This is a genomic window from Acidovorax sp. (genome assembly GCF_021287135.1).
In the GTDB taxonomy this organism is placed as follows: Bacteria; Pseudomonadota; Gammaproteobacteria; order Burkholderiales; family Burkholderiaceae_C; genus Acidovorax.
Window position 1 is genome coordinate 340,245 of record NZ_JAJTBB010000085.1, and the last position, 41,712, is coordinate 381,956.

General features: G+C 69.2%; 37 protein-coding genes (1 of these 37 cut by a window edge). 16 read left to right on the forward strand and 21 right to left on the reverse strand.

Translation table 11 applies throughout. The features are described 5' to 3' along the window. A protein-coding gene (locus LWW96_RS21165) for a methyl-accepting chemotaxis protein (RefSeq protein WP_291489835.1) crosses the window boundary here: on the forward strand, positions 1–451 show its 3' end. It extends 1,337 nt beyond the left edge of the window; 451 of the gene's 1,788 nt are visible here — the last part of the coding sequence; its start codon lies beyond the left edge, outside the window; the stop codon is at positions 449–451. Between the two features lie 55 nt (positions 452–506). Here the strand turns inward: LWW96_RS21165 and LWW96_RS21170 are convergent, their stop codons facing one another. The 4 genes from LWW96_RS21170 to LWW96_RS21185 all read right to left on the reverse strand — a co-directional run bounded on the left by LWW96_RS21170 (position 507) and on the right by LWW96_RS21185 (position 4,050). Then, entirely contained in the window at positions 507–908 is a 402-nt protein-coding gene (locus LWW96_RS21170; RefSeq protein WP_291489836.1) for a type II toxin-antitoxin system VapC family toxin, read from the reverse strand. Continuing rightward, positions 905–1,138, reverse strand: a complete 234-nt coding sequence (gene vapB / locus LWW96_RS21175; RefSeq protein WP_291489837.1) for a type II toxin-antitoxin system VapB family antitoxin — start codon at positions 1,136–1,138, stop codon at positions 905–907. The genes LWW96_RS21170 and vapB overlap by 4 nt, the downstream gene beginning before the upstream one ends. Before the next feature lie 240 nt (positions 1,139–1,378). Beyond that, positions 1,379–3,094, reverse strand: a complete 1,716-nt coding sequence (gene recJ / locus LWW96_RS21180) for a single-stranded-DNA-specific exonuclease RecJ (protein ID WP_291489838.1) — start codon at positions 3,092–3,094, stop codon at positions 1,379–1,381. Then, on the reverse strand, positions 3,091–4,050 hold the full coding sequence (locus LWW96_RS21185) for a phosphoglycerate mutase (protein ID WP_291489839.1): 960 nt from the start codon (positions 4,048–4,050) through the stop codon (positions 3,091–3,093). The genes recJ and LWW96_RS21185 overlap by 4 nt, the downstream gene beginning before the upstream one ends. A gap of 77 nt (positions 4,051–4,127) precedes the next feature. On the opposite strand from LWW96_RS21185, the gene LWW96_RS21190 reads away from it, so the two are divergent. Together LWW96_RS21190 and lolD are read left to right on the forward strand one after the other, a co-directional pair. Next, the gene (locus LWW96_RS21190) at positions 4,128–5,381 is read left to right on the forward strand and encodes a lipoprotein-releasing ABC transporter permease subunit (protein ID WP_291489840.1); all 1,254 of its coding nucleotides are present in this window, start codon (positions 4,128–4,130) and stop codon (positions 5,379–5,381) included. Between the two features lie 155 nt (positions 5,382–5,536). Then, on the forward strand, positions 5,537–6,223 hold the full coding sequence (lolD, locus tag LWW96_RS21195) for a lipoprotein-releasing ABC transporter ATP-binding protein LolD (protein WP_291489841.1): 687 nt from the start codon (positions 5,537–5,539) through the stop codon (positions 6,221–6,223). Between the two features lie 98 nt (positions 6,224–6,321). Here the strand turns inward: lolD and LWW96_RS21200 are convergent, their stop codons facing one another. From LWW96_RS21200 to LWW96_RS21215, 4 genes are all read right to left on the reverse strand, one after another. Then, positions 6,322–7,365 carry a VWA domain-containing protein gene (locus LWW96_RS21200; protein ID WP_291489842.1) on the reverse strand — a complete coding sequence of 348 codons (1,044 nt, stop codon included), beginning with the start codon at positions 7,363–7,365 and terminating at the stop codon, positions 6,322–6,324. A 29-nt stretch (positions 7,366–7,394) separates the two neighbouring features. Then, positions 7,395–8,423 (reverse strand): DUF58 domain-containing protein, encoded by a 1,029-nt coding sequence (locus tag LWW96_RS21205; protein ID WP_291489843.1) that lies wholly within the window; start codon positions 8,421–8,423, stop codon positions 7,395–7,397. Next, positions 8,404–9,408 (reverse strand): AAA family ATPase, encoded by a 1,005-nt coding sequence (locus tag LWW96_RS21210; RefSeq protein ID WP_291489844.1) that lies wholly within the window; start codon positions 9,406–9,408, stop codon positions 8,404–8,406. The genes LWW96_RS21205 and LWW96_RS21210 overlap by 20 nt, the downstream gene beginning before the upstream one ends. Positions 9,409–9,475: 67 nt before the next feature. Continuing rightward, positions 9,476–10,408 (reverse strand): trypsin-like peptidase domain-containing protein, encoded by a 933-nt coding sequence (locus LWW96_RS21215; protein WP_291489845.1) that lies wholly within the window; start codon positions 10,406–10,408, stop codon positions 9,476–9,478. Positions 10,409–10,584: 176 nt separating this feature from the next. Between LWW96_RS21215 and LWW96_RS21220 the strand changes: the two genes are divergently transcribed. The 8 genes from LWW96_RS21220 to LWW96_RS21255 all read left to right on the forward strand — a co-directional run bounded on the left by LWW96_RS21220 (position 10,585) and on the right by LWW96_RS21255 (position 19,447). Beyond that, complete coding sequence (locus LWW96_RS21220; RefSeq protein WP_291489880.1) at positions 10,585–11,433, forward strand: TatD family hydrolase; 849 nt, start codon at positions 10,585–10,587, stop codon at positions 11,431–11,433. Next, positions 11,430–11,996: a DNA-deoxyinosine glycosylase gene (locus tag LWW96_RS21225; RefSeq protein ID WP_291489846.1), complete on the forward strand. Its 567-nt coding sequence runs from the start codon at positions 11,430–11,432 to the stop codon at positions 11,994–11,996. The genes LWW96_RS21220 and LWW96_RS21225 overlap by 4 nt, the downstream gene beginning before the upstream one ends. An 11-nt stretch (positions 11,997–12,007) precedes the next feature. After that, positions 12,008–12,775 (forward strand): spermidine synthase, encoded by a 768-nt coding sequence (locus LWW96_RS21230; protein WP_291489847.1) that lies wholly within the window; start codon positions 12,008–12,010, stop codon positions 12,773–12,775. 39 nt (positions 12,776–12,814) lie between these two features. Continuing rightward, entirely contained in the window at positions 12,815–14,608 is a 1,794-nt protein-coding gene (locus LWW96_RS21235; protein ID WP_291489848.1) for a type II/IV secretion system protein, read from the forward strand. A 193-nt stretch (positions 14,609–14,801) separates the two neighbouring features. Continuing rightward, positions 14,802–15,290, forward strand: coding sequence for a tripartite tricarboxylate transporter TctB family protein (locus tag LWW96_RS21240; protein ID WP_291489849.1), 489 nt, complete (start codon positions 14,802–14,804; stop codon positions 15,288–15,290). An 18-nt stretch (positions 15,291–15,308) separates the two neighbouring features. After that, the gene (locus LWW96_RS21245) at positions 15,309–16,820 is read left to right on the forward strand and encodes a tripartite tricarboxylate transporter permease (RefSeq protein WP_291489850.1); all 1,512 of its coding nucleotides are present in this window, start codon (positions 15,309–15,311) and stop codon (positions 16,818–16,820) included. Positions 16,821–16,945: 125 nt separating this feature from the next. Further along, a complete protein-coding gene (locus LWW96_RS21250; protein ID WP_291489851.1) occupies positions 16,946–18,250 on the forward strand; it encodes a DUF3422 domain-containing protein in 1,305 nt (434 codons plus the stop codon). 267 nt (positions 18,251–18,517) lie between these two features. Next, complete coding sequence (locus LWW96_RS21255) at positions 18,518–19,447, forward strand: DMT family transporter (RefSeq protein WP_291489852.1); 930 nt, start codon at positions 18,518–18,520, stop codon at positions 19,445–19,447. Positions 19,448–19,496: 49 nt separating this feature from the next. Here the strand turns inward: LWW96_RS21255 and LWW96_RS21260 are convergent, their stop codons facing one another. Both LWW96_RS21260 and LWW96_RS21265 read right to left on the reverse strand, forming a co-directional pair. Continuing rightward, positions 19,497–20,489, reverse strand: coding sequence for a M48 family metalloprotease (locus LWW96_RS21260; RefSeq protein WP_291489853.1), 993 nt, complete (start codon positions 20,487–20,489; stop codon positions 19,497–19,499). Positions 20,490–20,506: 17 nt separating this feature from the next. Then, positions 20,507–21,118, reverse strand: a complete 612-nt coding sequence (locus tag LWW96_RS21265) for an SH3 domain-containing protein (RefSeq protein WP_291489854.1) — start codon at positions 21,116–21,118, stop codon at positions 20,507–20,509. Positions 21,119–21,356: 238 nt separating this feature from the next. Between LWW96_RS21265 and LWW96_RS21270 the strand changes: the two genes are divergently transcribed. From LWW96_RS21270 to LWW96_RS21280, 3 genes are all read left to right on the forward strand, one after another. Then, positions 21,357–22,187, forward strand: coding sequence for an SDR family oxidoreductase (locus LWW96_RS21270; RefSeq protein ID WP_291489855.1), 831 nt, complete (start codon positions 21,357–21,359; stop codon positions 22,185–22,187). A 285-nt stretch (positions 22,188–22,472) separates the two neighbouring features. After that, positions 22,473–23,594, forward strand: coding sequence for a TRAP transporter substrate-binding protein (locus tag LWW96_RS21275; RefSeq protein ID WP_291489856.1), 1,122 nt, complete (start codon positions 22,473–22,475; stop codon positions 23,592–23,594). Then, complete coding sequence (locus tag LWW96_RS21280; protein WP_291489857.1) at positions 23,591–26,293, forward strand: EAL domain-containing protein; 2,703 nt, start codon at positions 23,591–23,593, stop codon at positions 26,291–26,293. Before LWW96_RS21275 ends, LWW96_RS21280 begins: the two co-directional genes overlap by 4 nt. Positions 26,294–26,320: 27 nt before the next feature. On the opposite strand, the gene LWW96_RS21285 is transcribed toward LWW96_RS21280, so the two are convergent. Next, positions 26,321–27,220: a DMT family transporter gene (locus LWW96_RS21285; protein WP_291489858.1), complete on the reverse strand. Its 900-nt coding sequence runs from the start codon at positions 27,218–27,220 to the stop codon at positions 26,321–26,323. Positions 27,221–27,314: 94 nt separating this feature from the next. Between LWW96_RS21285 and LWW96_RS21290 the strand changes: the two genes are divergently transcribed. Continuing rightward, positions 27,315–28,301 carry a quinone oxidoreductase gene (locus LWW96_RS21290; RefSeq protein WP_291489859.1) on the forward strand — a complete coding sequence of 329 codons (987 nt, stop codon included), beginning with the start codon at positions 27,315–27,317 and terminating at the stop codon, positions 28,299–28,301. Further along, positions 28,298–29,116: an NUDIX domain-containing protein gene (locus LWW96_RS21295; RefSeq protein WP_291489860.1), complete on the forward strand. Its 819-nt coding sequence runs from the start codon at positions 28,298–28,300 to the stop codon at positions 29,114–29,116. The genes LWW96_RS21290 and LWW96_RS21295 overlap by 4 nt, the downstream gene beginning before the upstream one ends. A gap of 102 nt (positions 29,117–29,218) precedes the next feature. Here LWW96_RS21295 and LWW96_RS21300 read toward each other — a convergent pair whose 3' ends face one another. The 10 genes from LWW96_RS21300 to LWW96_RS21345 all read right to left on the reverse strand — a co-directional run. Beyond that, positions 29,219–31,141: a hypothetical protein gene (locus LWW96_RS21300; protein WP_291489861.1), complete on the reverse strand. Its 1,923-nt coding sequence runs from the start codon at positions 31,139–31,141 to the stop codon at positions 29,219–29,221. Positions 31,142–31,724: 583 nt separating this feature from the next. Further along, positions 31,725–33,377 carry a Na/Pi cotransporter family protein gene (locus tag LWW96_RS21305; RefSeq protein WP_291489862.1) on the reverse strand — a complete coding sequence of 551 codons (1,653 nt, stop codon included), beginning with the start codon at positions 33,375–33,377 and terminating at the stop codon, positions 31,725–31,727. A gap of 319 nt (positions 33,378–33,696) precedes the next feature. After that, entirely contained in the window at positions 33,697–34,533 is an 837-nt protein-coding gene (locus LWW96_RS21310; protein ID WP_291489863.1) for a phosphodiesterase, read from the reverse strand. Beyond that, on the reverse strand, positions 34,530–35,615 hold the full coding sequence (locus tag LWW96_RS21315) for an ABC transporter ATP-binding protein (RefSeq protein WP_291489864.1): 1,086 nt from the start codon (positions 35,613–35,615) through the stop codon (positions 34,530–34,532). The genes LWW96_RS21310 and LWW96_RS21315 overlap by 4 nt, the downstream gene beginning before the upstream one ends. Next, entirely contained in the window at positions 35,605–36,402 is a 798-nt protein-coding gene (locus tag LWW96_RS21320) for an ABC transporter permease subunit (protein ID WP_291489865.1), read from the reverse strand. The genes LWW96_RS21315 and LWW96_RS21320 overlap by 11 nt, the downstream gene beginning before the upstream one ends. Positions 36,403–36,412: 10 nt before the next feature. Next, complete coding sequence (locus tag LWW96_RS21325; RefSeq protein ID WP_291489866.1) at positions 36,413–37,237, reverse strand: ABC transporter permease subunit; 825 nt, start codon at positions 37,235–37,237, stop codon at positions 36,413–36,415. A 19-nt stretch (positions 37,238–37,256) separates the two neighbouring features. Continuing rightward, positions 37,257–38,270, reverse strand: a complete 1,014-nt coding sequence (locus LWW96_RS21330) for an ABC transporter substrate-binding protein (RefSeq protein WP_291489867.1) — start codon at positions 38,268–38,270, stop codon at positions 37,257–37,259. Between the two features lie 19 nt (positions 38,271–38,289). Then, positions 38,290–39,330, reverse strand: a complete 1,041-nt coding sequence (locus LWW96_RS21335; protein ID WP_291489868.1) for a LacI family DNA-binding transcriptional regulator — start codon at positions 39,328–39,330, stop codon at positions 38,290–38,292. A 129-nt stretch (positions 39,331–39,459) separates the two neighbouring features. Then, positions 39,460–39,963: a signal peptidase II gene (gene lspA / locus LWW96_RS21340; RefSeq protein WP_291489869.1), complete on the reverse strand. Its 504-nt coding sequence runs from the start codon at positions 39,961–39,963 to the stop codon at positions 39,460–39,462. Further along, positions 39,963–41,712 (reverse strand): class I tRNA ligase family protein (locus LWW96_RS21345; RefSeq protein WP_291489870.1); only part of this gene is annotated, 1,750 nt, incomplete at its 5' end. The genes LWW96_RS21345 and lspA, both read right to left, overlap by 1 nt.

A 41,712-nucleotide genomic window follows, 5' to 3' on the forward strand; every position in this document is an offset into this window, starting at 1 on the left:
GCGCGTGAGCGACCTGATCGGCGAGATCACCGCGTCGTCCACCGAGCAGCGCGACGGCATCGCCCAGGTGAACCAGGCCGTCACGCACCTGGACCAGATGACCCAGCAGAACGCCGCGCTGGTGGAGGAATCCACCGCCGCCGCCGCATCGATGCGCGACCAGGCCCAGCGCCTGGCCGAGGTGGTGGCCGTGTTCAACGTGGGCGCCGTGGCGACGGCCCGCGCGCCCGCCGCGCCCCGCCGGTCGGCACCGGCCCCCAGCCCGCGTCCGGCCGCCAGGGTGGCCAGCCCGGCGCCCGCAGCGGCTACGGCGCGGCTGGCGGCAGCGTCCCGCCCCGCGGCATCCGCCTCCACACCTTCACCTGCGCCGGCAGCACCCGCGGCCGCCAAGCCTGCTGCCCGCACTGCGGCCCCGGGGGCCGGCCAGGATGAGGATTGGGAAAGCTTCTAAATTGATAGCTGCCGGCGCTTGCTGCGTAAGCGCTGGGGCCCGATGAGGTGGAAAATCAGTCGGCTGCGGCCCAGTTGTCCCACTGCAGGCCGGGCACCCTGGCAAATTCGCGGGTGTTGTTGGTGACCAGCATGGCCTGCTGGCTCAGTGCGTGGGCGGCGATCATGGTGTCCAGCGCGCCAATGGGGGTGCCACGCTGCTCCAGCTGGGCGCGCAGGTCGCCGTACGCCCAGGCTGCGGCGTCGTCAAACGGCAGGATAGTGAGCGGGGCCAGAAACATCTCCAGCGCCTGGCGGTTGCGGATGGACCCGCTTTTGGCCACGCCGTAGGCCAGCTCGGCCGCCACCACGCTGCACACTCCGATGTCCCCCATGCGGTATTGCTGGAAGCGCGCCAGCACGGCGGGGGGCTTGGCGTTGATGATGTAGATGCAGATGTTGGTGTCGAGCAGGATCATGGGTGGATCTCTGCACGCTGTTGCTCATCGGGCTGCTCGCGGGTGAGGGTGAAGCCGGGTTCAAAGGCGTCGAGCCCGGCTTGCAGCGTCTGCCAGGGGTCGTCTGCGGGCAGCAGCAGTACGCCGTTGCCAAAGTGCTTCACGACGACTTCGGTGCCAGCAAAGCGGTATTCCTTGGGCAGCCGCACGGCTTGGCTGCGGCCGGATTGAAAGAGGCGTGCGGTGTCCATGGCGGGGCTCCTGAGTTGGTGGCTATCAATGGTAGCTACCGACTGATGGTTTTGTCCAGCGTGGAGGCAGGGGTTGTTGGGTTGCTATTGTTTGGATAGCTGCTTGCGCTAGACCCCTCAGCGGTAGAGGCGAATTGGTCTTGATACGTAGATGTTGGGGGATTGGCTTGGAGCCTACCGGAGTGGGCGATAAAAGTGCCCTGGCTTCGACAGGCTCAGCCCGAACGGGTGGAAGGCGCGCTAGACCTGCGCCCCCTCCACCAGAAACTGCACCCGCCGCTCGCCCTTCCATTCGTTCACGTCCAGCCGGAAGGCCAGCACCACCCGCGCGGGCAGGGGCTCGGTGCGGCCGAACCAGATCGCGTCCACCGGGTTGCCCTGGTGGATGATCTTGATGGACAGGTGGTTCTTGGCCTCGCCCACCAGGCGCTGGCTGAGCACCTGCACCTCTTCGCTGAAGGTGGGCGGCGCGAAGCCCTGGCCCCAGACCTCGCGGTGCAGCAGGTCCACGATGTCGGCGCGCACGTGCTCGGGGGCCAGTGGGCCGTCGGTCTCGATGCGGCGGGTGAGGGTGGCGGCGTCCAGCCACTCCTGCGCCACTTGCGAGAAGGCCTGCTCGAACACGTGGAACGACTCCTCGGCCACGGTGCAGCCTGCGGCCATGGCGTGGCCGCCAAACTTGAGGATCACGCCCGGGTGGCGCTTGGCCACCAGGTCCAGCGCGTCGCGCAGGTGAAACCCGGGGATGGAGCGGCCCGAGCCCTTGAGCTCGTGCTCCTTGCCCGGCGCGCTGCTGGCCGCGAACACGAACGTGGGGCGGTGCAGCTTGTCCTTGATGCGGCTGGCGACGATGCCCACCACGCCTTCGTGGAAGTCGGGGTCGAACACGCTGATGGCGGGCGGCGGTTCCTCGCTCTCGTCAAACAGGCTCTCGGCCATCAGCATGGCCTGCTCGCGCATGCCGCCCTCGATCTCGCGGCGCTCGCGGTTGATGCCGTCCAGCGTGGCGGCCAGCTCGGCGGCGCGGGCCGCTTCGTCGGTCAGCAGGCATTCGATGCCCAGCGTCATGTCGGCCAGGCGGCCGGCCGCGTTGATGCGCGGGCCCAGGGCAAAGCCGAAGTCGAAGGTGGTGGCAGCCGGCGCCTTGCGGCCTGCGGCGTGAAAGAGCGCGGCCACACCCGCCGGCATCTGGCCTGCGCGAATGCGCTTCAGGCCCTGGGCCACCAGGCGGCGGTTGTTGGTGTCGAGCTTGACCACATCGGCTACGGTGCCCAGGGCCACCAAGGGGAGCAGCGGGTCCAGCTTGGGCTGGGTGGTGGCGTCAAAGATTCCCCGCGCGCGCAGCTCCGCCCGCAACGCCAGCAGCACATAGAACATCACGCCCACCCCGGCCATGGACTTGCTCTCGAAGGTGCAGCCGGGCTGGTTGGGGTTGACGATGGCGTCGGCGGCCGGCAGCGCGGGGCCGGGCAGGTGGTGGTCGGTGACGACGACGGTGAGGCCCAGGGCCTTGGCCTCGGCCACGCCCTCGACGCTGGCGATGCCGTTGTCCACGGTGACGAGCACGTCGGCGCCGCGCTCCTTCACGCGCCGGGCAATCGGGGGCGTGAGGCCGTAGCCGTCGGTCACGCGGTCGGGCACCAGGTAGTCCACCTGCTGCGCACCCAGCAGCCGCAGGCCGCGCACGCCCACGGCGCAGGCGGTGGCGCCAGCGCAGTCGTAGTCGGCCACGATGACCAGGCGCTGGTTCTGGGCCATGGCGTCGGCCAGCAGGCGGGCGGCGGTGTCGATGCCCTTGAGGCCCGAAGGGGGCAGCAGGCGGCCCAGGCCGTCGTCCAGCTCGTCTTTGGCCAGCACGCCGCGCGCGGCGTACAGCCGCGCCAGCAGCGGGTGGATGCCAGCCTGCTCCAGCGCCCAGGCGGCGCGGGGGGGGATGTCTCTTGCTATTATTTTCATAGCTGATTGCGCACGTCCATAAAGCGCTGGGGCCTGAAAAGGCTTTGAAAACGCTGGGCCAGCGAGCGCGGCGCGCTGTGGAAAGCCGCCGCGCCGCGCTCGCCGCACAGCGTCAGCTGCACGGGCGCGCCGGCTTCGGCCTGGCGCAGCAGGTCGGCCACGGGGCCGGCGTCCAGCGCCGCCCAGGCCTGGGCCCAGGCGCGCCAGTCCTCCCGCAGGGCGGCGTCGCGCAGCGTGGCGGGCATGTGGGGGGGCGTGGCGGCGGGGGCGGGGGCCGGCTGCGGCAGCGCGCCCGTGCCGTGCACCCAGAACGAGTTGACCAGCGGCAGGCCGCGCGCCGTGCGCTCGTCGTTGAAGGCATGCGTGTACAGCAGCATCTGCATCTCGCTGTGCAGGCGGTGCAGGGTGCGGGCCTGTTTCGCGTCGGGCATCCAGGCGCGCACGTCGCGCAGCAGCACGCGTTCCAGCGAGGCGGTGGCCAGGTCGGCAAACAGCGGGCCGCTGGCCAGCCAGCGGGTGGGCTCGTCGTAGTGCAGGGCGATGCCGTCCTCGGCAAACCAGGGCGCCACGATGGCCAGCAGCGCGCGCGAGGCCGCCTCGTCCAGCCCCAGCTGCGCCGGGTCGCGCAGGGTCACGTGGTCGGTGCTCACCTGCCACTGGCAGGGCGTGACAAAGGCCCAGGCCTGGCCGTCGGCGGGGTTGCCTTGCAGGTGGCGGTGCCAGGCGGCCCAGGGCGTGCGGCCGTCCTGGGCCGGCAGGCCCAGCGCGCGGGCCAGGGCGCGCTCGTGGGGCGTGGAGAAGCTGGTTTCCTCGGCGCTGTCGCTGGCCGCGGGGTGGGGGCTGAGCCGGGCCAGCAGCCGGTCCAGGTGGGGCAGGGCCAGGCCCTGCAGGGCTTGCTGGCATCCCTCGGCGGCACTGGCCGCATGGGGGATGAGCAAATGGTGGGTGTCTGACATGGGCCTATTGTCCGGGATGCCACAATCTGCCCGCTCCGAGCCAGGCATCCCGCCTGCCGGGCCTTCCTGTCTGATTCATGCAAATCCCCTACGAACTGGCCCTGGGCTGGCGCTACACACGCGCGGGCCGCGCCACGCGGCGCAACGGCTTCATCTCGTTCATCTCGGGCGTGTCCATGCTGGGCATTGCGCTCGGGGTGGCAGCGCTCATCATCGTGCTGAGCGTGATGAACGGCTTTCAAAAGGAAGTGCGCGACCGCATGCTCAGCGTGGTCTCGCACATCGAGATCTTTGCGCCCCAGGGCGCGGCCCTGCCCGACCCGGCCCGCACGCTGGCGGAAGCGAAGCAGAACCCCAACGTGGTGGGTGCCGCCCCCTTTGTGGCGGCGCAGGCGCTGCTGGCGCGCGGCGAGGACATGAAGGGCGCGCTGGTGCGCGGCATCGACCCGGCGCTGGAGGGCGCGGTGACCGACCTGGCCGCGACCAACGGGCAGGTGCTGCAGCAGCTGGTGCCGGGCGAGTTTCGCGTGGTGCTGGGCAGCGAACTGGCGCGCATGCTGGGCGTGCGCGTGGGCGACGTGGTGACGCTGATCGCACCGGCCGGCCAGGTCACGCCGGCCGGCGTGGTGCCGCGCCTCAAGCAGATGACGGTGGCGGGCCTGTTCAACTCGGGCCACTATGAATACGACTCGGCCCTGGTGCTGCTGCACCACGAGGACGCGCAGCGCATCTTCCGCCTGGAAGGCCCCACGGGCGTGCGCCTGAAGCTCAAGGACCTGCACCAGGCCCGCGAGGTGGCGCAGCAGCTGGCCCAGACGCTCAGCGGCAACCTGCTGATCCGCGACTGGACGCAGCAGAACCGCACCTGGTTCGCCGCCGTGCAGGTGGAAAAACGCATGATGTTCATCATCCTCACGCTCATCGTGGCGGTGGCTGCGTTCAACCTGGTGTCCACGCTGGTGATGACGGTGACCGACAAGCGCGCCGACATCGCCATCCTGCGCACGCTGGGTGCCAGCCCCAAGAGCATCATGGGCATCTTCGTGGTGCAGGGCGCCATGGTGGGCGTCATCGGCACGGCCGTGGGCCTGCTGCTGGGCCTGGGGATCGCGTTCAACATCGACGTGATCGTGCCGGCCATCGAGCGGGCGCTCCATGCCGACTTCCTGCCCAAGGACATCTACCTCATCAGCAAGATGCCCAGTGAGCCGCAAAGCAGCGACATCGTGCCCATTGGCGTCATCTCCCTGGTGCTGGCCTTTGTGGCCACCCTGTACCCCAGCTGGCGCGCCAGCCGTGTAAACCCCGCGGAGGCGCTGCGCTATGAATGAGAAACGCAAACACCCCCCTGAGACGCTTCGCGTCATCCCCCCGCTCTCGCATTGCTGCGCAATGCGGGCAGGGGGACGCAGCCAGCGCGGCGGGGCGGCCCTTGCGCGGCTGCCCTGGCATAACGAGCGCCAGTTTCATGCCATGGATTACTGAGATGAACGTTGTAAAAAACGCCGTGGTGCTGGAGGCCAAGAGCCTCACCAAACGTTTCACCGAAGGCCGCCTGGATGTGACCGTGCTCAAAGGCGTGGACCTGCAGATCCACGCGGGCGAAACGCTGGCCATCGTCGGTGCATCGGGTTCGGGCAAGAGCACGCTGCTGCATTTGCTGGGCGGGCTGGACGCGCCCACGGCAGGCACCGTGCGCCTCAAGGGCGAAGAGATGTCCTCGCTGTCGGCCGAGCGCCAAGGCCAGCTGCGCAACCAGCACCTGGGCTTCATCTACCAGTTCCACCACCTGCTGCCCGAATTCAGCGCGCTGGACAACGTGGCGATGCCCCTGCGCATCCGCCGCCTGCCGCTGGCGCAATGCCATGCCGAGGCCGAGCGGGTGCTGGCGTCGGTGGGGCTTCAGGAGCGCTTGCAGCACCGGCCCGCCGAGCTGTCGGGCGGCGAACGCCAGCGCGTGGCCATCGCCCGTGCACTGGTGACGCGGCCGGCCTGCGTGCTGGCCGACGAGCCCACCGGCAACCTGGACCGCAGCACCGCCGACACGGTGTTCGCGCTGATGCTGGAGCTGGCGCGCAGCCAGGGCACGGCGTTCGTGATGGTGACGCACGACGAGTCGCTCGCGGCGCGCTGCGACCGGGTGCTGCGGCTGGTGTCTGGAGTGCTGGGGTAGCAGCGGCGGGCGCATGCCGCGCAGCGCGGTGGGTTTTGAATTGCTATTAAAAATATAGCTGCCAGCGCTTGTCCATCAAGCGCTGGAGGCCAAAAAGATCACAAGATCCGCCCGTGCCACCACACCGACAGCCCGGCCGCCAGCACGGCCAGCAGCGCCCCGGCCAGGGCCAGCAGCGCGGAAATTTCGGTTTCCTTTTTCTCCACCGTCAGCCGTGAGCTGAGGGTTTCATACACCGTCTTCAGATCGGCCGCGGTGGCGGCGTGAAAGTATTCGGCCTGGGTGCGGGCCGCCACTTCCTTGAGGGTTTCCTCGTCCAGCCGCACGCGCATGGACCAGCCTTCAAAGCCAATGGTCTCGCCCTGCACCGTGCCCACGCCCACGGTGTACACGCGCACGCCGCGGTCGGCGGCCCACTTGGCGGCTTCCAGCGGGTCCACGCCGGTGGTGCGCTGGCCGTCCGTCAGCATGATGATGGCGGCCGAGGTGTACGAGCCCGGCGCCACCGGGGTGAAGGGCTTGGCGGGGTCCTGCCGGCTGATCTCGTCCAGCGACCGCGGGCGCATGGCCTGGCGCCCGCCCAGGGCCGCGATGTCGATGCCCGCGTCGGGAAAGATCGTGGCCAGCGACAGCATGATGCCGTTGCCCGTGGCCGTGCCGCGCTGCAGCTGGAAACTGTCGATGGCCTTGACCAGGTCTTCCCGGTTCTGGGTGGGCAGCTGCGCCAGCTGCGCGCTGCCCGCAAACGCCACGATGCCCACGCGCACGTGGCGTGGCAGTTCAGCGATGAAGGCCTTGGCGGCGTTCTGCGCGGCAGTGATGCGGTCGGGCTCCACGTCGGCCGCGCGCATGCTGCCCGACACGTCCATGGCCAGCATGATGGTCTGGTTCTGCGCGGGCAGGGAGATGACGGCCAGCGGCCGCGCCGCAGCCAGGAGCAGCGCGGTCAGGGCCAGCAGGAACAGCACGGGCGGGATATGGCGGCGCAGTTGCCGGCGCGGGCCCAGCGCCTCGCGCACCAGCGACAGGCTGGGGTAGCTCAGCGCCAGCTTCTTGCGGCGGTGCTGCAGCCACCAGTACAGCAGCACCAGCAGGGGCACCAGCAACAGGAGCCAGAGCAGCGAGGGCCAGAGAAAAACCATGGTGGGGCGGTCCTTGGTGGCGGATGGGGCTAGGCCGCCTGTGCCGCACGGGCGGTGCGCACCCGGCGCTGGCGCAGGTCCATGAAGCGCAGCAGTGCGTCCAGCAGGTCGTCGTCGGTGCGCAGCTCCAGCGTGTCGGCGCCGGCGCGGGCCAGGCTTTCGCGCAGAGCGGCTTCGCGCTCGGCGGCCAGGCGCGCAAAGCGGTGGCGGAAGGCCGCGTCGTGCGTGTCCACCGGCAGTTGCTCGCCGGTCTCGGCGTCGCGCAGCGTGACCATGCCCACGTCGGGCAGTTCCAGCTCCAGCGGGTCCAGCAGGCGCACGGCCACCACGTCGTGCCGCTGCGCGAGCTGGGCCAGCGGCTTGTCCCAGCCTGGCGCGCTGATGAAGTCCGACACCACGAACACGGTGGAGCGGCGCCGCAGGTGCGACAGCCCGGCCTGCAGCAGCAGGCGCAGTTCCGTGCCCCCGCTGGGCGCGCCGGCCGTGCCCGGCGGCGCGGCCGGCGCGATCAGCCGGTGCACCAGATGCAGCACGTGGGCACGGCTGCAGCGGGCAGGCAGCACGGCGTCCACCGCGCGCGCGCCGCGCACGGCCCCTGGCGCAGCCCGCGTGCCGGCGCCATACAGCACGGCGCCCACGCGGTTGCCGTGGCGGGTCAGCAGCCGCGCCAGCACGGCCACGAAGCCGGTGAGGAGGTCGCGCTTGGCGTGCCCCTCGGGGCCAAAGCCGACCGAGGGGCTCAGGTCCAGCAGGAACCAGGCGGCCATCTCGCGGTCTTCGGTGAACACGCGCACATGGGGCGCGGCCAGACGCGCCGTCACGTTCCAGTCGATGTGGCGCACGTCGTCGTGGGGCTGGTATTCGCGCAGGTCGGCCAGGTCCAGCCCGCTGCCGCGCACCAGCGTGCGGTAGTCGCCCTGCAGCAGCCCGTCCAGCCGGCGAATCACCTTCCACTCCAGCGCGCGCAGCAGCCGCTCGGCCTGGCCGGGCACGCCGGGCAGCGCGTGGACGGTGGCCGGCGCGGGCGCGGCGGCGGCTTCAGGCGGCCTGTTGCGCATGGTGCAGCGGCCTTGCAGGCGCAGGCATCCTGGCCAGGATGCGGGTGATGAGCGCATCGGCGTCCAGCCCGTCGGCCAGCGCCTCATAGGACAGCGTGATCCGGTGGCGCAGCACGTCGGCCGCCAGGTCGGCCATGTCCTCGGGCAGCACGTAGTTGCGCCCGCGCAGCATGGCCAGCGCCTGTGCGCCCTCGGCCAGGGCGATGGTGGCGCGCGGGCTGGCGCCGCAGCCGATGAATCCGGCCAGGTCCTTCAGGCCGTATTGCGCCGGGGCGCGGGTGGCGGCCACCAGCTTCACCGCATACTGCAGCAGCGACGGGTCCACATACACCGCGCGGCACTCCGACTGCAGCGCCGCCAGCTGGGCCGTGGTGGCCACGGGCAGTACCTGCACGGGCACGTCCAGCGCGCGCTGGGCGATGACGAATTCCTCCTCCTCGGTGGGGTAGGAGAGCAGCACCTTCATCATGAAGCGGTCCACCTGCGCCTCGGGCAGGGCATAGGTGCCCTCGGTTTCGATGGGGTTTTGCGTGGCCATCACCAGGAAGGGCTCGGGCACCTTGTGCGTCTCGCCGGCAAGGGTGACCTGGCGCTCCTGCATCACCTCCAGCAGCGCGCTTTGCACCTTGGCGGGGGCGCGGTTGATCTCGTCGGCCAGCAGCAGGTTCGTGAAGACGGGGCCCAGCGCGGTGCTGAACTCGCCGGTCTTCTGGTTGAACAGGCGCGTGCCCACCAGGTCGGCGGGCACCAGGTCGGGGGTGAACTGGATGCGCTTGAAGCTGCCCTGGAGGGTGCTGGCCAGCGTTTTCACGGTGAGCGTCTTGGCCAGGCCGGGCACGCCCTCCACCAGCAGATGGCCTTGGGCCAGCATGGCCACCATCACCCGCTCCAGAAAGCGGTCCTGCCCGACCACCACGCGCTTGACTTCGTAGAGCACCTGCTCCATCAGCGTGGCGGTCGAGGCAGGGCGGGTTGCGGCTTCCATGGGTTTTCTTCCTGTGTCAGGGGGCTGCGGAACTGGGGGCTGCTGCGTGCTGCAGGTGTTTTGCACGCTAGAACGGCGGCATGCCCACGGCGGCAGCGGCATTCTCGATCGGCACCGCGAAACCGATGCCGATGAACGTGCGCGCCGACGTGGGGTTGAGGATGGCCGTGACGATGCCCACCACCTCGCCGTCCATGGTGATCAGCGGACCTCCCGAGTTGCCGGGATTGGCCGCCGCGTCGAACTGGATCAGGTTGCTCAGCTGCCGCTTGCCCTCGGGGGAGGTGAACTCGCGCTCCAGGCCCGACACCACGCCCGCGGATGCAGAGGGCCCGATGCCAAACGGAAAGCCCACGGCGGCCACCTGGTCGCCCGGACGCAGGTCCTGCGTGGAGCGCAGCGGTGCCGCTTCCAGGTCGTCGGGAATCTTGTGCGCCTGCAGCACGGCCAGGTCGTTCTCGGCCTGCACGCCCGTGATGCTGGCCGTGGTCTCCGTGCCGTCGTGGAAGGTGACCGTGATGCGGTCCGACCCGGCCACCACATGCAGGTTGGTGAGGATGATGCCCGTGTTCACGATGACCACCCCAGTGCCGATGCCGCGCTCCACCTCCTCCTTGCCCTTCTTGGCGCGGCCGTATCCGGCCACGCGCACCACCGAAGGCGCCACGGCCTCGACGGCACGGGTCACGGCGGACGGCAGGGTGGTGGTCTCCAGCGTGCGCAGCACGGCGTCGTCGATGTCCTTTTGGCTCAGCCGGGGCACTGGCGGGCCTTGGTGCAGCAGGCTGGCCACCAGCAGGGCCGCCAGCAGCAGAACCAGCGCCCACGCGGCGCGCGGATGCGCTTGCCAGCGCTGCGCAGGCGCGGCCGGTACGGCTGGTGGGGGCGGTGCGGCGGCCGGGGCCTCCCCGCCGATGGGCTGCGAGGATTGTTGCGCTGGCGCGCCCGCCCGCCCCGGGCGGCGGGAGGCAGAACTGCTGTAGACGGCGGGCCGGGGCATCCTGTCACCTTTCTGCGGAGCGCGCTGCGGCATGGCGGGTCGTTGCGACCCGGGGCCGGCGCGCGAGGGGCGGGGTGGGAAGATTTCACGTTAGCACGGATCGGCGGCGCCTGCACTTGGCAGGGGAAGAACCTGCTTTCAGAACGTAACAGGCCCCCATGGGGCATCATCCCCGCATGCATGCCTGGATCGACACCCACTGCCATCTCGACGCCCCCGAGTTCGACCCCGACCGCGACGCGGTCCGCCAGCAGGCGCGGGCGCTGGGCGTGGTGCACTGCGTTCTGCCGGCGGTCGAGCGCGGCAACTGGGATGCCGTGCGCGCCCTGGCGCACCGCCACGGGGACAGCTATGCGCTGGGAATCCATCCGCTGTGCACCCCCACGGCCGGGGACGACGACCTGGACGCCCTGGCGCAGGCCCTGCAGCAGCACCGCGACGACCCCCGTCTGGCGGCCATCGGCGAGATGGGCCTGGATTTCTTCGTGCCGGGCCTGGACCCCGCGCGGCAGGAGCGGTTCTACCGGGGGCAGCTCCAGCTGGCGCGGCGGTTTGACCTGCCGGTGATCCTGCACGTGCGCCGCTCGGCCGACAAGCTGCTCAAGGGGCTGCGGGAGCTGCCGGTGCCGGGCGGCATCGCGCACGCCTTCAATGGCAGCCTTCAGCAGGCGCAGGCTTTCATCGGCCTGGGCTTCAAGCTGGGATTTGGCGGGGCCATGACGTACGACCGCGCACTGCAGTTGCGCCGCTTGGCCGCCGAGCTGCCCGAAGACGCCTTGGTGCTGGAAACCGACGCCCCTGACATACCGCCGCACTGGCTGTACGCCACGGCGGCGGAACGCGAGGCCGGCGCTCCCCAGGGCCGCAATGCGCCCGGCGAATTGCCGCGCATTGCGGCGGTGCTGGCCGGGCTGCGCGGCGTGCCCCTTGCGCAGTGGGCGCAGCAGGTGCGTGACAACACCCTGCAGGCGCTGCCGCGCCTGAAGCCCCTGGTGACCGCGGCGGCGGAAGGACCGGCTTCGTGACCGGCGAGCCGTCCCGCTTGGTGCCGGCGTCCGCGCGGCTGCAGGGCCTGGCTCCCGTGGTGTCGCCCCGCACCGTGGTGCTCGTGCTGGGCAGCTTTCCCGGCGTGGCCTCGCTGCGCGCCCAGCAGTACTACGGCCACCCGCAGAACCAGTTCTGGCGCATCCTGCAGGCGCTGTGGCCCCAGCATCCATTGCCGCCCCCGGACCAGTACGCCCTGCGGTGCGCCTGGCTGCTGGAGCGCCGCCTGGGCGTGTGGGACGTGTATGCCAACTGCGAGCGCCAGGGCAGCCTGGACAGCGCGATACGCCAGGCCCAGGTCAACGACTTCTACCATTTGCTGCAGGCCTGCCCGTCCCTGGCGGCCATCGCGCACAATGGTGCGGAAAGTTACAAGCACGCGCCGGCGGTGCTGCGCAGCCTGCAGGAGGCCGATGGGACCGCCCCGGTGCGGCGGCTTGAATCCGTTAAGCTGCCTTCCACCAGCCCCGCCAACGCCGCCTGGAGCTTTGAACGCAAATGGGCCGCCTGGGGAGCGTTGATGGCGGCCCACGGCCTGCTCTGACCTGTCGATGAATGACCCGAAAAAAAGAAAAAACCCAAGAACTGCCTGAAGTCAGCGTTTCCGACGATGGCGAGGTTCGCCACCTGCACCTGGGAACGCCCTGGATCCAGGGCTCCATGCGCATTGCCGAGCCGTTCGCGCTGGAGCTGGAATACGTGCAGCGCATGATGGCCTGGCTGCTGTTCGCCGACCTCTCGCAGGTGAGCAAGGGGCACGCCATGCAGCTGGGCCTGGGGGCGGGTGCTCTGACCAAGTTCTGCTACAAGAAGCTGCGCATCTGCACCACCGCGATCGAGCTCAACCCGCAGGTGCTGGCCGTCTGCCGCCACTGGTTCAAGCTGCCGCCCGACGGTCCCAAGCTGCGCGTGGTGCTGGCCAACGCCGCGCAGGAGATCCGGAACCCCATGTGGCAGGGCACGGTCGATGCCCTGGCGGTGGACCTCTACGACCACGAGGCCGCCGCGCCCGTGCTGGACAGCCCGGATTTCTATGCCGACTGCCGCGCACTGCTGACCGAGACGGGGTGCATGACCGTGAATCTGTTCGGCCGGTCGTCCAGCTTTGACCGCAGCCTGCAGAGCATGGCAGCCGCGTTCGGCGAGCAGGCCCTGTGGGCCTTCAAGCCCACCCGGGAGGGCAACACCGTGGTGCTGGCCCAGAAGACGCCTTCGCGCCCCAAGCGCGCGCTGCTGGCCGAGCAGGCCGAAGCCATCCAGGCGCGCTGGGAGCTCCCCGCCACCAAGTGGCTGCGGGTGTTCAAGCCCGTGGTGGCCGCGTGAACGCTGCGGGCCTGTGACCCTGTTCTGAAAAGGTTTTCGATGAAAGCAACCCCCGTTTCTTCGGACGGCAGCGCCGCGCGGCCCTTCATGGGGCCGCTGGACTGGCGGCATGTGGTGCAGTGGCTCAGCGACGACGGCGTCATCTCGCACGGGGAGGCGCAGCGCACCATCGCGCGCTGTTCGCAGGCCGAAAGCTCGCAGCACGCGCTGGTGCGCCTGGCCAACGTGGCGATGGAACGCGTCAGCGACGGCAAGCCGCTGGACATCGAATCCCTCACGGAATACCTGGCCAAGCGCTCGGGCCTGCCATATTTGCGCATCGACCCGCTTAAGGTGGACGTGGGCCGCGTGTCCGACACCATGAGCGCCACCTATGCGGAGCGGCACAAGGTGCTGCCCGTGCAGGTGACCACCAAGGAGGTGGTGGTGGCGACGGCCGAGCCGTTCATCGACGACTGGGTGGCCGAAGTGGAGCGCCAGTCGCGCCGCACGGTGCGCCGGGTGGTGGCCAACCCGCTGGACATCCACCGCTTCACCGCGGAATTCTTCGCCCTGGCCAAGTCGGTGCGCGCCGCGCAGAAGGCGGGCGGCAACGCGGGCGGCAGCAGCTTCGAGCAGCTGGTGGAACTGGGCAAGAGCAACAAGCAGCTCGACGCCAACGACCAGGGCGTGGTCAAGGTGGTGGACTGGTTGTGGCAGTACGCCTTCGACCAGCGTGCGAGCGACATCCATCTGGAGCCCCGGCGCGACCAGGGCGTGATCCGCTTTCGCATCGACGGCGTGCTGCACCCGGTCTACCAAATGCCCATGGGCGTGCACAACGCCATGGTCTCGCGCATCAAGCTGCTGGGCCGCATCGACGTGGTGGAAAAGCGCCGCCCGCAGGACGGCCGCATCAAGACCCGCAACCAGCGCGGCGACGAGGTGGAAATGCGCCTGTCCACGCTGCCCACCGCCTTTGGCGAGAAGATGGTGATGCGGATCTTCGACCCCGACAACGCGGTGAAGGACCTGGATGCGCTGGGCTTTTCGCAGCACGATGCCGAGCGCTGGGAAGCGCTGGTCAAGCGGCCCCACGGCATCGTGCTGGTGACCGGGCCCACCGGCTCGGGCAAGACCACCACGCTCTACTCCACCTTGAAGCGCGTCGCCACCGAAGAGGTGAACGTCAGCACGGTGGAAGACCCGATTGAAATGATCGAGCCCAGCTTCAACCAGACGCAGGTGCAGCCGCAGCTCGACTTCAACTTCGCCGAAGGGCTGCGCGCCCTCATGCGCCAGGACCCGGACATCATCATGGTGGGCGAAATCCGCGACCTGGAGACGGCCGAGATGGCCATCCAGGCGGCGCTGACCGGGCACCTGGTTTTCTCCACGCTCCACACCAACGACGCGCCTTCGGCCATCACCCGCATGATGGAGCTGGGCGTGCCGCCGTACCTGATCAATGCCACGCTGCTGGGCGTGCTGGCCCAGCGGCTGGTGCGCACGCTGTGCAAGCAATGCAAGCAAAAGGACGACACCGCGCAGCGCGAGATGCTGCTGGCCGCCGTCAAGCCCTGGAAGCTCGGCGGCGGCTACCACCCCTACAAGCCGGTGGGGTGTGTGGACTGCCGCATGAGCGGCTTCCGTGGCCGCATGGGCTTGTACGAATTGCTTACCGTCACCGAGGCGCTCAAGGAAAAGATCAACCAGGCCCCCTCCATCGACATGCTGCGCCGCCAGGCCGTGCACGATGGCATGCGGCCGCTGCGCCTGGCGGGTGCGCTGCGGGTAGCCGAGGGCGTGACCACGCTGGACGAAGTGATCACCGCCACGCCGCCGCTGGAATGACGGGCTGAGACAGACGGCCGGGAACGCACTGGCAAGCCCCGTCACGCGGGGGGTTGCGGATGCCTCGGGCGGGGCCGATGGCGCTGCGGGCGACGGCGACGGGACGTTACGGGATGTAGGTGGAATCCACATCCGTACGCCCGCCGGTTGACCTCACAATCGCGCAGTCGAGAATTCCGTCAAGGAGACATTCGTGAAAATCAAGAGTCAGAGAGACTTTTTTTCCGGCCTCATGTTCATGGGGATCGGAGTGGCGTTTGCGTGGGGAGCCACCACGTACAACGTCGGCAACGGCGCGCGCATGGGCCCCGGCTACTTTCCCCTGTTGCTGGGGATCTTGCTGGCACTGATTGGCAGCGTGATCACCTTCAAGGCATTGACCGTCGAGACCCAGGATGGGGACAAGATCGGCAAGTGGGCCTGGAAGCCGCTGTTCTTCATCCTGGCCGCCAATTTCGCCTTCGGCATCTTGCTGGGCGGACTGCCCAGCGTGGGCATTCCCGCCATGGGGCTCATCGTGGGAATCTACGCATTGACGTTTATCGCCAGCCTGGCGGGCAATGAGTTCAATGCCAAGGCCGTGTTCATTCTGGCCACGGTGCTTGCCGTGGGCAGCTACGTGGCATTCGTCTGGGCGCTCAAGCTGCAGTTCCCTGTGTGGCCGAGTTTCATTACGGGTTGAGCACCAGGAGCACCCACCATGGATCTGATTAACAACCTCTCTCTGGGTTTTGGCGTCGCGTTCACGTTCCAGAACCTCATCTACTGTTTCGTTGGCTGCCTGCTGGGTACGCTGATCGGCGTGCTGCCGGGCATCGGCCCCGTGGCCACCATCGCCATGCTGCTGCCGGCCACCTACGCGCTGCCTCCCGTGGCTGCGCTGATCATGCTGGCCGGCATTTACTATGGCGCGCAATACGGTGGCTCCACCACCGCCATTCTGGTGAACCTGCCCGGTGAATCGTCGTCGGTGGTGACCGTGATCGACGGCTACCAGATGGCCCGCAAAGGCCGTGCGGGACCTGCGCTGGCGGCGGCCGGCCTGGGCTCGTTCTTCGCAGGGTGCGTGGGCACGCTGATCCTGGCGGCCTTTGCACCCCCGCTGACCGAAGTGGCCTTCAAGTTCGGCCCGGCCGAGTACTTCTCGCTGATGGTCCTGGGCCTGATCGGCGCCGTGGTGCTGGCCTCGGGCTCGCTGCTCAAGGCCGTGGCCATGATCGTGCTGGGCCTGCTCATGGGCCTGGTGGGTACCGACGTGAACTCGGGCGTGGCCCGCTTCAGCTTTGACATCCCCGAGCTGACCGACGGTATCGGCTTCGTGACCATCGCCATGGGCGTGTTCGGCTACGGCGAAATCATTGCCAACCTGGCCCGTCCCGACGACGACCGCGAAGTGTTCACCGCCAAGGTGCAGGGCCTGTTCCCCACCGCGCAGGACTTCAAGCGCATGTTCCCCGCCGTGCTGCGGGGCACGGCCCTGGGCTCGGCCCTGGGCATTCTGCCTGGCGGCGGCGCGCTGCTGGCGGCCTTCGCGGCCTACACGGTCGAGAAAAAGACCAAGCTGCACCCCGGTGAAGTGCCGTTCGGCCAGGGCAACATCCGTGGCGTGGCATCGCCCGAGTCGGCCAACAACGCGGGCTCGCAGACCTCCTTCATTCCGCTGCTGACGCTGGGCATTCCGCCCAATGCCGTGATGGCGCTGATGGTGGGTGCCATGACCATCCACAACATCCAGCCCGGCCCGCAGGTGATGACCAGCAACCCCGAGCTGTTCTGGGGCCTGATCGCCTCGATGTGGATCGGCAACGCCATGCTGGTGATTCTGAACCTGCCGCTGATCGGCATCTGGATCAAGCTGCTGACGGTGCCGTACCGCTGGCTGTTCCCGTCCATCGTGCTGTTCTGCGCGGTGGGTGTGTATTCCACCAACAACAACACCTTCGACATCTGGATGGTGGGGGCGTTCGGCCTGGTGGGCTACATCTTCCACAAGCTGGGCACGGAACCCGCGCCCCTGCTGCTGGGCTTCATCCTGGGCCCCATGATGGAAGAAAACCTGCGCCGCGCGCTGCTGCTGTCGCGTGGCGACTGGAGCGTGTTTGTCACGCGCCCCCTGTCCGCGGGCCTGCTGGCCGCTGCGGCCCTGCTGCTCATCATCGTGCTGCTGCCGGCCGTGAAGAACAAGCGGGAAGAGGCCTTCGTCGAGGACTGATCCGCGCGCAGGGCGGCTTGCCGCCCGTTGGGAACCCACGGCGCCTTCGGGCGCCGTTGTTTTTTGGCGATCCCGGCCGGCGGCGCGCGCTGCGCGGCGGTACACAATGGCAGGCAGAGGTCCGCATGTCCACGCCACTGCATCTGTCCCAGCACCCCCACCGGGTGGTGCTGCACAACGAAATCCACGCCCGCCCGCCCGAGGCCATGGCGGCACCGCTGACCATTGCCCACGTGGTGATGCTGGCCGACGCGGCGCAGCGCGATGCCAGCCGCGCGCACGTTGCGGCGCTGCTGCGCGACCACCACCTGGCCTTGCCGGACGCGCACACCACCCACCTGCGCATGGACCTGGGCGCCTACCGCATCCGGTGGGAACTGCACACCGAGTTTGTGTCCTGGACCTTCATGGTGCCGCTGGCGGCCGAGGCGTTCGGGGAGCGTGAGCCCGCCAGTGCCGTGGACGCCGTGCCGCGCGACTGGCTGGCGGCCTTGCCGGGCCAATGCCTGTGCAGCCTGAACCTGTGGGTGCTGCCCACGCAGACCTTCGGCTCGGGCTCGCTGGTCAAGCACGTGCTGCACGAAGACACGCTGGTCGCGTCCACCGTGGCCGACGGGTATGGCGAGGTCTACACGGACTTTGCCATCCATGCCGACGGCTTCTCGCGCATGGTGCTGCTGGCCGGCGGCATGGCGCCGCGCCGCCTGGGTCGCCTGGTGCAGCGCCTGCTGGAGATCGAGACCTACCGCATGGCCGCCCTGCTGGGGCTGCCGGCGGCACGCGAGGCCGCGAGTGTGCTGGCCTTTGCCGAGCGGGAACTGGCCGCGCTGGCCGACGCCATCCGTACAGCCAACCGCGATGACGAGCCCGCGCTGCTGGACCGGCTGACGCGGCTGGCCGGGCAGGTGGAGAGCCAGTACGCCGCCACGCACTCGCGCTTCTCGGCCAGCAGTGCCTATTTCGAATTGCTGGACCGGCGCATCGAAGACATCGCCGAGTCGCGCCTGGCGGGGCTGCAGACCATCCGCGAGTTCATGGACCGGCGGCTCACCCCCGCGCGCAGCACCTGTGAATGGGCCACGCGCCGGCAGGACGCCTTGTCGCAGCGGGTTTCGCGCATGAGCAACCTGCTGCGCACGCGGGTGGAGATCGAGCAGCAGCAAAGCAGCCAGGCCCTGCTGGCCACCATGAACCACCGCCAGGATCTGCAGCTCAAGCTGCAGTCCACCGTGGAGGGGCTGTCAGTCGCGGCCATCACCTACTACATCGTGGGGCTGGTGAGCTACCTTGCCAAGGGGGCGCAGAAGCTGGGCTGGCCGTGGTCCGCCGAAACGACGGCGGCCGTGGCGATCCCGGTGGTGGCGGCCGGGGTGTGGTGGTCGCTGCGGCGGCTGCACCACCGCATGTTCCACCGGGCCGCGCAGCGCTGACCCCGGCGCGGCACGGTGCGGCGGCCCGGCCTGTCCGCGGGGGCGGCCGAGCCATCGTCCCTGGAGGTGGCGCCCGCGCAAATGCTCGATGACGCCGACCCGGCGCCCGTGCCAAACTCATCGACCACGCACCCGCCGCAGGATTTCGGGGCACGCAGTCCGTCCAAAGGCGGCACCGTCCACCGCAGCTGCCGACAAGGCCGCCGGGCGGCCCGCGCCGCGACGGCCAGGCGGCAAGCCATTGATGCACAAGGATTTGGATAAAAAGTGTCTGTAACGCAATCTGGGCAAGCGCAAGCAGCTAGCAAAAACATAGCAACAGGATTGACGCTCGCGCTGCTGGGGTCGATCGCTTTCAGCGGCAAGGCCATCATCGTCAAGCTGGCCTACCGCTACGGCGTGGATGCGGTGACGCTGATCATGTACCGCATGCTGTTCGCGCTGCCCATCTTTGCCGTGATGGCCTGGTGGGCCAGCCGGGGCCAGCCGCCACTGTCCCGGCGGGACTGGCTGGGCGTGCTCGGGCTCGGGGTGACGGGGTACTACCTGGCCAGCTTTCTGGACTTCGCGGGCCTGGCCTACATCAGCGCCAGCCTGGAGCGGCTCATCCTGTACCTCAACCCCACGCTGGTGGTGATGCTCGGCTGGGTGCTGTACCGGCGCGGCATCGGGTGGGGCCAGGCCCTGGGCATGTTGATCAGCTACGGCGGCGTGGTGCTGGTGTTTGGCCACGAGGCCAATCTGCAAGGCTCCCACGCGGCCTGGGGGGCGCTGCTGGTCTTCCTGAGCGCGATCAGCTACGCCATCTACCTCGTCTACAGCGGCGAGATGGTGCGGCGCCTGGGCTCGCTGCGGCTGGTGGGGCTGGCCACCACGGTGGCCTGCCTGTGCTGCCTGCTGCAGTTCGTGGTGCTGCGGCCGCTCAGCGCGGCGGTGGTGGCGCCGCAAGTGATCTGGCTGTCGGTGCTCAACGCCACGCTGTGCACCGCAGCGCCGGTGCTGATGGTCATGATGGCCATCGAGCGGGTGGGCGCCGGCATGACGGCCCAGACCGGCATGGTCGGCCCGCTGTCCACCATCCTCATGGGCATCTGGATCCTGGGCGAGCCCTTCACCGTGTGGGTGGCGGCCGGCACGGCGCTGGTCATCGCGGGGATTTTTGTGTTCACCCGTATGGCGCGGCGCCAGGCGCCGTGAACCTTGGGGCCCGCGGAGTCCCGCCCCGCAGACCGGCGGCGGCGCTTTTTTAGCCCGCCTTTTTGGCGGAGCCGGGGCGGCCCGCGGGCGCCGCTGCGGGGGCGTTGACGGGTGCCGCAGTGCCGTTGCCCAGGCGCTGCGCGATGGTGATCCGGGAACCGCCCAGCCCGTCAAACTGGCGTCCCATGGACTGCTCCAGGTAGTCCAGGCGGGCCTGCGCCGCGGGGTGGGTGGACAGGGTGAAGGTGAACATCGGGTTGTCCGGCGCCACGGTGCGCAGCTGCTGCAGCACCGACACCAGCCCGTAGGGGTCGAAGCCCGACCGGGCGGCCAGCGACACCCCCGTGCGGTCGGCCTCGAACTCGTCGGTCTGGCTCAGCCCCTTGGTGTACACGGTGCGGAACAGCGACAGCAGCTGGTCTTTCACCAGCTGTCCCGCCACATTGTTGGTGCGCAGCTGCGAGGCCAGCAACTGCGTGCCCACCCCGGCCATGGCGCTTTGGCGGATGGCCTGCAGGTGGTGCTTGGCGGTGACGTGCGTCACCTCGTGCGCCAGGATGCCCGCCAGCTCGGACTCGTCCGCGCAGCGGTCGATGAGCCCCTTGGTCACGAACACATAGCCGCCCGGCGCGGCGAAGGCGTTGTAGCCCGCGTCGTCCAGCACCACAAAGGTCCAGGGCAGGCCGGGCCGTGGCGACTGCAGGCTGATCCAGCGGCCCAGGCGGTTCACGTAGCGCTGCAGCGCCGCGTCCGGGTGCGCGGGCTTGGCGCCCAGCAGCAGGGCGGCCAGCTGGCGGCCGATCTCGATTTCCTTGGCCTCATCGATGTTCTCCATCGACTGGGTCAGCAGGCTGATCAGGTCGTCGCCCTGCGCTGGGGCTGCGGCGGGCTTGTTGCCGGTGATGGCCGACCCCAGGCCGCCGCCCAGGGAGTTCAGCAGGTTCATCACGTTCTGGCTGTGCGCCGCCAGGGGGGCGGCTGCCAGGGCAGCACACAGGGCGGCCACGCGGGCAGGGCGCTTCCAGGGGGAATTGCGGTTCATGGGCGTGTCCTCGTCGTTCAGTTGGCGCTGTAGTTGGGATCCGACGGGTTGCCGGACCCGCTGCCGCCCCCGCGGCTGGAGGTGGGCAATGCCGGCTGTGCCAGGGCGGGCACCTCGCGGGGCTGCAACGCGGCAGCGCTGGCGAACTGCCGGGCCTGGTCCGCATTCACCCGCAGGCCTTCCGCCTGGCCGACCGCAGCCGGGTTGGGCTGCGCGTTGGCAATGTCCTCAGCACCCAGGCCGCGGATGCCCACGGTGGAGGTGGCGGTCGTGGTGCTGCCGCCGCTGCCGCCAAACAAGCCGCCCAGGCTGCGCAGGCCGCTGGTGGCGGCGTTGTTGCCGGGGGCGGCCGCGCCCGACTGCGGGCCCAGGTCGAACATGTGCACCCAGCCCGTGGCGCCCTGCGCCGTGCTCACGCGGGTCCAGGCTCCCTTGCGCTCGCTGCTGCGCGTCACCACGGTGTTGGCTTCCAGCGGCGCCACGCTGGCGCCCGTTTCAGCCGGGGCATCCCGCAGCTGGGTTGCGCGCTTGACGACGGCGGCTTCCTGCGCCTGCGCGCCGCCACTCACGGAAGCCAGTACGGCCCAGGCCAGCCCAGCGGCCCAGGCTCCACGGTGCAGCCAGTTCATGATGCAACTCCCAACGTATGATGATTTGTGAGAACGTGTTGACGCCTGGACGCCACTTCGCTGGCATCATCCGCCCGCGCCAACCCCTGGCGCTGCGCACGCCAGCGGCGGCGTGCGGCGCCTGGAGCAGGGCGGGCGCAATGGATGGAAGAAAGCGGATTTCTGCAGACCCTGCAGAGCCGTCCGCACCCTCGAACACAGGGCTGCAGGCGCAGTCGTCAGAAAAACGGAGATTGTTATGGATTTGTGTATTGCAGGCAAATGGGCGCTGGTGTGCGGTGCCAGCAAAGGGTTGGGCTACGGGTGCGCGCAGGCGCTGGTGCGCGAAGGCGTGAACGTGGTCATCAATGCCCGCAACGCCGACGCCTTGCACGCGGCAGCTTCACAATTGATAGCTGACAGCGCAGCTGATGCAAGCGCTGGCGGCCAAAAACAGCCACAGGCCAAGGTGCTGGCCGTGGCCGCCGACATCACCACGGCCGAGGGGCGTGCCGCCGTGTTTTCCGTGGAAGGCGGGCCGGGCCGCGACTTCGACATCGTGGTCACCAACGCGGGCGGCCCTCCCACCGGGGATTTCCGGGACTGGGACCGCGACGCCTGGATCCGGGCCGTGGACGCGAACATGCTCACGCCCATTGCGCTCATCCAGGCCACGGTGGATGGCATGGCCGCGCGGGGCTTCGGCCGCATCGTCAACATCACGTCCAGCGCGGTGAAGGCGCCCATCGACATCCTGGGGCTTTCCAACGGTGCGCGCAGCGGGCTGACCGGCTTCGTGGCCGGTGTGGCGCGCAGCCGCATTGCGGCGCGCGGCGTCACCATCAACAACCTGTTGCCCGGCAAGTTCGACACCGACCGCCTGGCCGCCACGGTGACGGCGGCAGCCGGCAAGACCGGCCAGCGCGTGGAGGAGGTTCGCCAGGCCCAGCAGGCCCAGATTCCGGCCGGCCGCTATGGCACGGCGCAGGAGTTCGGGGCGATCTGCGCGTTCCTGTGCAGCCAGCAGGCGGGCTACATCACGGGGCAGAACGTGCTGGCGGACGGCGGGGCGTATCCGGGCACCTTTTGAGCGGCCCGGCGTCTTGCCCCACCATGGTGCGGCGGGAGGCGGTGCTTTCTGGGCGTGGTGTTTTGCTGACAGCCCGCCCGCAGGGGCGAAAATTGTGAAGAATGCTTGTCTCGCGCACCTCTCCAAGAATGACCAGAAGATGAACTCCGCGCGTCGCATCCGCCGTGCGGCCCCGCAGGCCTTTGCGGCCCCAGCCGCTGCTGCGGCGCAGGCTTTTGCCGCAAGCCCAGGCGGGCGGGCTGCGCTCTCGGCGCTGCCGGCCCTGGTCGTTCCCCGGACCCTTCCATGCTGCGGTCAAGGCGCTCTGTGATGCAGCGGCTGGGCGCACGCGCGGCCGCGGCCTGGGCGGTGCTGGCGTGCGGCCTGCCTGCCTGGGCGGCCCCGCCTGCGCCGGCGCTGCCGCCGGCCCCCCCAGCGGTGGTCGCGGCGCCCTACAAGTTGCGCGTGGTCGGCGGGCTGGCGGGCATCAACCAGTACACCCGCCAGGAAGAACCGTTCTGGAGCAAGGAGCTCAAGCGGCTGAGCGGCGGGCGGTTTGACGCCGAGATCGTCCCGTTCGACCGGGCGGGCGTGCCCGGATCGGAAATGCTGCGGCTGCTGCAGCTGGGGGTCGTGCCTTTTGGCACCACCCTCATGAGCTCGTTCACCGCCCAGTACCCGGAGTACACCGCTCCCGACCTGGCCGGGCTCAACCCCGACATCGCCACGCTCAAGACCACGCTGGCGGCGTTTCGCCCGTATCTGGAAAAAAGCCTGCGCGACCAGCACGGCGTGGAGGCGCTGGCGATCTACGTCTATCCGGCCCAGGTGGTCTTCTGCAAGCGGCCGCTGCGGGGGCTGGCCGACCTGGCGGGGCGCCGCACGCGGGTGTCGTCGTCCACCCAGGCAGATTTCGTGGGGGCGCTGGGCGGCGTGCCCGTGCTGACCAGCTTCGCGCAGATCGTGCCCAGCCTGACCGAGGGCAACACCGAGTGCGCCATCACCGGCACCATGTCGGGCAACACCCTGGGGCTTGCCACGCTCACGTCGCATGTGCACGCCCTGCCCGTGACCTGGGGGCTGGCGGTCTTTGGCGCCAACCGCGCGGCCTGGGACTCCCTGCCGCCGGAGCTGCGCACGCTGCTGCGGCGCGAGCTGCCCCGGCTGGAGGCTGCCATCTGGCAGGAGTCCGAACGCGAAACGGCCGAAGGCATGGCCTGCAACCGTGGCGATGCCAGCTGCACCAGCGGACGCAAGGGCAAGATGGTGACGGTGCCGGTCTCTGCCGAGGATGAACGCCGGCGCCAGGAGATCCTGGCGTCCACGGTGCTGCCGCGCTGGGTGCAGCGCTGCGGCGTGCGCTGCGCCCAGGCCTGGAACCAGACCATCGGTCCGGTCCGCGGGCTCCCCGTGGGCAGCGCGAAATGACGGAGCCCTCCGCCACCCCGCTGCGCATCCGGGCCTTTGTGTGGGCGGCAGCCACGGTGTTCATGGGGGCGGTGGTGGCCGTGGCCGCCGCGCTGGTGTGGAACGCCCGGCAGGTGGCACTGGAAGACTACCAAGCCCAGGCCACGCGGTTCGTGACCGGGGCGGAGGCCGCGCTCAACCGGTCGCTGCTGGCCGTGGACGTTCTGCTGGCCAGCATGGACGAATTGCTGGGCCTGTCGGTGGCCGTGAACGACTGGATTGATCCGGGCCTGGCCAGCGAGCGGCTGCGCAGTTCGGCGCGGCAAAACCTGATGGTGCGCTACGTGGCCTTGCTGGATGCGCGGGGCACCACGCTGGCTTCCTCGGACGCCGCAGGCAGCGAACTGCAGCTGCAGCTGCCGCCCGGCTTCCTGGCTTCCGTGCTGGAGCAGCCGGTCTCGACGCTCATGGTCAGCCCGCCAGTCGTCAGCTTCACCACCGCCGAGCGCGTCCTGTACTTCGCACGCCACCTGCGGCTGGCCGACGGCGCGCGGGTGGTGGCGGTGGCCGAGGTGCCGGTGGGCGCCCTCAGTTCGGTGCTGGTCCAGGGCGTGGACATCGGCGGCCTGCAGGTGACGCTGGAGCGGGCGGGCGGCCAGCTGCTGCTGAGCGTGCCCAACCGGGAGGAGGCCGCCGCCACCGTGCTCAGCCCGCCCTTGCACGAGGTGGCTTCCGCCGGCGAGGACTGGCGGGCGCCGGCGCGGCTGACCAGCGAGCCGGCGCTGGTGGTGTACCGGCCCGTCCTGTACCAGGACCTGCGCATCTCGGCGAGCATTCCCTTGCGCGACGCCCTGGCGGGCTGGCGGGACCAGCGCAACGCCATCACGCTCACCGGGCTGCTCTTTGTGGCGATGATCGTGGTGGCGGGGCACCTGGCGCTGCGCTACCTGGACCGTCTGTCGCAGGCGCGCGCCGCCATTGCGCAGTCCAAGGCCACGCTGGACCAGGCGCTGGAGTCGATGGTCAGCGGCTTTCTCCTGCTGGACAGCCAGCACCGCGTGGTGCAGTGGAACCGGCGGTTCGAGGAGATCTTCCCCTGGCTGCGCGGGGCCATCGCGCCGCTGGTGCCGTTCCGCCAGATCATGGAGGAAAACGCGCGGCACTACCTGCCCCGTGCCTCGGACAACGAGCGCACGCGCTGGGTGGACCTGCGCCTGCTCAAGCAAAGCCAACACTTGGAACCCCACGAGCAGGTGCTGCCCGGCGGCATCACCATCCAGACGACCGAGCGGCCCACGCCTGAGGGCGGCATCGTCATTACCTACCACGACGTGACCGCCCTGCGGCGGGCCAGCGCCGAGATCGAGAACCTGGCGTTTTACGACCCGCTGACCAACCTGCCCAACCGCCGCCTGCTCATGGACCGCATGCAGCAGGTGATTGCGGCCAGCGTGCGCAACGGCCAGTACGGCGCGCTGCTGTTCCTGGACCTGGACCACTTCAAGACGCTCAACGATACGCGGGGCCACGAGGTGGGGGACCTGCTGCTGTGCCAGGTGGCCGAGCGCCTGAAGACCTGCGTGCGCCGCGAGGACACGGTGGCGCGCCTGGGCGGCGACGAGTTCGTGGTCATGCTGCACGAGCTGTCCCCGCGCAGCGAGGAGGCCGCGGCCTTTGCGCGGCGGGTGGGCGAGAAGATCCTGCGCGCGCTCAACATGCCGTACTCGCTGGGCGGCATCAGCTACCACAGCACGCCCAGCATCGGCGCCACCCTGATGGGCGGAGCGCAGCAGCAGCCGGGCGTGGACCCGCTCAAGCAGGCCGACATCGCCATGTACCAGGTCAAGTCGCAGGGGCGCAACGGGCTGTGCTTTTTCGACCCGCAGATGCAGATCGCCATCAGCGTGCGGGCCCAGCTGGAGGCGGACCTGCAGACCGCCCTGGCGTCGCGGCAGTTCGTGCTGCACTACCAGCCCCAGTTCCATCTGGACGGGCGCATCGTGGGGGCCGAGGCCCTGATCCGGTGGCTCCACCCCGAGCGGGGCCTGGTGGCGCCCGGCGCCTTCATTGCCGTGGCCGAGGAGAGCGAACTCATCGTGCCCATGGGGCACTGGGTGCTGCGCACTGCCTGCGAGCAGCTGGCCGTGTGGCAGCGCGATGCGCGCTTCCGGCATGTGCAGCTCTCGGTGAACGTGAGCGCGCGCCAGTTCCGCCAGCGGGACTTCGTGGCCCGGGTGGTCGAGGTGCTGCGGGAAACCGGCGCGCGGCCCCATCTGCTCAAGCTCGAACTCACCGAGTCGCTGGTGCTGGACGATGTGGATGACACCATCGCCAAGATGGGCCTGCTCAAGACCAAGGGCGTGCGCTTTTCGGTGGACGATTTCGGCACCGGGTATTCCTCGCTCGCCTATCTCACGCGGCTGCCGCTAGACCAGCTCAAGATCGACCAGTCCTTCGTGCACAACCTGGGCGTGCGCCACACCGACGACGTGATCGTGCAGACCATCATCGGCATGGCCCGCAACCTGGAGCTGGACGTGATTGCCGAGGGGGTCGAGACCGCCGCGCAGAAAGCCGTGCTGGCGGACTACGGCTGCCAGCTGTTCCAGGGCTATCTGCTGGGCATGCCCGGGCCGGTGGAGGCGCTGGAGGTGCTGCTGCAGGAGCATGCCCCCGCGGTGGCCGCGGCCGCCACGGCCGGGCCCGCCGCAGCCGCCTGACGACGCTGTGCGGCCCCGGCGGCCCGCTTACCGCCGCGAGGACACAACGATGCCGCCCACGATCAGCGCGAACGCCAGGCCGTGGAACAGCTGCGGCGTCTCGCCCAGGAAGGCTGCGGACAGGATGCCCGCAAACAGCGGCGTCAGGTTCACGAAAAAGCCCGCCACGGCCGGCCCCGCGCGCTGCACGCCCACGCCCCAGCAGCGGTAGGCCAGCACCGCCGGGCCCACGGCGATGAAGGCCAGCGCTGCCGCCAGCGGCCAGCCCCAGGCGATGTGGGTGCGCCCGCTGGCCCATTCCGCGCCGGCAAAGCTGCCCGACCAGGCCAGGCCGAACACCAGCTGGGCCATCAGGAAGCCCGCCCAGTCCGCGCGAATGGCTGCCGGCTCGCTGGTGCGCGACAGCAGCCAGCTGTAGAAAGCCCACGACACGGTGGCCAGCAGCATGAATACATCGCCCGGCACCAGCCGGAAGGCCAGCAGCTGCGCCCATTCGCCCCGGCTCATCACCAGCAGCACGCCGCACATGGACAGCAGCGCGCCCAGCAGCTGCCGCCGCGTGACCTGGGCGCCAAAGAACAGCGCGCCCACGGCCAGCATCCACACGGGCATGCTCGAGCCCACCAGCGTCACGTTGATGGGGGTAGACGTTTGCAGTGCCAGGTATTGCAGCGCGTTGTACAGGCCGATGCCCAGCAGCCCCAGCAGCGCGTAGCGCCGCCAGTGCGGCCACAGCGGACTGCCCGGGCGCAGCACGCCATGCGCCAGCGGCAGCAGGATGGCAAAGGCGAGCGCCCAGCGGATGAAGTTCAGCGTGATGGGCGGGATGAGGTCGTGGACCAGCCGTCCGGTCACGGCGTTGCCGGCCCACAGCAGCGGCGGTATCACCAGCAGTGCCGCCGTGGCGGGCGTGAGTCGTTGCGTCATGCCCCGCACTGTACCGGTGCACCGCCTGCAAGCCTTGCAGATTCATGGCAGGATGGCCGCCCTTGTGTCCCACCCGTTACAGGAAATGCCCGCCATGAGCCTCGCCGTCCAGATCCGCCAGCACGGCGGCCCCGAAGAACTCCACCTCGCCGACGTTGCCGTGGGTGAGCCTGGCCCGGGCGAAGTGCGCATCCGCCACCACGCCATCGGCCTGAACTTCATCGACGTGTACCACCGCACCGGCCTCTACCCGCTGCAGATGCCCGCCGGCATCGGCATGGAGGGCGCGGGCGTGATCGAGGCGGTGGGCGAGGGCGTCACGCACCTCCAGGTGGGCGATCGCGCCGCCTACGCCAGCAACCCGCCCGGCGCGTACTGCGAGGTGCGCGTGATGCCCGCCAAGTGCGTGTGCCGGCTGCCCGACGCCATCAGCTTTGAAACCGGCGCCGCCATGATGCTCAAGGGCCTGACGGCGCAGTACCTGCTCAAGAAGACGCTGCCGGTGGAAGGCCTGCAGCCTGGCGACCATGTGCTTTTCCACGCGGCTGCCGGCGGCGTGGGCCTCATCGCCTGCCAGTGGGCCAAGGCGCTGGGCCTGCAGCTGATCGCCACCGCCGGCTCGGACGCCAAGTGCCAGCTGGCCCTGGCCAACGGCGCGGCGCACGCGATCAACTACACCACCGAAGACTTTGCGGCGCGCGTGAAGGCCATCACCGGGGGCAAGGGTGTGAAGGTGGTGTACGACTCGGTGGGCAAGGACACCTGGGACAAGTCGCTCGAATGCCTGCGCCCCTTCGGCCTGATGGCCAGTTTCGGCAACGCCTCGGGGCCCGTGCCGCCGTTTGCGCCGGGCAGCCTGGGGGCCAAGGGTTCACTGTACGTCACGCGCCAGACCCTGTTCACCCACATCGCCACGCGCGAGGCCACGCAGGCCATGGCCGACGACCTGTTTGCCGTGGTGGCCAGCGGCCAGGTGAAGATCCACATCGACCAGCGCTACCCGCTGGCCCAGGTGCAGCAGGCGCACCGCGATCTGGAGGCGCGCAAGACCACGGGCTCCACCATCCTGACGCTGTCGTGAGCGCGGCGCTGCAAGCCTGGCTGCAAGCGGCGCGCCTGCGGGCGCAGCAGCCACCCGCCCAGCCGCGCGTGCCCCTGCGCGTGGCCGGGCACACCGTGGGCTCAGTGGCGCAGGGTTTTTTAGAAGAAATTGGCCTCCAGGGCTTTCTGCGTAAGCGCTACAAGCTATCAAAAAAGGAGCATTTTGGCGCTGCCGCCTGGAGCCTGGACGTGCCTCCGGCGGATGCCACAGACGCCCTCAACGCCCTGGCGGCTGCGCTGCGCGACGCCGGACGCTGCGGCCCCTGGCGCGACGAACAGCTGGCGGTGTGCAACGCCGCCGGTGAGGTGGTGGCCACCGTGGAGCGCGGGGCGGTGCGCGTGCTGGGGGTGGCCACGCGGGCGGTGCACCTGGTGGGCCTGGCGCCAGACGGGCGCATGTGGGTGCAAAAGCGCTCCCTGACCAAGCCCAACAACCCCGGTCTGTGGGACACGCTGATGGGCGGCATGGTGTCGGCCGCGGATTCGCTACCGCAGGCGCTCGCGCGCGAAACCTGGGAAGAAGCCGGCCTGCGGGTGGGCCACCTGCACGCGGTCGAACACGGCGGGCAGGTGCTTTTCAGCCGCCCCAGCCGCGAGGGCGGTGGCACCGGCTACATGATCGAGCGCATCGACTGGTTCCGCGCCACGGTACCGGACGGCATGGCGCCAGAGAACCAGGATGGAGAAGTCGAGCGGTTTGACCTGCTGCCCCAGGACACCGTGTGCGAGCAGGTGGCCCAGGACTTGTTCACGCTGGAAGCCAGCCTGGTGATCGGCGGGTTCCTGGGGCGGTAACCGCCTGCCGGTCGGTGGTGGCCGGGCACCGTGTCGTGTCCCGGCGCCGCCCGTGCCACCCCGGCGCTTTGGCCGCCCGGAAGGCCGGGCGGCCTGGGGTGCTCAGCGGCTGTTTTTTCTCGGGCGGCGACGGCTGAAGGCGCCGAAGGCTCCGAGCCCGGCGGTCAGCAGGGCGGTGCCAAAGCTGCCGAGCGCCGGCACCGGCTTTGCGCCGTCGTTGTCGGTGATGGTGACCACGGCCTGCGCGGTGCCAAGGTCATAGCCCCCGCCCGCCACCAGCGACAAGACGGCCTGCACATTGCCGTCGCCCACCAGGGTGTTGGGCACTGCGGTCACGGTGCAGCTGGCCGTGGTGGCCCCAGCGGGCACCACCAGCGGAGAGGCGCAGGTGGTGGTGTAGCGGTCGCTGGCGGCTGGAGGCACCAAGGCGACGCTGATGCCCCCCGGGCCCGCAGGGGTGCTCAACGTGACTTGGCAGGTCGCCACCTGGTTTTCCGCGTCGGCCAGCGTGCTGGGCGTGCACGAGAGGCTGAGGACCGGTAGCGCCGCCACGTTGTCATCGTTGGCGATGAGCACCGAGGCAGCGTTCGGTGTGCCCAGCTGGTATCCGCCGGCGGGGGCGGCCAGCCCCAGGGCCGCCGTCACGTCCCCATCGCCCGGGGTGGTGTTCGGCGTGGCCGTGATGGTGCAGGTGGCGCTGCTGGCGCCCTCCGCAATCAGGACGCTGGATCCGCAGGTGCTGGTGTACCGGCCGCTGCCGGCGGGCGGCGTGAGGGCCACGCTCAAGCCGCCTGCGGGCGCCGGTGCGTTGGAGGCAATGGTGCAGGTGGACACCTGGTTGGCCGAGTCCAGCAGGGTGCCAGGGCTGCATGCCATGGTGACCGTGGGCAGGTCGTCGTTCTGCACCAGGACGCTGGCACTGGTGAGCGCCCCCAGTTCATAGTCGGCCAGCGGGTCGGGCACGGGTAACGCGATGGCTGCGCTGACGTCTCCGTCGCCCGGCACCAGGTTGGGCGTGGCCACGATGGTGCACTGTGCCGTCGTGCTGCCGGCCGCCACCGTGATGGAGGAGCCGCAGGTCGTGGTGTAGCGGGTGCTGCCCGCCGGAGGCGTCAGCGCCACCACCACGCCGCCCGCGGGCGCTGGTTGGTCCAGGGTCACCGAGCAGGTGGACACGTTGTTGTCGGCATCCACCAGCGCGGTCGGCGTGCAGGTCAGCTGCGCCTGGAACTTGGGCAGGCAGGCCGCGCCATCGCTGCTGTTGCTGTTCGCCGTGGTCTGCGCTGCGCCCAGCGTGCCGCCGGGCAGCGTCATCAGCTGCGTGGACACGGTGTTGTAGAACGCCATCTGGCCGTTGGCGAGCCTTGCGGCCGCCCCAAAGGGAATGATGCCCAGATTGCCCGTCAACGAGGTCACGGCACCGGTCGCCAAATCAATGCGGTAGCTGGTCGAATTTCCGAAAGTGCCCGAAGCCTTGGCAACGCCGTAGGCGAACTGCCCGGTGGCGTCGATTGCAAAATCCCCGGATTGGGCGCCAGGAATGGGCGTGCTGAGGGTCAGGGTGCTGAGGTACTTGGGCGGAGTCTGGGTGACGTCGATGCGGTACAGCGCGGTCAGTGAGCCGCCGGACTGGAAGTCAGCGAGGTACATGACGCCGGTCACAGGGTCGATATCCGCCGCGTTGAAGTTGGGCCCCAGCCGCAGGTCCACGGCACCGTTGACTTGCGTGGTGGCGTCGCTGGCAATGGTTCTGTAGGTGCCCAGGCCGTCCACGATGCCGAGGTTGTCCACACCCGAACGCCCATAGCGCAGCATTTCGTAGTAGCGGGTGTGGGTTCGCCATTCGGTCGTCCACGTACCGCCCAGCAAATCCCAGCCGGGTTCATTGGTCCCCAGAGCCCGCATCGCGTAGATATAGCCGTCCTTGCCCATGCCGGCGGCCACCGTGGCGCCCGCATTTTTGGAAAGATCCCGCGGAGAGGGTGTGGGCGCGGTTTGACCGTCCCAAATGGGGGTTAATGCCACGGCGCCGCTTGGGGGGACGGTGGCGAGTTCAAGAATGGTTTTGGGCGCGGTATTGGCCGTGGTCGCCTCGATATACCGCATCAGATAAAACGACTGCGACGTGGGAGAGCAGCGGGGCAGCGGCGCCCCGGCAACGGCTGCGGCATCCAGCGGAAGAAACTGGACAAGGGCCGCAGCGCCAGTCAATAACGCCGACGGGAGGGAATATTTACGGCAGGACATTTTAGTAACCACGATCTGGGAGGATGGTGGTCACTGTACCGGCGCGTCCTTAATTGCCGATAGAGCCATTTTGCCCGGTTCACCGTATTTTGCAGTGTTTTGACATTAGTTTGCGTTTTTGGGGAACCGGGTGAAAGTTGTATTTGTGCCGGATATTGATAGTGATTTTTATTATTTATTGATTGGGATAGCATTCATCCGGGAAATGCATTGCGCTTTCTCAAGATTTGGCAAAAAAGTCATCTGCGCCAGCCGCCTTGCGACGCAACGTTGGCGAGCAGCTTCCCCTGGCAGAGGCGGGTGACATGGGCGGGCCAGGCACAGCCTGGCGCCGCCCTGGCGCGGCGTAGGCGGGTTTGCCTCAGGCCTGGTCTGCCATGGCCCGCAGCCGGCTGGGGGCGAGTGCGCCGGCCGATTCGAGGATGGGGTAGGCCACCGAGCACAGCAGCGAGTTGATGCGCTTGAGTTCGCTGATCAGGTCGATGTGCAGCGAACTGGTCTCGATGCTCTGCACCGTGTTGTCCGACAGGCGCGCCAGGTGCGTGGCGGAATACGCGTGCTCCAGATCGCGGAAGCGCGCTTTTTCCTCCAGCAGTTTTTGCGCATCCCGCACGCTGCCGTTCAGGAACACGCTCATCGCCAGGCGCAGGTTGTCGATCAGGCGCGCATGCAGTTCATTGATCTCCTCCATGCCGGCCTCGGAGAACTGGCGGCCTTTCTTGATCTTCTTGTCCTCGATGTCGATCAGCACGCGCTCGATGATGTCGCCGATCTGCTCCATGTTGATGGTGAAGCTGATGATGTCGGCCCAGCGCCGGCCCTCGCGCTCGTCCAGCGCCTCGCGGGAGATCTTGGTCAGGTAGTACTTGATGGCGGAGTACAGGCCGTCCACCTCGTCGTCGAGCCTGCGCAGGTCCTGCGCCAGCTGCAGGTCGTCCGTGCGGATGACCTTGTGCAGGCCCAGCAGCATGGACTCCACCACGTCGGCCTGGTGCAATGCCTCGCGGGCCGCGCACGAGATGGCCAGCGAGGGTGTGGCCAGGGCCGAGGGGTCCAGGTGGTGGGGGCGGGTGCCTGCGGCAGAGCCTTGCTCCTGCGGCAGCAGGCGCTGCGCCGCCCGGGCCACCGTGCCGGTGAGCCCGATGCACACCAGGCCCACCACGGCGTTGAACGCCAGGTGGAACAGCACCACCAGGGTGGCGGTTCCAGGCACATACGGCCGCACATGCTGCAGCCACAGCCCGGTGAGCGGCGCCATGATGGCCACACCAATGATTTTGAAGAACAGATTTCCGAGCGGTACCTGGCGCGTCTGGACATTGGCCTTCAACGTGGTCAGCACCGCCAGCACGCCGCTGCCCAGATTGGCCCCCAGCACCAGGCCCAGCGCCACATCGGGCGGGATGCCGCCCGAGCCGGCCAGGGCGGCCGTGAGCAGCACCGTGGCGAGGCTGGAATAGGCCACGATGGCCAGTACGGCGCCAGTGAAGATCTCCAGCAGCAGGTCACTGGTGAGTGCGCCCAGCAGCGCGCGCACCGTGGGCGATTGGGTGAGCACCGTGGTGGACTCGGTGATGAGCCGCAAGGCCAGCAGCATCAGGCCCAGCCCGATGAGCACCCGGCCCACGCGGCCGGCGGCCGTGTCCTTGCGCGAGATGAAGAGCACCACCCCCGCGAAGATGAACAGCGGCGACAGCCAGGAAAGGTCCAGCGAGAACACCACGGCCATCACGCTGGTCCCCACGTCGGCGCCCAGCATCACGGCCAGGGCCGCCGGCAGTCCCACCAGCCCCTGGCCCACGAAGGAGGAGACGATGAGAGCCGTGGCGGTGCTGGACTGCACGACCGCCGTCACGCCGATGCCCGACAGGACGGCCGTGAACCGGTTGCTGACGCTGCGCGCGATGAGCTGGCGCAAGTTGGCGCCGAACACCCGCAGGATGCCGGTGCGCACCAGATGGGTGCCCCAAATAAGCAGCGAAACGGCTGCCAGCAGATTCAACAGATGCTTCATGAAATACCGCGTTTGTTCTTCTTGTCCGAACGCCACCCAGCATGCGCCATGCCCCGCGCCGGCACAAGCAGCGGGGCTGCCGGCACCTGCTCGCCGAGGCGACGGGTTCATTCATTTCTGTGCCCGTAGGCAGCGGCGGTTCAGCCACAGGTGGCCGCGCGGCTTCCGGGAGAAGAGCGCCTGCCATCGAGAGCATGCGGCCCGGATCGTTTGTCACAAAATTGACACACAAGCATACTCCTGATCAGGGGATGCTGCCGTGATGACCCCGCTGCCGCTGCGGGGTGTGTGACGCGCCGGCTGGGCGGGGCCGGCGGTGTCAATCGATGAGCTGGCCGGCCTCGTGGAACGGGTAGGGGCCGGGATACTGTCCGCTGGCTGCGGTGTGGCTGACCAGCCGTCCGCCCGCGGGCAGCGCATGCAGGGCAAAACCCGGCGGCTCAAGCATCCACGCCGAGGCCGCGTCGGGTGCCAGGTCCAGCCGCACCTGGTGCGCGGGCGAAGGCACGGTGGCGGCGATGGAGCCGCCAAAGCGCACCTGGATCGCGCGGTGCAGGTGGCCGCAGATGACGCGCTCTACGCTCGGGTGGCGCGCCACGATGGCTTCCAGCGCATCGGCGCCCTCCAGCAGGCCGATGGCGTCCATGTGCCCGATCAGCGTGCGGAATGGCGGGTGGTGCAGGGCGATGACCACTGGGCGCGCCGTGTGCCGGGCCAGTTCGGCCTCCAGCCACTGCAGGCGGGTTGGGCACAGGCGGCCTTCGCTGGCGCCGGGCACCACGGTATCGATTGCAATGAGTTGCAGGCCGCCCACAGGCACGCTGTACTGGATGAAATCGCCGTCGCCCCCCGGGCCCAGATAGGGGTGGTCGGGGAACGAGGCGCGCAACTGCGCGCGGCTGTCGTGGTTGCCCGGCAGCAAGTACACGGGCATGGGCAGCGGGGCCAGCAGAGCGCGCAGGTGCTCGTACTCGGCCGCCCGGCCAAAGTCGGTCAGGTCGCCGGTGATCACCACGGCATCGGGCGCCTGCGGCAGGCGCCCGACGCTCACCACGGCCTGTGCCAGGTAGGGGGCGGTGTCGATGCGGCCATAGGCCAGGCGGCCGGGCTCGCGGATGTGGGTGTCGGAGAGCTGCAGCAGCAGGGTGGTGGTCATGGGCTGGGCTCCATCATTCCGTTGGCCGCTTCCAGGCAGGGCATCAGGCGCTCGGGTGCGATGCGCACGGCCACCGCGTCACCCGCGCGCGCCGGGTGGTCGCGTGCCACGTCGGCGCACAGCGGGGCCTGGTCGGCCAAGGCCAGGGTCAGTTGTACCCGGTCGCCCAGAAAGCTGCGGCGCGTGACTTCGGCTTGGCCCCAGCCGGGGCCGGGGTTAGCGGGGCCGACTTCGATGTCCTCCGGGCGCACCAGTACGGACGCATGGCCTTGCAGGGCTGGCGGGCAGGGCAGGTGCCAGCCGCCCAGGGGCAGCGCGTCGGTGGGGCCTGCATTGCCGCGCGCCAGGCGGTTCACCCGCCCCAGAAACTGCGCGACAAAAGGGTGGGCCGGTGTGCGGTACAGCGTTTCGCCGTCGCCCACCTGCACCACGCGGCCGGCGTGCATCACGGCCAGGCGGTCGGCCAGGGCCAGGGCTTCCTGCTGGTCGTGCGTGACGTGGATGGCGGTGATGTGCAGGCGGCGCAGCAGCTCGGCCAGCTCGTCACGCAGGGATTCCTTGAGCTTGGCGTCCAGCGCGGTGAGCGGCTCGTCCAGCAGCAGCACGCGCGGGCGCATGGCCACGGCGCGGGCCAGGGCCACGCGCTGGCGCTGGCCCCCCGAGAGTTCGGCCGGGCGCTTCTTCTCCAGGCCGTTCAGGCGCACCAGGTCCACCAGCTCGCCCACGGTGCGGCGGCGCTCGTCCTCGGCCACGCCACGGATCTTGAGGCCATAGCCAATGTTGGACTCCACGCTCATCTGCGGGAACAGCGCGTAGTGCTGGAAGACCATGCCCACACCGCGCTGCTCGATGGGGATGTGGGTCACGTCGGTGCTGCCAAAGGCGATGCGGCTGCCCGCGTCGGGCGCCTCCAGCCCGGCCACCAGGCGCAGCAGCGTGGTCTTGCCGCAGCCCGAGGGGCCCAGCAGCGCCAGCACTTCGCCGGGCTCCACGGTCAGGTCGGTAGGCTGCAGGCCGCGCGTGCCGTCGGCATAGGTCTTGGCGCAGTGGGCAATGTCCACGCGCGTGCGTTCAAGTTGCATGGTGTTTCTCGATCAGCGTGCCCAGGGCTTGCAGGCCCCACAGCACGGGCAGGATGACGGCCAGGAAGATGAGTGTGTAGGCCGAGCCGATTTCGATGCGCATGGACGCATAGCTGTCGGCCAGGCCGACGGGCAGGGTGCGGGTGAGTGGGGTGTGCAGCATCCAGGTCAGGTTGAACTCGCCCACGGAGAGCGTGAACACCATCAGGCTGCCCGCCACGATGGCCGGCAGCACGGCGGGCACCAGCACGCCCAGAAAGCGCTGTGCAAAGCTGGCGCCCAGCGAGCGCGCCGCTTCTTCCAGCGCGCGCAGCTCGTGGCGCTGAAAGGCCGCGCCCACGGTGCGCACCATGAAGGGCAGGGTGAACACCATGTGCCCCACCAGGATGAAGGCAAAGCTTTTGCGAAAGCCCGACAGCTGGCCGTAGGCCAGGATCAGCGCCAGCGCGCTGGCCAGGCCCGGCACGGCCACGGGCAGGGTGAGCAGCTCTTCGAACAGCCGTGCCGCGCGCGAGCGGCTGCGCGCCAGCGCATAGGCGCAAGGCACGCCCAGCAGCAGGTTGCCCAGCACGCACAGCAGCGCGATGGCCAGCGACCACCCCACGGTGCCGCCGTACAGATCCCACACCTCGCCCAGCCAGCGCGCGGTGAGGCCGCTGGAGAGGCCGGTGCTGTAGTTGTTGACCAGCCCGGCCATCACCGACAGGGCGATGGGGGCGAGCATGAACACCGCCACCAGCGCCGTGAGGGCCAGCAGGGGCAAAGAGGCTTGTCGTGCAGTGCGCATGGCTCAGCTTTCAGGCACCCGCGGCCGCCACCGGCCCGGCCACGCGGCGGGACAGCCACAGCACCAGCCAGGTGATGAGCCCGAGGGCAATGGACAGGCTGGCCGCCAGCGCGAAGTTGGCGTAGTTGGTGAACTCGTTGTAGATGGTGATGGGCAGCACTTCATATTTGGCCGACAGCGTGAAGGCCGTGCCGAACGCGCCCATGGCCGTGGCGAACACGATGGCGCCGCACGAGAGCGTGGTGGGCGCCAGCTCGGGCAGCCACACGTCGCGCACCACGCGCCAGCGCGGGGCGCCCAGCGAGCGCGCGGCTTCCTCCAGCGCCGTGTCCATGGCGCCGGCCGCCGCCGTGTAGCTGGCGATGGCGCGCGGCAGCGAGAAGTACAGGTACGCCAGGAACAGCCCCGCAAGCCCGTACGCAAACGTGATGCGCCCCAGGCCCAGGGCATCGGCCCATTGCGCCACCAGCCCCTGGCGCCCGCCCAGCAGGATCATGAAGAAGCCGATGATCACCCCCGGGAACGACAGCGGCAGCGTGAGCAGCGACAGCAGCAGCCGCCGCCCCGCAAAGCGCTGGCGCGCCAACGTGATGCCCACCGCCGCGCCCAGCACCAGCGTGGCCAGCGTCACCGCCAGCGACAGCCCCAGCGTTTGCAGCAGGCTTTGCAGATAGCGTGCGTTCGTGAGCACCACGAAGTAGGTCTCCCAGCCTTTGCCGGCGGGCAGCGCCATCAGCTGGGCGATGGGCAGCAGCCAGAACGCGGCGAAGAAGGCCGCCGCGGGCGCGGCGCAGGCCAGCAACAGCGGGCGGGTGGGGGCAAATGCGGGGCGCATAACGGCGGCAGGCGAAGCGTTACTGCACTTCCTTCAGGTACCGGTCCGAGAAGCTCTTTTGCACCGCAGCCATCTTGCTGTAGTCCACCGTCTTGGCGCGGGCGTATTCACTGGCGGGCAGGAAGCGGGCCTGTACCTCCTTGGGCATCGCACCGGCGCGCACGGGGCGCAGGTAGGCATTGGCCCACAGGGCCTGGCCTTCGTCCGACAGCACGAAGTCCAGCACCTTCTTGCCGTTGTCGGCGTGCGGCGCGTTGGCCACCAGGCTCATCACGTAGGGCACCACCACCGTGCCTTCGGCCGGAATGACGAACTGCACGTTGGCCTTGTCCTTGTACTTGGCGCGGTAGGCGTTGAAGTCGTAGTCCAGCAGGATCGCGATCTCGCCCGACAGCACGCGCGCATACGAGGTCTGCTTGGGCACGATGGGCTCGTTCTTCTGCAGGGCCTTGAAGTAATCGATGCCGGGGCCGAAGTTGTCCAGCGTGCCGCCGCGTGCCTGGTTCACCGCCACCGCTCCCACATAGCCTACGAAGGCCGAGGCCGGGTCCAGGTAGCCGATCAGGCCCTTGTAGTCGGGCTTGAGCAGGTCGGCCCAGGACTGGGGCACGGGCTTGCCCTTGAGCGCATCCACGTTGACCATGAAGCCCAGCGTGCCGGAGTGGATGGTGAACCAGTGGCCGGCCGGGTCCTTCAGGCCGTCGGGGATCTCGGCCCAGGCGGCGGGCTTGTACGCGGCCACCACGCCTTCCTTCTGCGCCTGGATGGCAAAGGTGACGCCCAGGTAGGTCACATCGGCCACGGGGCTGGCCTTCTCGGCCACCAGCTGGGCCAGCGACTGGCCGGAATTCTTGTTGTCCGGTGGCACGGTGATGCCGGTCCTGGCCTTGATGGCCTTGATCTGGCTGCCCCAGTCGGCCCATTCGGGCGGGCAGTTGTAGCAGATGGCGTTTTGCGCCAGGGCTGCGGCGCTGGCGGCCAGGCCCCAGGCCAGCAGCGTGGTACGGGCAAGGCGGTGCAGGGTGGATTTCATGGGGGGTAGCTCCTTGGGTTCAGGGGTGGGGAGAAAGCAGGGAAGGCGAAGGGGCCGGGCCGTGCGCGGCGGGTGGCGCGCAGGACTCGCCGGGGCGGAACGTGTGAACGAGGGTGAGGCCCATCTCCGGCCCCAACGGGTGGCCGCTTGCGATGGCCTGGGACAGCAACTCCACGCAGTGGCGGCCGATGTCGGTGTTGGGCTGCACCACGGTGCCAAGCTGGGGCGTGAGGTCCTGGCCCAGGGCGATGCCGTCAAAGCCCAGCACGCTCAGGTCGCGTGGCACGGTGAGACCCGCCAGGTGCGCGGCGCGGATGCTGCGGATGGCCAGCAAGTCGTTGGAGCAGATGAGGGCGGTGGGCCGCCCGCTGGGCTTCAGGACGTCGCCCAGCAGCTCGGGGGCGGCCGCCACAAAGGGAACCTGCAGCACAGGCTGTGCCGGCAGGCCCGCGCGGGCCATGCCCAGGGCATAGCCCCGGCAGCGCTGCTGTGCGCGGTCGGACGCCTGCAGCAGGCCGCTGACCATGGTGATGCGGCGGTGCCCCAGGCCCGCCAGCCGGGCCACGGCTTCGGCCACGGCCTCTTCGCTGTCCACGGACACGCAGGGGTGGTCAGGGTGCCGGTTGTAGGCCAGCACATAGGGCAGGCCCACCTCGGCCAGGCGCTGCAGTGCGGTGGAGGTGGCGGGGTTGGACACGACCAGGACCATCCCGTCCACGTCGCCCGCCAGCAGCAGGCCCACCGCCTGGTCCTCCCGTGCCACGCGGTAATCGGTGGTAAAGGGCAGGATGGCGTAGCCCTGGGCCGCGGCCGCCTGGGCAATGCCGTCCAGGCACTCGGCGAACACCGGGTTGGTGAGCGTGGGCAGCACCACGCCCAGCACCTGGCTGCGCTGCGTGCGCAAGGTGCGCGCGCTGGCGTTGGGCTGGTAGCCCAGGGTGCGGGCCACCTGCTGCACATGCTCGCGCGTGGCCGGGGCGACCTTGTCGGGCAGATTGAAGACGCGCGAGACGGTGGCGACCGAGACGCCGGCCTCGCGGGCCACTTCCAGAATGCTCATGGTGCAGGGGCTGATGTAAACGATTACATTGCAACCGCCCGCTGTGACGTGCGCATGACATTGCGAGCCCGAGGCCAAAAACAAAACAGCCCGCACGGGGCGGGCTGTGGTTGTTGGGGCAGGCTTTTGCTAGCGCTCGCGCCCCATGCGCAGCAGCTCGTCCAGGATCAGGCAGGCCGCCCCCACCGTGATGGCCGAGTCCGCGAGGTTGAACGCGGGGAAGTGCCAGCCCGCGGCGTGAAAGTCCAGAAAGTCGACCACGTAGCCGTGCATCAGCCGGTCCACCACGTTGCCCACCGCACCGCCCAGAATGCTGGACAACGCGAAGCCGAACAGTTTCTGCCCGGGGTGCGTGCGCAGCTGCCACACGATGAAGACCGTGGCGGCCACGCCGATGCCGGTGAACAGCCAGCGCTGCCAGCCGCCCGCGTCCGACAGGAACGAGAAGGCGGCCCCCGTGTTGTGGGCGCGCACGATGTTGAAGAAGCTGGTGAGGTAGGTGGCGTCGCCCAGCTGGTAGTGCTGCAGGATCAGCGACTTGGTGAGCTGGTCGGCCGCCACCAGCACCACGGCCCAGGCCAGCCAGGGCCACATGCCGGCACCAGAGCGGCCCTGCCGGGACAGCGGTGCCATCATGCGTGCGCCCGGCTTTCGCCGGCACCGAACAGATTGCTGGTGCAGCGGCCGCACAGCGTGGGGTGGGCCGCATCGTGGCCTACGTCGTCGCGGTAGTGCCAGCAGCGTTCACACTTGGCGTCGGAACTGGGCTTGACGCTGATCTGAAGCGCGCTACCAGCTATCAATTCGATAGCGGATGTAATGAACACGAACTTCAGGTCGTCGCCCAGGCTGGCCAGCAAGGCATGGTCTTCGGGCGCGGCGGTGAGGGTGACGTTGGCCTGCAGCGACGAGCCCACCTGGCCGGCGGCGCGCAGGGCCTCGATCTCCTTGTTCACCGCGTCGCGGATCTCGCGCAGGCGGGTCCATTTGGCCAGCAGGCCTTCGTCGGCGGCTGCCACGGCGCCGGGAACATTGCTGTAGGTTTCCAGGAAGATGGACTCGGAGTTGCCGAACACCTTCCAGGCCTCTTCGGCCGTGAACGACAGGAACGGGGCCATCCAGCGCAGCATGGCGTGCGTGATCTGGTAGAGCGCGGTCTGCGCGCTGCGGCGCGCCAGGCTCTTGGGCGCAGTCGTGTACAGCCGGTCCTTGAGCACGTCGAGGTAGAAGCCGCCCAGGTCTTCCGAACAGTACAGCTGCAGCTTGGCGACCACGGGGTGGAACTCATACACCTTGTAGTGCGCCAGCACTTCGGCCTGGAACTCGGCCGCGCGCGTGAGTGCGTAGCGGTCGATCTCCAGCATCTGGTCGAACGGCACGGCGTCCTGGGCCGGGTCGAAGTCGCTCACGTTGGCCAGCAGGAAGCGCAGCGTGTTGCGGATGCGGCGGTAGGCGTCGACCACGCGGGCGAGCACTTTGTCGTCGCCCGCGATGTCGCCGGAGTAGTCGCTGGCGGCCACCCACAGGCGGATGATTTCAGCCCCCATCTTTTTGCTGACCTCGTCAGGCTCAATGCCGTTGCCCAGCGACTTGCTCATCTTGCGGCCCTGGCTGTCCACTGTCATGCCATGGGTCAGCAGCCCACGGTACGGCGCGCGGCCTTCCAGCGCGGATGCCAGCAGCAGCGAGCTGTGGAACCAGCCGCGGTGCTGGTCATGGCCTTCCAGGTACAGGTCGGCTTCGGGGCCGGTGTCGTGGTGCACGTTCGGGTGCGTGCCGCGCAGCACGTGGCTGAAGGTGGAGCCGGAGTCGAACCACACTTCCAGGATGTCGGTGCTCTTGGTGTAGTGCGGCGCGTCTTCGGCGCCCAGGATCTCTTCCACCGTCACGCGGCTCCAGGCTTCGATGCCGCCCTTTTCGACGATGTCCGCGGCCTGGTCCATGATCTCCAGAGTGCGCGGGTGCAGTTCGCCCGAGTCCTTGTGCAGGAAGAACGGGATGGGCACGCCCCAGCTGCGCTGGCGCGAGATGCACCAGTCGGGCCGCCCGGCGATCATGTCGTGGAGGCGGGCCTTGCCGTTCTCGGGGTAGAAGCTGGTGTGCTCGATGGCCTCCAGGGCGATCTGGCGCAGCGTCTTGGCGGGCTTCAGGCCGGGTTGGGTAAACACGCCCTCGCCTTCGTCCATGCGGATGAACCACTGGGCCGCGGCGCGGTAGATCACGGGCGTCTTGTGGCGCCAGCAGTGCGGGTAGCTGTGCGTGATGGTGGTGGTGCCCATCAGGCGGCCGGCGGCCTGCAGCGTTTCGATGATGACGGGGCAGGCCTTCCAGATGTTCATGCCGCGGAACAGGGCCAGGGCGTCGTCGTAGCGGCCGTTGCCC

What these genes read in the sequence shown, in the direction of transcription:
- LWW96_RS21245 (WP_291489850.1), top strand. Translation starts at nt 15,309, where the DNA reads ATGGATCTGATTAACAACCTCTCTCTGGGTTTTGGCGTCGCGTTCACG.
- LWW96_RS21310 (WP_291489863.1), bottom strand. Translation starts at nt 34,533, where the DNA reads ATGACCACCACCCTGCTGCTGCAGCTCTCCGACACCCACATCCGCGAG.
- LWW96_RS21320 (WP_291489865.1), bottom strand. Translation starts at nt 36,402, where the DNA reads ATGCGCACTGCACGACAAGCCTCTTTGCCCCTGCTGGCCCTCACGGCG.
- LWW96_RS21200 (WP_291489842.1), bottom strand. Translation starts at nt 7,365, where the DNA reads ATGGTTTTTCTCTGGCCCTCGCTGCTCTGGCTCCTGTTGCTGGTGCCC.
- LWW96_RS21205 (WP_291489843.1), bottom strand. Translation starts at nt 8,423, where the DNA reads ATGCGCAACAGGCCGCCTGAAGCCGCCGCCGCGCCCGCGCCGGCCACC.
- LWW96_RS21290 (WP_291489859.1), top strand. Translation starts at nt 27,315, where the DNA reads ATGAGCCTCGCCGTCCAGATCCGCCAGCACGGCGGCCCCGAAGAACTC.
- LWW96_RS21190 (WP_291489840.1), top strand. Translation starts at nt 4,128, where the DNA reads ATGCAAATCCCCTACGAACTGGCCCTGGGCTGGCGCTACACACGCGCG.
- recJ (WP_291489838.1), bottom strand. Translation starts at nt 3,094, where the DNA reads ATGAAAATAATAGCAAGAGACATCCCCCCCCGCGCCGCCTGGGCGCTG.
- LWW96_RS21280 (WP_291489857.1), top strand. Translation starts at nt 23,591, where the DNA reads ATGACGGAGCCCTCCGCCACCCCGCTGCGCATCCGGGCCTTTGTGTGG.
- LWW96_RS21170 (WP_291489836.1), bottom strand. Translation starts at nt 908, where the DNA reads ATGATCCTGCTCGACACCAACATCTGCATCTACATCATCAACGCCAAG.
- LWW96_RS21185 (WP_291489839.1), bottom strand. Translation starts at nt 4,050, where the DNA reads ATGTCAGACACCCACCATTTGCTCATCCCCCATGCGGCCAGTGCCGCC.
- LWW96_RS21265 (WP_291489854.1), bottom strand. Translation starts at nt 21,118, where the DNA reads ATGAACTGGCTGCACCGTGGAGCCTGGGCCGCTGGGCTGGCCTGGGCC.
- LWW96_RS21275 (WP_291489856.1), top strand. Translation starts at nt 22,473, where the DNA reads ATGCTGCGGTCAAGGCGCTCTGTGATGCAGCGGCTGGGCGCACGCGCG.
- LWW96_RS21235 (WP_291489848.1), top strand. Translation starts at nt 12,815, where the DNA reads ATGAAAGCAACCCCCGTTTCTTCGGACGGCAGCGCCGCGCGGCCCTTC.
- LWW96_RS21270 (WP_291489855.1), top strand. Translation starts at nt 21,357, where the DNA reads ATGGATTTGTGTATTGCAGGCAAATGGGCGCTGGTGTGCGGTGCCAGC.
- LWW96_RS21325 (WP_291489866.1), bottom strand. Translation starts at nt 37,237, where the DNA reads ATGCGCCCCGCATTTGCCCCCACCCGCCCGCTGTTGCTGGCCTGCGCC.
- lspA (WP_291489869.1), bottom strand. Translation starts at nt 39,963, where the DNA reads ATGGCACCGCTGTCCCGGCAGGGCCGCTCTGGTGCCGGCATGTGGCCC.
- LWW96_RS21315 (WP_291489864.1), bottom strand. Translation starts at nt 35,615, where the DNA reads ATGCAACTTGAACGCACGCGCGTGGACATTGCCCACTGCGCCAAGACC.
- LWW96_RS21335 (WP_291489868.1), bottom strand. Translation starts at nt 39,330, where the DNA reads ATGAGCATTCTGGAAGTGGCCCGCGAGGCCGGCGTCTCGGTCGCCACC.
- LWW96_RS21260 (WP_291489853.1), bottom strand. Translation starts at nt 20,489, where the DNA reads ATGAACCGCAATTCCCCCTGGAAGCGCCCTGCCCGCGTGGCCGCCCTG.
- LWW96_RS21330 (WP_291489867.1), bottom strand. Translation starts at nt 38,270, where the DNA reads ATGAAATCCACCCTGCACCGCCTTGCCCGTACCACGCTGCTGGCCTGG.
- LWW96_RS21215 (WP_291489845.1), bottom strand. Translation starts at nt 10,408, where the DNA reads ATGCCCCGGCCCGCCGTCTACAGCAGTTCTGCCTCCCGCCGCCCGGGG.
- LWW96_RS21305 (WP_291489862.1), bottom strand. Translation starts at nt 33,377, where the DNA reads ATGAAGCATCTGTTGAATCTGCTGGCAGCCGTTTCGCTGCTTATTTGG.
- LWW96_RS21210 (WP_291489844.1), bottom strand. Translation starts at nt 9,408, where the DNA reads ATGGAAGCCGCAACCCGCCCTGCCTCGACCGCCACGCTGATGGAGCAG.
- lolD (WP_291489841.1), top strand. Translation starts at nt 5,537, where the DNA reads ATGAACGTTGTAAAAAACGCCGTGGTGCTGGAGGCCAAGAGCCTCACC.
- vapB (WP_291489837.1), bottom strand. Translation starts at nt 1,138, where the DNA reads ATGGACACCGCACGCCTCTTTCAATCCGGCCGCAGCCAAGCCGTGCGG.
- LWW96_RS21285 (WP_291489858.1), bottom strand. Translation starts at nt 27,220, where the DNA reads ATGACGCAACGACTCACGCCCGCCACGGCGGCACTGCTGGTGATACCG.
- LWW96_RS21250 (WP_291489851.1), top strand. Translation starts at nt 16,946, where the DNA reads ATGTCCACGCCACTGCATCTGTCCCAGCACCCCCACCGGGTGGTGCTG.
- LWW96_RS21230 (WP_291489847.1), top strand. Translation starts at nt 12,008, where the DNA reads ATGACCCGAAAAAAAGAAAAAACCCAAGAACTGCCTGAAGTCAGCGTT.
- LWW96_RS21220 (WP_291489880.1), top strand. Translation starts at nt 10,585, where the DNA reads ATGCATGCCTGGATCGACACCCACTGCCATCTCGACGCCCCCGAGTTC.